Origin of the sequence: Arthrobacter alpinus (assembly GCF_001294625.1) — a bacterium.
In the GTDB taxonomy this organism is placed as follows: Bacteria; Actinomycetota; Actinomycetes; order Actinomycetales; family Micrococcaceae; genus Specibacter; species Specibacter alpinus_A.
Window position 1 is genome coordinate 57,672 of sequence record NZ_CP012677.1, and the last position, 57,671, is coordinate 115,342.

42 protein-coding genes (2 of these 42 cut by a window edge) are annotated in these 57,671 nt (G+C 57.0%); 20 read left to right on the top strand and 22 right to left on the bottom strand.

Annotated features, from left to right (window positions below; genetic code table 11):
• The 11 genes from AOC05_RS00220 to AOC05_RS00275 all read left to right on the top strand — a co-directional run.
• Positions 1–1,048, top strand: partial view of a type IV secretion system protein gene (locus AOC05_RS00220; RefSeq protein WP_062004629.1) — the 3' portion only. The gene continues 410 nt to the left of window position 1, outside the view; the window shows 1,048 of its 1,458 coding nt (coding positions 411–1,458); its start codon lies beyond the left edge, outside the window; its stop codon occupies positions 1,046–1,048.
• Positions 1,041–2,513, top strand: coding sequence for an SCO6880 family protein (locus AOC05_RS00225; RefSeq protein WP_062004631.1), 1,473 nt, complete (start codon positions 1,041–1,043; stop codon positions 2,511–2,513). The genes AOC05_RS00220 and AOC05_RS00225 overlap by 8 nt, the downstream gene beginning before the upstream one ends.
• Positions 2,510–3,967 carry a hypothetical protein gene (locus AOC05_RS19650; protein WP_062004633.1) on the top strand — a complete coding sequence of 486 codons (1,458 nt, stop codon included), beginning with the start codon at positions 2,510–2,512 and terminating at the stop codon, positions 3,965–3,967. Before AOC05_RS00225 ends, AOC05_RS19650 begins: the two co-directional genes overlap by 4 nt.
• On the top strand, positions 3,964–5,775 hold the full coding sequence (locus AOC05_RS00235) for a type IV secretory system conjugative DNA transfer family protein (protein ID WP_062004635.1): 1,812 nt from the start codon (positions 3,964–3,966) through the stop codon (positions 5,773–5,775). The genes AOC05_RS19650 and AOC05_RS00235 overlap by 4 nt, the downstream gene beginning before the upstream one ends.
• Positions 5,762–6,295, top strand: coding sequence for a hypothetical protein (locus AOC05_RS00240; protein ID WP_062004637.1), 534 nt, complete (start codon positions 5,762–5,764; stop codon positions 6,293–6,295). The genes AOC05_RS00235 and AOC05_RS00240 overlap by 14 nt, the downstream gene beginning before the upstream one ends.
• A 51-nt stretch (positions 6,296–6,346) precedes the next feature.
• Entirely contained in the window at positions 6,347–7,498 is a 1,152-nt protein-coding gene (locus AOC05_RS00245; protein WP_062004639.1) for an ArdC-like ssDNA-binding domain-containing protein, read from the top strand.
• 59 nt (positions 7,499–7,557) lie between these two features.
• Entirely contained in the window at positions 7,558–8,058 is a 501-nt protein-coding gene (locus AOC05_RS00250) for a single-stranded DNA-binding protein (RefSeq protein WP_062004641.1), read from the top strand.
• Between the two features lie 822 nt (positions 8,059–8,880).
• Positions 8,881–9,744: a ParA family protein gene (locus AOC05_RS00255; protein WP_062004643.1), complete on the top strand. Its 864-nt coding sequence runs from the start codon at positions 8,881–8,883 to the stop codon at positions 9,742–9,744.
• Positions 9,745–10,362: 618 nt separating this feature from the next.
• Positions 10,363–11,025 carry an HNH endonuclease gene (locus AOC05_RS18585; protein ID WP_197277859.1) on the top strand — a complete coding sequence of 221 codons (663 nt, stop codon included), beginning with the start codon at positions 10,363–10,365 and terminating at the stop codon, positions 11,023–11,025.
• Between the two features lie 218 nt (positions 11,026–11,243).
• Complete coding sequence (locus AOC05_RS19165) at positions 11,244–12,188, top strand: hypothetical protein (RefSeq protein ID WP_157374849.1); 945 nt, start codon at positions 11,244–11,246, stop codon at positions 12,186–12,188.
• A 4-nt stretch (positions 12,189–12,192) separates the two neighbouring features.
• Positions 12,193–12,675 carry a hypothetical protein gene (locus AOC05_RS00275; protein WP_062004651.1) on the top strand — a complete coding sequence of 161 codons (483 nt, stop codon included), beginning with the start codon at positions 12,193–12,195 and terminating at the stop codon, positions 12,673–12,675.
• Positions 12,676–13,035: 360 nt separating this feature from the next.
• Here AOC05_RS00275 and AOC05_RS00280 read toward each other — a convergent pair whose 3' ends face one another.
• The 11 genes from AOC05_RS00280 to AOC05_RS20630 form a co-directional block, all read right to left on the bottom strand.
• The gene (locus AOC05_RS00280) at positions 13,036–13,617 is read right to left on the bottom strand and encodes a hypothetical protein (RefSeq protein WP_157374851.1); all 582 of its coding nucleotides are present in this window, start codon (positions 13,615–13,617) and stop codon (positions 13,036–13,038) included.
• A gap of 27 nt (positions 13,618–13,644) precedes the next feature.
• A complete protein-coding gene (gene mobF / locus AOC05_RS00285; RefSeq protein WP_062004655.1) occupies positions 13,645–17,238 on the bottom strand; it encodes a MobF family relaxase in 3,594 nt (1,197 codons plus the stop codon).
• On the bottom strand, positions 17,235–17,783 hold the full coding sequence (locus AOC05_RS00290; RefSeq protein ID WP_062004657.1) for a hypothetical protein: 549 nt from the start codon (positions 17,781–17,783) through the stop codon (positions 17,235–17,237). The genes mobF and AOC05_RS00290 overlap by 4 nt, the downstream gene beginning before the upstream one ends.
• A 496-nt stretch (positions 17,784–18,279) precedes the next feature.
• On the bottom strand, positions 18,280–18,906 hold the full coding sequence (locus AOC05_RS00295; RefSeq protein WP_062004659.1) for a hypothetical protein: 627 nt from the start codon (positions 18,904–18,906) through the stop codon (positions 18,280–18,282).
• 440 nt (positions 18,907–19,346) lie between these two features.
• Positions 19,347–19,919: a DUF6262 family protein gene (locus AOC05_RS00305; protein WP_062004665.1), complete on the bottom strand. Its 573-nt coding sequence runs from the start codon at positions 19,917–19,919 to the stop codon at positions 19,347–19,349.
• A complete protein-coding gene (locus AOC05_RS00310; protein ID WP_062004667.1) occupies positions 19,916–21,697 on the bottom strand; it encodes a tyrosine-type recombinase/integrase in 1,782 nt (593 codons plus the stop codon). Before AOC05_RS00310 ends, AOC05_RS00305 begins: the two co-directional genes overlap by 4 nt.
• 671 nt (positions 21,698–22,368) lie before the next feature.
• A complete protein-coding gene (locus tag AOC05_RS00315) occupies positions 22,369–23,535 on the bottom strand; it encodes a tyrosine-type recombinase/integrase (protein WP_082357632.1) in 1,167 nt (388 codons plus the stop codon).
• Between the two features lie 103 nt (positions 23,536–23,638).
• Positions 23,639–23,806: a glutaredoxin family protein gene (locus tag AOC05_RS18590; RefSeq protein ID WP_082357633.1), complete on the bottom strand. Its 168-nt coding sequence runs from the start codon at positions 23,804–23,806 to the stop codon at positions 23,639–23,641.
• Positions 23,807–23,856: 50 nt separating this feature from the next.
• The gene (locus AOC05_RS00320; RefSeq protein WP_062004671.1) at positions 23,857–24,879 is read right to left on the bottom strand and encodes a DUF4192 domain-containing protein; all 1,023 of its coding nucleotides are present in this window, start codon (positions 24,877–24,879) and stop codon (positions 23,857–23,859) included.
• A 1,017-nt stretch (positions 24,880–25,896) separates the two neighbouring features.
• Entirely contained in the window at positions 25,897–27,552 is a 1,656-nt protein-coding gene (locus AOC05_RS00325; RefSeq protein ID WP_062004673.1) for a hypothetical protein, read from the bottom strand.
• The gene (locus tag AOC05_RS20630; RefSeq protein ID WP_082358085.1) at positions 27,545–28,015 is read right to left on the bottom strand and encodes a helix-turn-helix domain-containing protein; all 471 of its coding nucleotides are present in this window, start codon (positions 28,013–28,015) and stop codon (positions 27,545–27,547) included. Before AOC05_RS20630 ends, AOC05_RS00325 begins: the two co-directional genes overlap by 8 nt.
• On the opposite strand from AOC05_RS20630, the gene AOC05_RS20635 reads away from it, so the two are divergent.
• Both AOC05_RS20635 and AOC05_RS00330 read left to right on the top strand, forming a co-directional pair.
• Complete coding sequence (locus tag AOC05_RS20635; RefSeq protein ID WP_197277861.1) at positions 27,963–29,042, top strand: DNA cytosine methyltransferase; 1,080 nt, start codon at positions 27,963–27,965, stop codon at positions 29,040–29,042. The two genes, AOC05_RS20630 and AOC05_RS20635, sit on opposite strands and share 53 nt — an antisense overlap.
• A 733-nt stretch (positions 29,043–29,775) precedes the next feature.
• On the top strand, positions 29,776–32,235 hold the full coding sequence (locus AOC05_RS00330; protein ID WP_197277862.1) for a helicase C-terminal domain-containing protein: 2,460 nt from the start codon (positions 29,776–29,778) through the stop codon (positions 32,233–32,235).
• A gap of 1,157 nt (positions 32,236–33,392) precedes the next feature.
• Here the strand turns inward: AOC05_RS00330 and AOC05_RS19170 are convergent.
• The gene (locus tag AOC05_RS19170; protein ID WP_157374853.1) at positions 33,393–34,283 is read right to left on the bottom strand and encodes a hypothetical protein; all 891 of its coding nucleotides are present in this window, start codon (positions 34,281–34,283) and stop codon (positions 33,393–33,395) included.
• Positions 34,283–35,395 carry a hypothetical protein gene (locus AOC05_RS00340; protein ID WP_062004681.1) on the bottom strand — a complete coding sequence of 371 codons (1,113 nt, stop codon included), beginning with the start codon at positions 35,393–35,395 and terminating at the stop codon, positions 34,283–34,285. The genes AOC05_RS19170 and AOC05_RS00340 overlap by 1 nt, the downstream gene beginning before the upstream one ends.
• 596 nt (positions 35,396–35,991) lie before the next feature.
• Here AOC05_RS00340 and AOC05_RS00345 point away from each other — a divergent pair.
• Complete coding sequence (locus AOC05_RS00345; RefSeq protein ID WP_082357637.1) at positions 35,992–38,436, top strand: AAA family ATPase; 2,445 nt, start codon at positions 35,992–35,994, stop codon at positions 38,434–38,436.
• 1,032 nt (positions 38,437–39,468) lie between these two features.
• Here AOC05_RS00345 and AOC05_RS00355 read toward each other — a convergent pair.
• From AOC05_RS00355 to AOC05_RS00380, 6 genes are all read right to left on the bottom strand, one after another.
• A complete protein-coding gene (locus AOC05_RS00355) occupies positions 39,469–39,777 on the bottom strand; it encodes a putative quinol monooxygenase (RefSeq protein WP_062004688.1) in 309 nt (102 codons plus the stop codon).
• A 284-nt stretch (positions 39,778–40,061) separates the two neighbouring features.
• Complete coding sequence (locus tag AOC05_RS00360; RefSeq protein WP_062004689.1) at positions 40,062–41,588, bottom strand: FAD-binding oxidoreductase; 1,527 nt, start codon at positions 41,586–41,588, stop codon at positions 40,062–40,064.
• Entirely contained in the window at positions 41,585–43,258 is a 1,674-nt protein-coding gene (locus AOC05_RS00365; RefSeq protein ID WP_062004691.1) for a glycerol-3-phosphate dehydrogenase/oxidase, read from the bottom strand. Before AOC05_RS00365 ends, AOC05_RS00360 begins: the two co-directional genes overlap by 4 nt.
• 1 nt (position 43,259) lies before the next feature.
• Positions 43,260–44,768, bottom strand: coding sequence for an FGGY family carbohydrate kinase (locus AOC05_RS00370; RefSeq protein ID WP_062004693.1), 1,509 nt, complete (start codon positions 44,766–44,768; stop codon positions 43,260–43,262).
• Positions 44,765–46,213 (bottom strand): MFS transporter, encoded by a 1,449-nt coding sequence (locus AOC05_RS00375; RefSeq protein WP_062004695.1) that lies wholly within the window; start codon positions 46,211–46,213, stop codon positions 44,765–44,767. The genes AOC05_RS00370 and AOC05_RS00375 overlap by 4 nt, the downstream gene beginning before the upstream one ends.
• Before the next feature lie 376 nt (positions 46,214–46,589).
• Positions 46,590–48,131: an aldehyde dehydrogenase family protein gene (locus AOC05_RS00380; protein WP_230085451.1), complete on the bottom strand. Its 1,542-nt coding sequence runs from the start codon at positions 48,129–48,131 to the stop codon at positions 46,590–46,592.
• Between AOC05_RS00380 and AOC05_RS00385 the strand changes: the two genes are divergently transcribed.
• From AOC05_RS00385 to AOC05_RS00400, 4 genes are all read left to right on the top strand, one after another.
• Positions 48,115–49,707 (top strand): class I adenylate-forming enzyme family protein, encoded by a 1,593-nt coding sequence (locus AOC05_RS00385; RefSeq protein ID WP_154604931.1) that lies wholly within the window; start codon positions 48,115–48,117, stop codon positions 49,705–49,707. The genes AOC05_RS00380 and AOC05_RS00385 overlap by 17 nt on opposite strands.
• Before the next feature lie 35 nt (positions 49,708–49,742).
• Positions 49,743–50,534, top strand: a complete 792-nt coding sequence (locus AOC05_RS00390; protein ID WP_062004701.1) for an enoyl-CoA hydratase-related protein — start codon at positions 49,743–49,745, stop codon at positions 50,532–50,534.
• Positions 50,535–50,538: 4 nt separating this feature from the next.
• Entirely contained in the window at positions 50,539–51,312 is a 774-nt protein-coding gene (locus AOC05_RS00395) for an enoyl-CoA hydratase/isomerase family protein (protein ID WP_082357638.1), read from the top strand.
• A 93-nt stretch (positions 51,313–51,405) separates the two neighbouring features.
• Complete coding sequence (locus tag AOC05_RS00400; protein ID WP_186760271.1) at positions 51,406–52,050, top strand: TetR/AcrR family transcriptional regulator; 645 nt, start codon at positions 51,406–51,408, stop codon at positions 52,048–52,050.
• Between the two features lie 13 nt (positions 52,051–52,063).
• Here AOC05_RS00400 and AOC05_RS00405 read toward each other — a convergent pair whose 3' ends face one another.
• The 3 genes from AOC05_RS00405 to AOC05_RS00415 form a co-directional block, all read right to left on the bottom strand.
• Positions 52,064–53,170: an alcohol dehydrogenase catalytic domain-containing protein gene (locus AOC05_RS00405; RefSeq protein WP_062004706.1), complete on the bottom strand. Its 1,107-nt coding sequence runs from the start codon at positions 53,168–53,170 to the stop codon at positions 52,064–52,066.
• Between the two features lie 148 nt (positions 53,171–53,318).
• Positions 53,319–54,560, bottom strand: a complete 1,242-nt coding sequence (locus AOC05_RS00410; RefSeq protein ID WP_082357639.1) for a CaiB/BaiF CoA transferase family protein — start codon at positions 54,558–54,560, stop codon at positions 53,319–53,321.
• Positions 54,557–55,915, bottom strand: coding sequence for an MFS transporter (locus AOC05_RS00415; protein ID WP_062004708.1), 1,359 nt, complete (start codon positions 55,913–55,915; stop codon positions 54,557–54,559). The genes AOC05_RS00410 and AOC05_RS00415 overlap by 4 nt, the downstream gene beginning before the upstream one ends.
• A gap of 175 nt (positions 55,916–56,090) precedes the next feature.
• Between AOC05_RS00415 and AOC05_RS19175 the strand changes: the two genes are divergently transcribed.
• On the top strand, positions 56,091–57,107 hold the full coding sequence (locus AOC05_RS19175; RefSeq protein ID WP_062004710.1) for a MaoC family dehydratase: 1,017 nt from the start codon (positions 56,091–56,093) through the stop codon (positions 57,105–57,107).
• Positions 57,092–57,671 carry the start of an aldehyde dehydrogenase family protein gene (locus AOC05_RS00425; protein ID WP_197277863.1) on the top strand. 890 nt of this gene lie beyond the right edge of the window, so 580 of the gene's 1,470 nt are visible here — the first part of the coding sequence; the start codon lies at positions 57,092–57,094; its stop codon lies off the right edge, out of view. Before AOC05_RS19175 ends, AOC05_RS00425 begins: the two co-directional genes overlap by 16 nt.

The following is a 57,671-nucleotide window of genomic DNA, read 5'->3' on the forward strand; positions in this document are numbered from 1 at the left end:
ACGAGGGCCAACCGGGTCCGGTCAGGCATGGATTGTCAGCCCGATCGGTGGGCAAGCCTCGACAGGGGACCAAATCACCGGCACCATCGTCATCACCGTCTTGGCAACCCTCATTGTCTGGGTGTTGGCGTTCATCCTGATGTGTTCGATGATCTTCCGTTCCTTCGCCCTGATCGTGCTGGCAGCGGTTGCCCCGGTGGCCCTGATGCTGATGCCATGGGAGAAGACCAAGTCTTGGGCTGGGCGGTGGTGTGAGATCGTCGTTGCCCTGCTGCTCGCGAAACCACTGGCAGCGACTGTTCTGGCCGTGGCCGTCAAGCTATACGCCAATTCCACCTCCTTTGCTGGGATGGCGGCCGGCGCTGTGGGCATGACCCTCGCCTGCGCAGCACCGCTGATGGCTCTGAAACTAGTCGGATTCGCTGGCGGGGAACTGGCGGCAGCAGCCCAAACAGCAGGTGGAGGCCATATCGCCCATACGGGGGCCAACTTTGCCGGACGTCAGCTGGGGCAGCAGCTCCGTGGCCACCACATGCTCACCTCCGGAAGCATGAAAAGCCCGAAAGTGGTGCAGTCGAGCGAGAAACCAGAGACGGCTCACGTGAAGGATTCTGCTGATTCCGGTGCGGCATCCTCGCCAGAGAAGCCCAAGATTCAACAACGCCCGTGGGCGGCGGCGAAACCCGAGTCTCCTGCGCCGCAGGATCCTACCCGTCAGGCTCCGGCCGCACGGCCTCCTACCGCGGAGGCTCCTACTGCGTCGGGTCCAGACCCGGCATCGGCAACCCCGGCCTCGGGTCGACCCCAGTATTCTGGACAGCCCCGCGCGCCTCAGTCACCGCCGACGGGGAACCCTGCCTCGGCAGGGAAGAACGCGCCGGCATCACCACAGCAGGCCAGCCCCAGCGTGCCGCGACCAGGAGTAAGCCCATCGAGTCCTGGCGCCCCACGCCCTAACCCATCATCTGGGCCAAAGCCGCAGCCACCGATATTCCGGACCGACAACCCACCCATCAGACCGCCCCACACTGGAGGACATCATGAGTGAGGACAGCAACGCCCTGCAACCGGTGAGTTTTCCGAGGCATGAACGCCGCGGCGTCATCGTGGGGTTGCAGTGGTACCAACTTGGCCTCGCCGGGGGCGGTGTCCTCATTGCAGGAGTGTCCTCGGCCATCGGCGGGCCAGCTGGCTTCCTTGGATCCAGCCCGGCCTGGATCTTCCTGCTACTCTTTGGCGTCCTGCAATATGCGAGAACCCCATATCCACTCTGGGCGCTGGCTGGGACCCGGTTTCTGCTGCGGAAGCTGACCGGGCAGACTTCCTACTTCCTGCCTACCGAGGACCCTGTCCCAGTCGGTACCTTGGTTCTTCCCGGCGGGCTCGCGTCCTTGGCCATCCACCGCACTGTCATGGGTGAATGCTTCATTGTGGATACCCAGTCCCACGAGGCCTTCGTAGTCCTGCGCTGTAGGGCCGGCGCTTTTGCCCTGCTGGATGATGACGACAAGGCTTACGCCGTCCAGGGCTGGTCCCGGGTACAGGCCTCCCTGGCCAAGCGGCCCGTCGTAGCCAGGATTGCCGTCCAGGACCACACGGTCCAGTTTCCAGCCACGGCCCTCCAAGACTATTACGACCAGCAAGTGACCTCCCGTGGCGGAGAAACCCCCGCCACCGGCTGGGGCGACAGCTCCTACAAGGACCTTATCGCCGCGGCAGGGACGGCATCGAGCCACGACATTCTCCTGACACTGGTGTTGAACACCGCCAAGGCCCGACGCCGGATCCATGACGCCGGCGGCGGAGCCATCGGACTGGAGCACACCCTGCGCTCAGAAATCCATGCCCTGCGCACCGGGCTCAAAACCCACGGGGTGATCGTGGAGGAATGGCTGGGAGATAGGAGCTTCGCCGCGGTCCTGCGAGGAGCGTTTGACCCTGAATCGGTCATGCGTATCGCCCAACGGACCGGGGACTTTAAGGGCGTGGACCCGAGCCAAGGCGGCCCTATGGCTTTGGAAGAACACTGGTCCTACATTCGCACCGACAGCGGCTTCCATCAAACCTTCTGGATCGCGGAATGGCCCCGCCAAAAAGTCTTCCCAGGATTCCTGCACCCGCTGGTCTACGTCGGCGGCTTCCGGCACACCGTCACCCAGGTCATCAAGGCCATCCCCACCGACCAGGCACTCAAGGACATCCGCTCGGCCCAGGAAGCACATGAGACCAGGCGGCGGATCAACGCAAAGTTTGACCGTCCCAGCACACGCGAACAACGGGCTGAGGAAGAAGAAGTCCAACAGCGCGAGGAAGAGATCGTCGCCGGCCACGGTGACGTCCGCCCCGCCGCGTACATCACCATCACCGGGAACTCTCTGGAAGAACTCTCCAGCCACCGACAGGAACTCGAATCAGCGGCCGCCAGCGCCTTTGTCGATCTGCGGCTGCTCGTGGGAGAGCAATGGCCGGCCTTCATCGCCGGGGGACTGCCCTTGGGAGGGGGACTGAAATGAAAACCACCCAGCAGGCTGTCGCCTTCATTCCAAGCCAAGAGTCCCGCAGCGCTAGGCGAGAACGCCGAGGGCTGCAGGGCCAAGTCGTCGCCGGCGGACAGGAACCCTTCTGGAAGAAGATGGGACTGTTGGCCGGCGACGAGGAAGGACCCGCCACCACGAACCCGCAGCCATACGGTTCGCATTCGCTTAAAGGCCCGCACCGGCTGCACCCGGCCCCTCACCGTGCCTCCACAATGACCTTCGCCGCAGCGTATCCCTTCATCACCGAATCCGGGCTCGGCCACGAAGGCACCTACATCGGCAGCGATGTTTTCGGCTCCGGCGCCTTTACCTACGATCCCTGGGTCCTGTACGAGAAGGGCGTCATCAGCGGCCCCTCCATCGTGATCATTGGCACCGTGGGCACCGGCAAATCCATGTGCGCGAAGTCCCTCGTAGCCCGATCCATCACGCTGGGCCGCAAAGCCGCCGTCGCCTCCGATCCCAAAGGCGAATGGGTCCCCGTGGCGAACGCTGTGGGCGGCAAGGTCATATCCGTGGGCCCTGGCCGGTCTACCCGGGTCAACCCCCTGGACGCAGGTCCGCGCTCCCGGGATCTCTCGAACGCACAATGGCAGGCCGTGGTCCGGCAACGACGCCGGCAACTGCTGGTCGCCCTCGTATCCCTCATGAGACAGGGCGTTCCGATGCATCCGGTCGAACACACCGCCCTAGACATGGCGCTGACCGAGGCGGTAGCCGCCAACGAGACACCCACACTACCCATGGTGCTGGGATACCTGCTCAACCCCTCGAAGGAGACCCGGCAATTGGTGGGCCCTGATGGTGGCCGGGCGGTCGCCCATTCCCTGAGGCGCACCGTGTCCGGGGACCTGGAGGGCATGTTTGATGCACCCTCCACGGTCTCCTTTGACGCCGATGCGCCCATGATGGTCATGGACACCTCGGCCCTGATCGGCGCCTCGGAACAAGCACTGTCTCTGGCTGCCGCCTGCGGGGCCACCTGGTTGGAAGCGGCCATCACCAACCCTGATGGCGGCAAACGCATCGTGGTCTACGACGAGGGCTGGCGCATGCTGGCCGACCCCTACATGCTGGTCAAAATGAGCGAACAATGGCGCCTGGCCCGCACCTACGGCATCGCGAACCTGTTGATCATGCACAAGGTCGCAGATCTGAATGAGATTGGCGACAGCGCCAGCGGCCACCGCCAAAAAGCTCTGGGCCTGCTCACCGAGGCGGACACACGAATCATTTTTCGCCAAAAGCACGACTCCATGCGCCTGACTAAAGAGGCGCTCGGACTCACCGAGGCCGAATGCGGCCAGGTGGAGGAACTACCAAAGGGCGTCGGGCTGTGGAAGGTCGGCAACCGTTCCTTCGTCGTCGCCAACCAGGTCACCAGCGACGAACTCAAGGTCTTCAGCACCGATCACAGGATGCTGCCATGAGCATCGTGCACGCAGACTCCACACCCCTCATCACTGTCGGCCTGCTGTGCGCAGCAGGGTATGTCGGATTCAGCGCCCTCACCGCGGCCGCCGCGAACATGGCTTCGCAGTGGAAGTGTGGGCAGGGGTTGAACGGCCCAGCGAGTCCGGTGGCCGCCGTCGGACTTTTTACCGGAAACTTTTCCGCCATTGGACAGCCGCCGCAGGGTTGTGAGGTGGGCGTCGGCGCCGTCTGGGCCCTGCTCGGCCCGGTGCTGGTCCTGCTGCTGGTGGCGGTGGTTGCGGCATGGCTGATGTGGCGCAGCTGGCGCCAATCCGGGGCATGGCTACGGCAAGACATCCTCGGCCGGGACGGCATGGCCCAGCGCGCCGAATTGGTGCGTGAGTTCGGCAGGCGGGCCGCCCTCAAACGAGGCAGGATCACCCGCCCCGGACTCAAACACCCACACCTATCTGACGTGTCCTGGACCCTTGGTACATCGCGTGGCACAAAGGTTCACGTCTCGACCGAGGAATCCATGGTCATCCAAGGAGCCCCACGCTCCGGGAAAGGACTCTTTGTCGTCATCAATGCCATCTTGGATGCACCAGGAGCGGTGGTGACCACCTCCACCCGTGCCGACAACCTTGCCGTCACCATGAAAGCCAGGGCCACCGAAGGGCGCCCCGTAACGGTCTTTGACCCACAAGGCATGTCAGGACTGACGTCCACGCTACGGTGGTCCCCGGTGCGTGGCTGTGAGGACCCGGACGTGGCCGTCCGGCGGGCCCTGGTCATTTCAGCGGATTCGAAAATGAGCGGCGAAAACGCCGCATGGCAGAAGCGGGCACAAATCGTACTGCAATGCCTGCTCCACGCAGCGGCTCTCTCGGGGGAGGGCATCCAGGCCTTCCGGCGCTGGTCATCAAACCCCACACTGGCCACCGAGGCCCTGGACATCCTGCACGGGCCACGGGCAGCCCTGGGTTGGCATTCAGACCTGATGGGCATCCTCGAAGACGACCCCCGAAACACCTCAAACTCATGGATCGGCGTCTCCGCCGCCGTCGCACCCCTATCCTCACCCAGAGTCCTCGCAGCCCTTGACCCGGCGAACCGGGAGGACGAATTTGATCCCAAGGCCTTCATCCGTGACCGCGGGACCCTGTACCTGATCGGCACCAAGTCCGGGGCAGCAGCGGCGGGACCATACCTCTCAGCGCTCATTGATGACATCGACGCCGCGGCCAGGGACATGGCCTTCACAGCCCCGGGCGGCAGGCTGGATCCGCCCCTGTCCCTGATCCTGGATGAAATCGCAAACCTCTCGCCCTGGCCCGGGCTGCCGATCGTGCTCTCCGATGGCGGCGGCATCGGGATCTCCACCATGGTCGTGCTCCAATCCCTGTCCCAGGCACGCTCAGGCTGGTCCATCGAGGAAGCCTCCACCATTTGGGAATCGGCCATCATCAAGGTCATTTTCGGTGGTGGTTCGGACGAGCGGGACTTGCGCGACCTAGCGTCCTTGTTGGGGGAGCGGCGCCATACCTACAGGACCCACTCGTGGTCATCCCAAGGCAGGCAGGAAGGCGAACAGATCCGGGACCTGCCCGTCATTGCCTTGCACGAAATCCGGCGCCTGCCCGCCGGGACTGCCCTGATGCTGGGCCGGCGCACCCGACCCATCCTGCTGGACCTGCGCGGCTGGCACCAACGCCCCGACGCAGCCGCACTGGGCCGCTCCAAGATCGAAGCCGAGGACGCCCTCGCCCAAGGCCACATCCACCAACAAGACCTGGAACAGGAGATCCGTGATGAACCTATTTGACGACGACGAAGCCGCAGACAAGCTCTTCGGCGACCTCACCGCGGGCGAGCCTCTTGAAGGGCCTCGCGGCAGTCTGGTGGATCCCACCTATCGATGGCGGGACCTTGACCGTGTGAGCGCACCCAAAGCGTGGACAGCGTTGAGCGGGTGGGTCTCATGGTTCGTGACAACCTACCGGCTCACGACCTCGGTCGTCCCTGACTGCTGGTGGCGGCACCCCGAGCTCGTCGCCGAACTGTACGCCCTGCAAAAAGCTGAACTTGCCTCCTACACTCCAACAGATACTGGCTTCGGCCCGCTCGGGTTCCACGAACGGCTACCCCCGGCCATCGAACGCCTGAGGCAGGAAACCAGAACCATCGGCTGCGTGGGACTCCAAACCCACCGCGAGACCAGCCCCCGGCTGCTGCCCACCGATGACCCGGAGTTCCTGGCGTGGAGCGCCGAACCACACCAAAAGGCGACTGACAATTCAACGAAAGCTGGTCATGTCGTTGAGGGCAGTTCGCGCCATGGATAAGTATCACCGCAAACACGGAGAAAACTCTTAGAAGTAAGGGAGGCGGCCGCCGTGGCCCCTGCAACAAACGAATACCCGGACAGCAAGGAGGACGTGGGCCAGCACCCGGCCGGCCCACGTCCGAGTAACGAGGATCGGCTGGTCGGGCTGACTCAGCAACTGCAAACCCTTATGGAGAACGCCATTTCGACACCCGGACGCTGGCACATGCTCCTCGATACCTCGGCGACCCTGTGGCGGTACTCCGGCGGCAACATCGCCCTGCTCATGGCACAAATGGAAGAACGCGGACAACAGCAACCCCAGCTCGTTGCAGGCTTCCGTGAATGGGAACGCCACGGCCGCAACGTGCTCAAAGGCGAGCACGCCCTGTGGGTCCTCGCACCACGGACAGCAACCAAAAACACGGAGGCGAACGTGGCTGCCGACACCAAGCCAACGCCTTCCCTTACGGAACAGCCCGCCGGCAACGCCAAAGAAACAGATCGCCGCAAGATTGTTGGATGGCGCGCCCAATCAGTGTTCGACGTGTCCCAAACTGAGGGTCAACCCATCTATATTCCGCGTCCCTTGGTGGGCGTTGGATCCTCGCCTACGGGGTTGTGGTCATCGTTGGTGAAATTCGCACGGAACCAAGGATTCATTGTTGAGCAATCTATGAGCCAATACGGCCTCTCGAGCGGATACACAGACTTCGCCGGCTGCAAGGTCCAGGTTGGCGCCTGGCTGGGCAAAGAGCAACGCGTCGCCGTGCTCGCCCATGAACTCGGCCACGTCTGCCTCCACGGACCCGACGACAAACTCGGGAAACTCTACGGAAGCGGTCTGGACCATCGCGGCTTGGCTGAAGTGGAAGCCGAATCTGTCGCTTACACGGTGTTACGCGCCCACGGCATCGATCGCAGCACCCAATCAGGCAGCTACCTCGCAGGATGGGCTGACCAAGTATTGGCCGTCGAAGAACTCAGTCTGCCCGGTTCAGGGACAGCGAAAGAGCCAGCCAGCAGGCTAGAGATTGCCCGGTCAACTCTGGCCCGTGTCACGTCCGCTTGTCGCTCCATCCTAGAAATCACGCAGCCTCACAACCTAGGTGGCAAGCCCGCCACGGCCGATGTGGCCGTCGCCAACGACCGAAAGGACTTCACCGGTCCAGTGGCAGCCCACCAAGCAATCAATATTGTGTCGAAGATCGACGCGTCATAAATCAGATAAGCCTCCCAACCGGGCACACCGGCCGGGACCAAGAAAGGTAGGGAATGAAAATGGGTACCAGAATCCCAGTCAGCATCAATGGCAACCTCGTCACCGACCCGGAACTCACCTACGGGGAGTCCGGCATCGCGCACGCAAAGCTGCGCGTAGCCGTCAACCAGCGTTTCCAGGCAGCCGACGGCACCTGGCGCGACGGCATCCCCGTCTTCCACAACGTCTCCGCCTTCAAGGCACTTGCCGAGAATGTCGCACGTTCCATCAGGAAGGGAGACCCCGTCACCGTGACCGGTGATCTCGAATTCAGGTCCTACGAGAAGGACGGTGCCCAGCACGAAGCCCGACGCATCGTTGCCGAAGTCGTCGGACCCGACCTCAGGTTCGGAACAACCTCCTACGAACGGACACCCAAACCTGCCCGTACGATAAACATGGGAAGCCCAGAACATGTCCAACCCGAGTCATCGGTTACGAATGGTTCGGGTTGGGTCCCGACGATGCCCGCCACATCTCCGTCGGTGGGAGGAGCCAGCTCCAGCGGTCTGCAAATGTGATTCCGAAATGGTCAGTGACGATTCGCCTGACAGCAGTCAGGCAACCTACGCGCCGGCAGCCTTGGCCGCCGCATTGATCCACAGGTTACTGGTGGTGGACTGGTGGCGCATCGCAATACGGGCGTAGTCGGCCATCCTTTTCAAGGATTGCTTTGGAGTGTCTCGTAACTAGCGCCGGGTACATTGATTCAGCTTACGCGATTCGACACATAGTTCCGGGAATCGCTAGCTGAGGACCAACTGAAATACCACAACGCAAAATACTGCGTTGCTGTCGTGACGGCTGCTCGAAAAGTGAGGCACCAAATATCCCTAGACATAAGTGACTGCTCGCCGACCGAACGCGCCCGCTGCGGCGGGAATGCACCTGTCTTTTCCCCGTGGAATTCGGCGTTGACGGGCCATATTTGAACGGCGTTCGGCTTCGTAGCTTCCGATTACGAGGGCGCCAGCGGCGGCTTCGCGTCTGAGGCGGCTAGGTTATTTAGGGGGAAAGGTTCCGCCGTCCGCCGGCAATTGCGCGTTCAGCCATCGGTGCGGGTAGCGAGCGGCCATATGGTCGTAGGCCACACTTGACAAGATGCGTGGATAGCGTTCACACTTGATTAAATAGATGTGAACGTCGTTAACAGGAGTGGAATGCCGAGCGAAGATTTAGTAGGACTCGCAGAAGTCGCCGAAATGGCACGAGTGCGCAAGACTGTGGTCTCTAATTGGCGAGTTCGTGATCCTCGTTTTCCCGTTGCCATAGCTGATCTACGGAGCGGACCTGTTTTCCGCCGAGACACCATTACTCGATACCTACGAAAGCGGAATAAAACCATGGCGCATGTGATTTCTACCATCAACCTAAAGGGTGGCGTGGGTAAGACGACTACTACTGTCGGTTTGGCTGAGCTACTAGCAGTTGAGTTCAATAAGAAGGTTCTTGTTATCGATCTCGATCCCCAAACAAATGCCACTACAGTCCTAATTGGAGAAGACCGCTGGCGCGAGCTCAACAACGACGGTCACACTCTCGCGACTCTCTTCAAAGATGCCTTGCGCCCCCAAGGTCAGCCAGCAGAGTTCGACCTAAATGCCACGTTGCAGCGGAACGTGAGTTCGGTCGGAGAGGTTGAAAATGTAGATTTGCTTCCATCCTCCCTTGACTTGATCGATGTCCAGGATCGTTTGGCGTCAATGCCGTCGGGCCAGTTCTTTTCCAACAACCCGACCGACCTCTTGCGTCGCGCGGTACAGCCAATCCTTAACAACTATGACTACGTCATCGTTGACTGCCCGCCCAACTTGGGTATCGTTACCCTCAACGGAATCCGTATCTCCGAGAGCTACATAATTCCGACTATCCCGGATGTTCTATCAACCTACGGAATCCCGCAGATTCAGACCCGAGTCCAGGCCTTCGCAGATAATTTGGGACAAACTATCAGTGAGCTGGGCATCGTCGTCACCAAATATCGTTCAAGCTCAACCTTGCATCGTACGACGATCGCTCGTTTGAAAGAAGACAAAAAGCTACCTCAGGTGTTCAAGACAGTCATCCCTGAAGGAAACGCCATAGCTGCCTCGACTGAGTACTCGTCCACGTCCACGCTAAGGCAGAAGTACGCGTATCAGGGCGGGTATGAGGCTTTCCGCGATTTAGCTGCGGAGGTCATTTACGCTGCGGAGGCAATCGCATGACGGAGGAACGAACTATCAAAAGCGCACAATCTGCACTGGATGCTCTACTAACCCTTGGGGAGAGTCGGCCCGAGCTTGCGGACACGTTGTCGGGCTTGATGACCGCTATTGCCAATGAAGCAGTGAGAACGCCGCGCTTTGCCAACTCTCTCCAGTCTTCTCTTTCTACCGGTTCGACAACGACTCCGAAAGCCAGGAGAACAGGCCGTCGGACGCCCGGAATCATTGACCCCTTCGCGATTTATGGCAACCTTGACGAGGAGGGTCTTCGAGAGCACCTCTCAAGCCTTGACCTAGAGCAATTGCGGGACATCGTTGCTGAACATGGGATGGACCACGACCGGCTAGCTATGAAGTGGAAAGATCCACAGCGCGTCATTAATCGCATTGTCGAAAAGGTTGCCTCTCGGACATCCAAAGGCTCAGCCTTCCGGCCGGAACCGCAATCTACGAGCGACCGGGTATTTCCAACCCCTTAAACCCTCCGTGCCGCTTATTGGGGTCGATTGCATCCGACGGTAACGCGATGGGCCTAGACTTCGAAACATGCGAATTAATTGGACACGGGATGAAATTATTCTTGCTTGCCATCTTGTGCAAGGTAACGGATGGAAGAGCATGAGTGATTCTGTTGCTGCCGTTGGGGAACTCTCCAGGATTCTCAATCTGAGCGGTCTTCACCCAGTTGAACATCGCAGCAATAAATTCCGGAATCCTGCAGGCGTCGCTCGTAAGACGGCAGATATTGCTACCCAGCATCCCGATTATCTTGGTAAGCCCACAAACGGGAATCGACTTGACCGCGAAGTTCTTACCGAGTTCCTGGAAGAGCCGTTGCGTATGCAGATGATCGCTGAAGAAATTACCGCGAGTATCCTTCGTGGAGAATCGGTCATGCTGCCCGACGAGGATATTGATGAGGCGGAAGGCTCTGCCAGCGAGGGACGCTTGTTGGCTGCCCGACACTTCAGGCGTGAACGCAGTCCACGGCTACGTGCGAAGAAGATTGAGGAAAGCCGAAAGAAGGGGTTACCTATAGTCTGTAATGTATGCTCTTTCGCCTTTGGATCGATTTACGGCGAGAGGGGATTCGAATACATTGAGGTTCACCATGTTCTGCCGCTACATGTCTCAGGAGAAGTCCAGACCAAGCTCAGCGACCTAGTGATGCTTTGCGCGAACTGTCATCGAATGATCCACCGTGGAAAGCGCTGGCTGACTGTCGAAGAACTACGTGCCGTAGTGGCACTTAATAGCCCTGACCCGGTACTTGTAGGCTAGTGGTTCCGCCTGGGCAGTTTGCAGAGATTCCCGGTACTTATTTAGCCAGGTAGCGATAGAGTCTCGGGACATCGACCCCTGGCGTAGCGGCAATGTCCTCGATAATTGCCGCTGTGATCACGGGGCAGTTGAGAGTAGTCGTTTTTGAATGCTTGAAAAATGTACCGACAAGAAGTCGCAATGAACTCGATGTCACTGACCAATGACATGATGGCATTATGACAAGATCTGGGGCACGGCGGAACATCGAGCGACGTATTTATTTCTATCGGGCGGACACCGGAGCTGATGCAAGCGGGGTCGCAATTCCTCTCGATCTAAAGCCCGCTCTCCAGGCCGTTGAAGCAGTACCGTTTAAAGCAAATTCGAAGCGATATTGGCCCCAGCGTGATGGTGACGACATTGGTCTCTGGACTACTGGCCAGGATTATGATCGATTCGTTCTTGCTGCTGTTAGGCGTTCCAGCTTGCCTCAATCTGAGCTGAACGGAACACTCGCTGATCTGAACTTGGGTGCTGGTGCTGGTCTGCATGAACCAATCCATGTTCGCGTGTATCCTGACAATCTTTTGGGGATTGAATTCAATTTTTACGGCCCTCGAGCATCTAGGTTGCCACTGTATTTGAAGCATGTAGTCCCCACTGCGCAGGAGTTCACTATGGAGTCCTTGCTCCGTAAAGATGCACAGGATCAGCTTGATCGCGTCGGCGAGATAAGAGTACTCGATCTGCACATCCGTCCGTCCTACATAGCGCAGGTGAAGAAAGCCGGCAAGTCCCTTGGCCAGGCGTTCGACGCATTGGAAAAGGTCTCAAATGCCCAAATTCTGGGCCTGACCTTGCACCCTGAGCCACATAAGCGATCGTCCCTCGGAACGAAAACACTCAATGTTGTTCGCAAGCTATCGCGTGCGAACAACATTGCGCAAAACGTCACCACATTCAAAGTGAAGGCCGTGAATCCGCTTACTGACAAGGTGGAGACAATCAATCTTCTGGAAGACAAATTGGTCAGTAGTCAGAAGGTTGTGACCGTCGGACCCAACAGCCGTGCGGTCGATTCAATATCGGCATTTGCGGCCATCGACAGCGCTTATGCGGCACTCAAATCCGAGCTACTAGTTGCGGCAGGGATTTCTGGCGTAAATACAAGTAGTCCCTAGCATCATGGCCCGCTTCGACAGGTTCTGGCCCGAAATTGTTGCCCTCTTTGCAGGCACTATTCTAGGTGTCTGGGCGGATCGTCTTATTGAGCCGATCCTTGCGCCATTCCTAGCCGATGACCCAGCTATCGTCTATGGCGCTGTGGTTACCCTTCAAGGCACACTGTTGGGCTTCGTTCTTGCAGCATTAACGATTGTTCTGGGATTTTCGCAGTCTCCCCAATTTAAAATTTTGAAAATTTCTGGGCAGCTTCCGACACTTTATAACGTCTATATCGCAGGTATCAGAGCTCATGCCGTCTCGACAGGCACGGCCCTGATCGCCCTGCTTGTCACCGTTGGCAGCAGTATCGCTCCGACCCTGGCGTGGCTTGTTGCGACCACTTGCACTCTGGCGCTCGTCCGACTTGGACGAACTCTTTGGGCCACCAAGAAGGTTGTAAATGCGCTTGGGTCAGATCTCTCACGCGAGCCGGGTGAGCGCTAGTCTGCTGATCACTATGCAATGGGTCTAGCAGCCAAGAATGAATTTAGCTTCATGATCCAGCCATTTTCAATGGCAAATTCGAAGAATCAAGAATTGATCGCCTGCATGCGCCCCTTTATATAGTTGGCGGATAAGCTATCTCCAATCTGCCGATTTCGAGTCCAAGTGAAGGGTCCTGTCGAGCGGATTACTGGTCTGTGGCCCAAGGCAAGGGACAACAATTGTCGACACCCATATCTGACGTTTGCGTCGGAGTGGGATTCGAAATGAAATAGGGCGGGCGCAAGTTAACAAGATCATGCTGACTCAAGTGGCGTCGGATGGTTGATGGTCTGCAGCATCATGTTTGAATGCCCGTTGTCAGGCCTTGGAGGTATTGGCCCGGTCGAGAGATTGATACTTTGGATCCCTGAAGTAGGGAAGTGCTTCTTCAGATGCGTAGGCGTGGTAGTCAGCCGCCAGTAGGTAGTAGACATTTGGCCAAGGGCCGTGTACCTGGATTTGAGCAGGATCAGGCGAGATCAGGAGCACTGAACCACGCCAAATCTCATCAGGTATGGCTTCCATCCATGCCCGCTGGACGTATCCGAATTTGTCCCACCGGATCGTCACCCATGTACCAGTTGGGTCCAACGCGTGGATGTCCAGAACGGTGACTTCGGTGGTGACTCGGAGCTGGCTCTTGACGGTGGCGAAGTGTTCCCATTGTTGGAGGGCGTGGGTGATCCATGCCCTCGTTCGGCGGGTCTTTACGAACCAAATGGCTGTTGCGACTCCGGCCAGGACGATGGCGGCAGCCGTGAAGGCCAAGCCTGCTGCCGAGGCGGACGGCTGGCCCAAGAATAAGCGAATGGCAATGGCGAGGCAAACGCAACTAAACACAATGAGTGTGACAGCCCAGCCGGATGAAGTCTGAGGTTTGATCATCGGATTCGTTCGCATGGTTTGACCTCCGTCTATGGTCCGATTTTACAGCGAGGGACCGACAACGGGCAGCCGTGAATATGGTTGGGCTGTGGGCTCAGGTGACGTCGTCGACGACGTTGCAGTGGGGGTGCTGCTCTTGGCTGCGGCGACGTGGCCCTCGAGCCGGGCTCGCTGGTCGGACTGGTCCCAGTCGGTCGCGCTGGGAAGCGTTCCTAGGGGCAGTGCAGGGTTGTCAATGTCCCAGCGGTCGCGGAAGCCGGCGACGTCCCGCACCAGGGATTTCCACGCCTCATCGTTGGCTTGCAAGCCGGTTTGTGCTCGAAGTGCACCCATCCAGGGGTCTTCGTTGGCGAGGGCACGGACGGCCACCGCGGCCACCCTTTCGACGATCCGCTGCTGAATATTGTTGAGCATTTCCCGGAGGTCCTCCCGGTCCGTGGGCACCGTCCCAGGCGTAGGCGCCAATGTAGTCGCAGCGGGAAGCTTGTGCTGGAGGGCCTGGAGGCGTGAATGCACGACGGCGGCAAGGTCACGGGCGCCAGCAGTTGGTTGCAGCCCGCTGACCAAGGCTTGCTCCGCGAGGTTCCGGTCGGCGACGGCGGTGCGCCGCCACGAGGCAACCATGGCACCCCACGACGGCGATTCGTGCATCACTGTCAAGAGATCGGGGGAGTGGGCATCGATGAGGTGGGTGACGTCGTCGGACGCGGCGATTTGTGCCAAGTAGTCGTGCTCGGCCAGCAAGCGGGCCAGCGAGTTGGCCTGGTTGCGTTGTTCCTCCCGGACCTCGTGGGCCGTGTGTTCGGCACCTTCGACAGAGAGAACGGCACCGAGGATTTGTCCCCAGTCAGGCAGGGATGCCGGGTCCACGCCGTGATGGTCGCGCGGGTCTGGCTCGCTTATGTAGGCGTGGTTGCCAGCCTTCCCTCGTGTCATAGAGACATAGAAGAGTTCCCGGGTGAGCCTGCCTTCGCTGACCAAAGTGTGGCCGGTATCCACGGTGATTCCCTGGGAGCGGTGGGCGGTGGTGGCGTAGCCGAGCTCTACGGACTCAGCAAGATAGCTGGCGCTGAGGATAATACTTGCGCCATTGTCGTAGCGGATCCCTTCGATGGATCCGTCCGGGTTCGGCGGATATGCGACGGCGATGAGGGTGCCGTTGCGGATGAAGTCACCTCTCTCATCGAGGATGCGGCGGTCGTTGCGCCGAGCCAAGATCGTGTCGCCGCAGCCGGCGTGGAGCCCGTCGCTGAGATCCACGGTGGCTTGTGCGTCGACGGTGCCGGAGCCGACACGGTCGGCTTGGGCGCGTTCGTTGAGCATAGCGACGGTGTCATTGTCGGGGGCAATCAGGATCGAGGTCTGGCCGCTGCGGATGTCGGCATCCCAGCGGTTGTAGGCATAATCGACCATCGCATCGTATGTGCCGCTGCTGATGCGCTCATGCGCGTCGTAATCGGCAATGACGTCGAAATCGCCCTTGCGGAGTTTCAGCGATGCTGCGCGTTCCCATTCATTCGTGAAGCGCCAGACCGTGCTGAGCCGTTCGGCGCAACTTGTCCGGTCCAGCCAGCCAAGGACGCCGCCGGCGTCGATGGAGTCCAGTTGTGCGGGGTCGCCGACCAGCAAGATCTTTGCCCCGGCGCCCGTGGCCTGGTCGAGGAGGGCGGCGAGCTGGTACGTGGAGACCATGGATGCTTCATCGATGATGACCAGCTGATTGGGGCGGAACTGCCACTTCGATTGGGCGGCTGTGAGGGCGCTCATACGCTGCGCAAGGCGCTCCAATGCCTTTCGGGTCTCAGTGCCCTGTCGTGGGGATTGACAGGCTGCCTGGTACCTTTCGGCGGCTTCTGTGTAGTGTCCGGCCCGTATGGCAGCGCCTGGTCCGGTGGATTCGTAGAGCCATTTGCTCACGTTGTCCGTGGCGAGTCCGAGCTCGTGGCCGAGGACGTCAGCAGAGGCCGCAGCGGGGGCCAGCCCCACAACGGTCCCTGCACCGAAGTTGGCTTCCCAGAGGGCTTTTACGGCGCTCATCGTGGTGGTCTTGCCGGTCCCGGCTGGACCAACGACGGCGTCCAGTCGCCGTCCGCTGGCCAGAACTGCCTCGGCGGTCCTGCATTGTTCTCCCTTCAGGGACTCGCCACGGATGCTGACGAATTGTTGGAGAGCGTCCTGGACGGTCGTGTGCTCGAGGTGTGGGCCGGCGTCGTGCGTATGGGCATTCATAATGGCTTCCTCGTTCGCGAGCGTCGAGACATCGGTGAACAGGTGGGCGCTGGCCATGTCAAAGACGCTGCGGCCGTTGAACGCCAGGTCCGGGGCTGTGGTGGTGGGGATGCCGTAGCGAAACTCGTTGAGCGCAACGGACTGCTCCTCCGCCGATGTGGCGATGGCCGCCATGAGTTGAAGCCGGTCGGCGGCCGTGGCACAGCGGATCTCGAGACACACCCGTTCTGCCTCGGCAAGGAGGTTCCAACGGTTCCAGGTGGCCCGCCGCCTGGCGACCAGGTCCTTGACCAGCCCTGCAGTGCTGTCGATCCAGGCGTCGTCAGTGTCGGCGGACGTGAGTGGGTGGGTGTGGGAATGGTTGATGGTTGCCGCCAACACGGTCTCGGGATCGAAACCCTTGGTAAGCGCTCGTTCGCGCCACTGCCGGGTGCGGACGTTGAGGGGGACGACGTCGTGGTTCTTGGCCGTGCGGGTGGTCAGCGTGGCCTGTTGCCGCAGCTTGAGTTTGACGGCGGCGCCGGGCTCGCGGCCGTGGGTATCGGACCAGTCCTTGATGAGTCGGGCCGCTTCAATGTCGATCAGCCGGGACCTGCTGGAAAATTCGTGGATGAGTTCATCGTCCACACCGGAGAGTTCGAAGCTGTAATTGTGGATGGCGCTGGCGCTGGCGGGTGAGCGGACTTCGGCCTCGGTTCCCAGATCCCGGCTGAGTTGGTCGAAGAGGAGCCCGTTGTAGTGTTGGCTGGCGGTAACGGTGGCCTTGTACAGTGTGCGCGAGTCGAGAGCGGTCCAGGCTCCGTCGGTGACGCGTTGGGCCCTGTTGGCGATGACGACGTGGGTGTGCAGCTGGGGGTCTCCGGAGCGGGATTCCCAGTGGTCAAAGGCGGCCGAGATGGCGCCGTGGATGCCGATGTGGGCGACTCCCGCATGTCCTGCACGGGTGTGGATGGCGGAGGTTTCCAGCCACGCCAGGGTGGCTTCCATGGCGGCATGGTGGGCTGCCATGATCTTGTCCTTGTACTCGTCACTTCCCAGGGCCCACAGCACAGAGATGGATTTTGGCACACTGAACGTGAGGTCAAAGCCGGCCACTGTTGCGCGGCGTACAGGCTGGCCGTTCCTGCCGGTGACGGTGGATGCCTGGTTTGGCTTGTGGCCCAGAGATGCTCCCGTGGAGGGGTGTTCGCCTCGTTCAAAGAGAGCCTTCGCGGCCGCATCGGTCACGGTGGAGTGGAGGCCCCTCCCGATGCCGGGGAGTCCTGCGCCGAGCCATTGCCCGGGGGGATTGCTGGCGTTCGTGTAGTAGCCGGTCAGGTCCCTGGTCTCGACGTCGGCATGGCTGGTTGTCTTGAGCAGGTAGGAGACGCCGGCAGCGGTGGACAGGCGGGCTATGGAGACGGTCATGACTTGCCCATTTCTGTGTTCCAGCCACGGCGTGCGAAGATCGCGGCCGACGTCTTATCGAGTCGAGTGTTCGCGTCCCAATGCAAGGACAAGACTCGAACAGCGAGTTGTTGCATATCCTTGACCGTTTGTCGTTCGCGAAGAAGTCGCCCGGCATTTTCGTGCTGCAAGCGTTGCATCGAGCGTTCCAGCGCGTCGGCCCTCGACTCTGCCCGTGATACTGCCTGGGCGCTTTCGTTGAGCTGTTCGTAGGCCGCTACAAGCCTGCCCTCAAATGACCGAGTCAGGGTAGCAAGCTTGCGCTTGTTCGTGGACCTCAGGCTCCGGATCGAAGCCGCATAGATGGCGGTGAGCGCCGCGATCTCCTTCTGACTATTGGTCTTGGACTGGTCAACATTGCAGGTCTTCCGGAGCGTTTCATCATGGAGGCTCTGCCGGTACTTTCGTTGCCGCTGGCGGTGGGCACACGCCGGGCGGCAGAAGAGCTGCCGGGGACTGGCCGGTGTGAAGGTGGTGTTGCATTCGGGGCATGTTTGCGCATTCATACTCCTCCATCGCGATTTTGCCCGTTTGCCCCATGACCAACCGTCACGCATGCCGTGACGGCAACTCGCTTGGGTGCCAACAGTGTGAAGGGATTTTTGGTTGCGGAAACTGCACGGTAATTAGGGGTGCTTTTGCCAGGGAATTGCTCGTGGTGGGATCTGACTGGGGTGGTGGGCTGGGGGGAATATCGGTGGGCTGGTGGTGGCGCAGGGGAGTGCCGCATGAGGTTTTCATGCGGCACGGGATCTCCTGATTGGGGTGATTATTGGATGGCGAGCCGGAGCCTCTCGATTTCGGTGGGGTTGAATCCTGACCAGTGGTGGTGGTCGTTCACGATAACTATCGTTATCTGAGGAAAGCCCTAAGTATCAATTGATCGCGCGACGCGCACTGTCCTTGACGTCATCGAGGCCCGCAGCATTCACTACCTGGGCTTGAAAGACCCGATACGGGAAGGCATATTAATGACCCATCGATGTTGATTGCGGGCCTTAGCTACGTGCTGGTGCCTTGGGAAACTTGCTGCCTATTTTGAGCCCGTCGCGGGGCCCAATACACTCCGTCGATTCTCATGATGGCCAAGAGTCCACCCGTCCACAAAAGTGTTGAGGCAAGAATCAAAACATCCGCTAAGGTGCCGGTACCAGCCAGAATTGACAGCACCGTCCAAATGGTTGCACCAATGGCTGCGAGGCAGAAAACTGTTGCCGTCATAATCATGGATCGCTGCGTCGGTAGGTGAGTTCCTTGGCTGGCAGGAAGCTGCGATTCTTCTTTGAAGAGATTCCCCATGAATATGCCAGCGAACGCAGGGTAGTAGGCATAGCCTGCTCGGGGGTCGATGAACTGTATGGCTACCGCTATAAGAATGAAGACACCCACGACGGCGTAAAGGAAGCGCGAGGTGCGCCTGACCGATTTCACGCCAAAGTAGTCGTTCCGAAGAAGCACGATGGCCCTAGCGAGGACAACCCCCGCCAACACTATTCCAAAGACCACGCCCACTGCCGTGTCACTGCCAGACTTCGGTAAGACAAGCAACAGGACCAGCGTGAACAATGACAGCAACGCCATCACGACAGCGCCGCCAATCCTGAACTGAACCTCTCGATTTGATCGCATGCCCCATCGTCACCATGAACCTGGGCACCTGTCAACGATTATCAGTGTCGGCATCGACCCTGTCTGCAGCTAGCGACCTCGATGCCGCCTTGACCGTTCCAGGAGAAAGACAATTACGAATGCGGCGACCATGACTATGAACATCCCGGTGATCAGTGGTTGCACCAGATCTGGAACCATTAGGGCGAGAACGCCCAGAACGGCTATTAGGAGGACGGCAGGGCCAAGGATCGACAATCTCAGTCTTATCATGCTGCTCTCCTGAAAATCCCGAACGAGGACCGGCTCTCACGTGCGTTGGTGCCAACGGTAACCCGGTGGCGAGGTACCCCGCTACGGTGATGTCGCCAATTCACTTCCTTGAATCTCCCGACCGACGAACCAGCGTCTCGCAGAAGGTTCCGCCTATGGGCCGGTGAAGAACGGGATGCGCAACTTGCTCAAGCTCGTGGGGCAGCTGTCCAGGGAATCGTCCCTCGGCGTTCGGCGGTGAGGTCGTCGAGTAGGTCGTCAATGCGGTGGTTGAAGGTGGTGACTTGTTGGTTGAGGAGTCGGTTCTTCTCGCGGAGCCGTTCGATTTCTAAGTTCTCGGCCGTCGTTGAGGGGGCTTCTGTTGGAAACGCGGTGCGGATCTGTTCCCCGAGGCAGTGCTCGTGGCGCTTCTTCAGTTCGGCAAGATCTTGGCGTAGCCGTTTGATGGTCTGATGCGCTAGGGCTATTTCCGCCTGAAGTGCTGTTCGTCCGGGTGCACCGTTCGTTGGGAGTCTTTGTCCTGGGGTGTGGGCGTCGGCCTGGGTCTGGCGGGCGGCTTCGAGCTGGTGCAGAAGGGTCTCGTGGGAGTAGATGAAGTTGCGGCTGACGCCTGCGGCGCCTGCAACGGCGGTGATGGTGATGAGTGTCCCGTCCAAAAGAAATCTGTTGATGGTAGATGCAGTCGCGGCCTGTTTTCTGTCGGCTTCCCGCTGGCGGGCAGAGACCATGTTGGCGAACGGGGCGCCCTCCATTCTTGTCATGGTCGATCCTTGACGGTCAGAGGGAGGTGCTGGCCTGGTCGCGCTATTAGCCGGGATGTTCGCAATATGGTTGCCGCCTCGGTTATTGCCTGTCTGTCGGGTTCTGGCAGGAGGGCAAGGTCTGTGCGCATGCGGTCAACGATTTGTTTGAAATCTTCTACTTGGCCGTCAAAGTTCGCGATGGCATAGGGCGGGGCACTGAGGCGGCGGGCTTGGGCTGCGTTGGTTTTCAGTTCCACGAGATGTCGTTCGATGTCGGGAAGGTAGGAGGGATCTGGACGATAGAACGTGCACCCGGAGCACTGAAATCGGATGGGGCAGGCGTTTCCGCCAGCCTTGACGTTGGATGGTTCAGTGCATCCGCCGTAGGGCACTGCGATGGAGGCGAGGCCCCGCCGCCCGGGTGAGAGGCCTATTTTGTCGCCGTTCCGGTCATAGGTCAAAGGAGCGAGGAGGTTTGCCGCGGCACGTTTGCGGCTGTCGTTGACTTGGTAGTAGCCCATGGTGGTGCGGACGTCTTCGTGATCGAGCAGATCCCGAAGCTCGTCCGGTGCGGTGCCGTTATCGACATGCCGCTGGGCATAGGAATGGCGGAAATCGTGGGGACGGATGCCACCGAACCCAAAGTCGACCGGGACCCCATGGAGGTCTTTGATGGGCCCCTCCAATGTCGGGATGTCGCGGATGAGCCGGCGCAGGGCGCCATAGAGCAGCCCGTAGCTGGCGAACTTATCCGATCTGGCGGGCATCGGGCTGGGAAACAGCCATTGAGATTCGGGCTTGGGACCGTTCTTAGCATTGTTGAGCCAGGTGGTGATCACGTCGGCAGTTTCCTGTTGAATCGGCAGTCTACGATTCAACCGTCCGGCTTTGTGGTTGTCATAGACCATTATCCAGTCGCCGTGCCGGTCACGCTGCAGACAGCCCCGGTGCAGACTGACCACTTCGTTGGGGCGGCGACCAGTATCGATGAGCACGGCCAACATGGCAATGGCCATGTCCCTGTTGGGGTAAGGGGCCAGATCTTGAAGATTGTTGCGAAGATGTGCAACGGCGGCCACAGGCAGGGCCCTGCCTTGGTCATTGTCCCCGCGGTAGGTGCGGGAATGGGTTGGGGGTTTGTGGAGGCGGGGGTTGTAGCTAAAGGTGCGGGGAACGTGGTCCCAGACGCTGGATCGGTGCCCGGTTTCCAGAATGTACCGCCAGAGTCGGAAGACCCCCTTGGCGCCTCCATAGTTGGGCCACTGCCTGTTCATAGCGTTGATGATAGCGCTCATATGTGAGGGCCCAAGGAGGCGTGGATCGTGCCCCTGATCAGAGCATTGACCAGCCAGGACTTCCGAGGCCAGCACCGAGATACGGTAGCCGGTCAGGGCGTCCCCTCGTCTGGGCAAGATCGTCAGTAGCCAATTCCGGTAGCCTTCACGGAGCCACGGCTGCGTGATCCGAGACAGGTCAAGGGGAGGCTTCTCAAACATTTCCCGCCTCACCGAGGCCGTCGTTCGCAGGTTCAGATCGTTGAGGTAGATCAGGTCTTCATGATGAGGGTCGTAGCCCTTATAGCGACGTTCCTCCCTGACAAGGACTTCTGTGATGAAGCGGTACACGGATCGGCTGTTCGCGTTGACCGATCCGACGGCCTCCTCGATGGTTGCAATGAGGGATTCGGATTTCCACTGGGCGCCTTTGTTGATCAGATCCCGGTAGGTCCTGACTTGCACGGGTCCACGGGCGAGGTCGAGGTGTGCCTGGATGACGTACTTGACTTCTGTCTGCATGCGCGGGTTCAATCGGCCGATCCGGAGCATGAACGGAGGATCTACGGGGTTAGACAGCCATCGGAGTGCGCTCTGCTCGTCGAGGATCTCTCCGCGGCTGCGTCGGGCAGCGAGCTGGTAGCGGTGGTTTGAGCACAGAAGCAGGTCGACCCGGGGGTTATCAGCGCTGATCGGGCACCCAGCGGCAGCGCAAGGCATGAAGGGCCTGGGCATCGAGGTAGTGAACTTGAGCCAGACCATGACGTCGTCTTGGCTCTTGCTCACCTTGAACAGGGCGTAATGAGACCGACACAGGCCCTGGCTGAACTGGTTACGGCCGCAGCGGATCCCGTTCCGGGCAAGAACACAGTCCCGCTGGATTGGCGGTTCATGCCCGGTTTTTGATCCTCTGGAGGCGGCATCTTTTGGATTCGCACCCGATTGCTGGCAGTTGTGGCATGTCCTTTGGCCGTCAAGGAAGGTGGGGCACCCGGCCTTGGAACAGGTGACGACGGAAAACCTGCCGGTATCCGGCAGTGGCGCCAGAATCCCGGTATTTGCATCCCATTCCCCCGAAAGCCAGTCTGAGGGAAGCTGATCTTCTAAAAATGTGATCCAGCTGCGCCGGTCCGGAATGATATGCGGCTGCAGCGTAGTAATGCGGGCGACAGCGGCCGCGCCGTGTCCGGCCATCAGCGGCCCTTCTCGTCGCCAGTGCCGGGCAGGGAAGCATTGCCAACCGCAGCGCGCAGATCTTCCGCACGGGAATGAGCATAGATGCTGGTAGCTTCCAAGGATGCGTGGCCGAGCAGGACCCTCACGGTGTCCAGATCCAGCCGTGGGGTGTCAATGCCTCGTAACCACATAGTGGCCCGAGTGTGGCGGAGCATGTGAGGTCGGACCCTGGTCGAGACGGATTTCGAGATCCGTTGGAACAGATCCACTACGCCCGCATAGCTCATGGCAGTGCCGCGGGGACTCCGGTAGAGATTGACGAACACGTGAGGATTGGCGTCGATACCCAGAATGTCCCGGCGCTCCAGAAGGTAATCCTCGTAGGAAAACACCACCCGGTCCGGCACCGGTACCCAGCGAGGCCCGGTTTTCGCCCTAGCCCCGTTGAGGACCTCGTTCGAGCGGACATGGATATGTGGGCCCCTAATCCGACAGCCCAGGCCGGAATTTTCGCCTAGGAAATGGAGATCCTGCCGAAAGAGCGCCAGTGCCTCACCGATCCGCAGCCCTGTGAAAAACAACAAGTCAACAAGGAAGCGGTCCCGAGCAGCCAACTCCAGATCCAGCAACGCCGCCCGGGCTTGCGCGGATTCGATCCATTCCGGAGCCGGAGTTTCCTCGTTCCTGCGGGCCTGCAGTTCAGGGACTTTGACCTGGCGGACCCGTCCCTGCTCACCGCCATAGACGCCGGCAGCAATATACCGGGATTCATAGATCAACCCGGACAGGGCCGGCTCGACCACGGCGGCGGCTTCGGCCCACTTGTAGAACTCGACCACCGCCGTCATCCACGCGTCCACTGTTCCTGCCTTGCGGGGCCGTGGCCCGCCCTTCGCTCCCGAGCAGGGGGTGGCGACCACCGCGGTTTTCCACTCGACGAGATCAGTGAGGCGCACCTGTCGCCAGTCCCTCCCGGAAGCGACCGACCAGCTCAGATAGGGCGCAAGACGGAGTCCGTAAGCTCGGACCGTATTCGGTGACTTACCCGCCGCGGCAAGGAACCGCAGCCAGCGCGTGGCTTCCTCGTGAATGTCACCCTCGGATGATTCGATGACCAGTACCGCGTCCCCCGTCGAGGGCAGCACGGCGCGGCTTAACATGAAAGAAAGGGCGGAAGATGCCATAGCAATATCAGTACCAAACCCCGATGACGGCAAGAAGACGATCGAACGAACGTGAGGCAATCAGCTGGTGAACCCTGACGTGCATGACAGTCAACCAACACCCTCAGATAACCACGGGGACTTGGGAGTAACCGAGATCTTGGACGTACTCGACGGCGGCCGCGTTCGTGGTCAGGTCGACGACGTCGTAGGGGATGCCGGCATGGTCCAGGGACAGACAGGTGAACTTGCATTGCTGGCAGCCTGGCTTGCTGTAGACCGTGACGTTCATGGCTCCCGCCTCGCTCTCTGATTCTTCCGGTGTTGAATCGTGTGGAATGGCTAATGGTGGTTCCGGTAGGCGGTGTTCTTGTGTTGTGCCCAGCCCGAGACGACGCCGGCGCCGAGCAGCTGGTCCAGCAGCCTGGCCAGGTGGTAATCGGGGTCGAACGTCAGGGCGACGTGCAAGTAGTTCGCAGCGGCTGTGCCTCTGCCCTTCCACCAGCAGATGTGTCCGAGCATCGTCAAGGGGGCTGCCGCATGTGTCGGAGTAGCGATGGTCAGCAGCTGCCGCAGCAGCTTCTCGGAGCTGTCGATCCGGTCCCATTGCGGAGCATCTTCGGTGGCGCCGAAGAGTGTGGCTGCCATGGGTTCGTTGATACCGGGCATGTCGGCCAGGATCTGGTCCCTGAGCCCTACATGCTGCAGCGCGGCCAGGACCTCGGCCAACTGCTCATGTGTGGGTTCGCCATCGTGGTCGATGAGGTCCATCCACAACTGGTAAGCGACGTCAAGGCTGTGGGCCGGGTTGGTGGACATGGCACTTATGGCTGACCGGACCGCGTCGTGGTCGACGGCGGCGAACAACTCTGGGATCGCTGGTGAGTCGCTGGGTGCGACGCTGCTGCCTTGGTAGACCAGCTCGGCGTTCATGAGGCAGGATTCAAAGGCAGCCAGCGGGGTCTCCTTGCCACACGAGGCTGGGTTGGCGCCGTCGTAGGTGGCGAAGGATTCGGGGCCGACGATCCACACGTCATGGACGAGCAGCCCGGCAGCCAGGAGTCGTCGCTCGAGTCTCTGGATCATGGCGGCGAAGGGCTTGGGGTGTTCTGGGCCCCATGGCTGGTGGGTGAACAGAGCGATGAGGACGGCGGTGGCGTCGCGGTCGAAACCGACGGCGTGGGCGACCCGCTCGGCGTAGGACTCACTGGGGTCCGTTGTGCCCGGCAGGTTCACGCGGAGGGTGGGGCCCAGTGTCTTGCCCTCCAGGGCGAGGCAGACGAGGCTTTCCTTCGGCCAGTAGCCAAGGCTGTGGCCCATGTAGCTGATGGCGTCGGCCGGGCTGCTGATTCTGATCGGTTCCATTGTCTTGCTCCTCTTGTGTGTTCGGTGGCTGGTTGTTCGCGGCCGCCTGCTCCGTTGGTGCCTTCTGGTAAGAGGAATCACCGCTGGGTATTAGGGGCCGGAATGCAACTTGGGGAACCGGGCACGGGGCAAAAATTGTTTCGAGGAAATAAGCGACGCAGGAGCGCCGAGGAAGAATTTTTGGAGGAGGGACCGGCGCGTAGCGCCCTGGTTGCGTGGAGGACCCGCCCAGCGATGATGGGGTACCAGAAGGCACAACGTGGTTTGGCATATGTTCATATGGATCCATCGACCCAGACGTCCGCTTGGCCTGACCTATGGGGTTCCAAAGACATTGCCGCAGCGGTTGTCCACGTTTGTGCTCATACATGTTCATGGGACTGGTCAGACCCGACTGTCCGGGTGTGACTACGTGACTTGTCAGTTATCTAGACTCATACGCGAAGTTCAGGCGCGGGATGAAAGACGCATAAAAGTTTGAACGCTTTTGTCTGCCTTAGTCTTGTGACTGGGTGGTAGGAAGTCGATGAACCCACGGTGATAATGAGATACGAGTCCAGAGTTGAGAGGAATCCTTGGCTGGAGAGCGTGCTGGATAGACAGTATTAAGACGACACGCGGGGTTGTAATGAGCGGATTAGTGCGCAAAGCCGTAGTTTTCACCATCTGAGATGAAAGTAGAATTTTCGAGTACCACTGGCACGATAGGGCCGCCCGCCAGCTGCCCCGGGCCGGTTGTCATTCCGGGGGTTTATCTTTTGAACGCGAAAGACCGGCGGGGTCCTGACTAGATGTCTGCCCAATTCGCTTTGGGATTGTGGCTCACTGCAGGCGTCCTTCGTAGTGAACTTCTCCTGGCCCGGGGTCGGTCGAGGCGTCCAATCGCTAGAAGGGAACATCGCATTGACTACCGTTGGAGATCGTGTTTGAGTTTTCGTCGTCGACGGGGAGAACCACGTCGTAACCGATGGTTACGAGAGCATGAAGTCACCCAAATTATCGCCTTCGAAAATTCCTCTAGGAAGGCAGCGGCCGTGCGATAGCTAAAAATCTATCGCGTACAGACTGCCGTATGGTCTTCAAATCCAAGGGCTGGATGGCAAACGAGTGAAACGCTTTGTCGTTTCCTAAGCGGTCAGTACTAGCTGATGCGTGTCCGATAAGTTGCTTGTAGTCCCAGTATTCATACTCGATCCTTACTTTGGAGATTTCTTCGCTTTTTGGGAGACCAGATGGTGCACGGGAATGGGCAACAAAGATCACGCGGATGGTCCAAGCTGAGGGGTCGTCAAGGGCCGACCAGGACTCTTCCAAGCGTTGATCTACGATCCTGGCGAGCGAACGCTGATGATCCTTCACATAGGTGATTGACAAGTGTCCGCCATGAGCCTCAAGGGCGATAGCCGTGCGGTTGTCAACATTTGCAAACTCGACATCGCCCAGCTTGTGGCGCGAGAGGTTCGATGCGTTCACACTGTCGCCGATTCCTCGCGGCCTCCAGCCCTCGCCTGCGAAAGCCAGAAATGAGAGGCCATCGACGATCCGTTGTTCCAGAACACCCTGGGTGTTCGTTTCGTAATCAGCGACATAGAAAATTACTCGCTCAATTTCCTCCGCTGTTAGATCGGTCGGCAACGGAATCGGGGTTGAAGTTTCGAGTTCTATTACCCTGTATAACCAGGATCTGAGAACTTTTGCCAGGCTCCTCCGCGTGACATGAGGCAGGGATTCCAATGACTCCAAGATGGCAACGAGCGCATGGGCGTCATCTCCTCCGCGAGTCCGTGCCCAAGCCCGATCTAGCGTCTGGACGGCTTTTGCATTATTCAGAACAGGGTTTCCAGTTGAGGCTGGATACCGGGCGAACAACTGCATGGCAATTTGACCACGTGGCGCGAATTCGTATAAGTAGCTAGCTGGATGATCAAAGAATTCCAGGGGAACGCAACAGAAGTGAAGGATCTGAAGATAGGGCCAGTTGATAGGACCCGTGGGGATTAGTACTTGGCTGAGCTGCCGCAACAGATGAGCGACGTCTGTTTCTGGAAGGTACTTTTCGGCTTCTTTTCCTGCAATATCGCAAGCACCGAGGGTGTCGCTATCTGGGAATAATGACAGGGCGAAGCTGGCATCCGCGTTCCACAGTTCGTCACCAGCGAGGTTGGAGCTAAGGCTGGGAAAATGCCCGAGCGAGCGCGCTATGACGCCCACTGCTTGGTACGGCACATCCAGGCTGGTTTCCAGTGCTTTGAGCAGCTTCGAGACCTGTGAGCATGACATATTTTCTTCTACAAGAAGATGGTTCAGCAGTGGAAGTCTTGAGATTAGGCGCCGTGCGGTTGTATGCGGGAGACCATTCCAGTCTGCGGTTCCTGCCAAGAGTTTTCCGAAGATGACGAAGTAGTTGGCTGGTAGCAGGCTACCGAGGTCTCCTTCGAGACCTGCAGTGAGCGCGATCGGAACGATTTTCTTAAGGAGCGAGCTGGGCACGCCCGTTTGATTCCACTGATCCAAGGATTCGAGAATCAGCAAGGCGCCATCGCCTGGTGAGATTGAGCACGCAGTGAGGTGCTGCTCTACGGCTGCAACGACAGCAGTTTCACTGGCTCGATCCACAGGGAACTGGAGCGACGATATGGCTTCAGTCAGGCTGGGTCCACTATATTCAGGCATCTGACTCCGTCCACAAACTTGGAGGGCGTTCTCCGTGTTCGGCCCAAAGCGCCAGAAGTCGGTCGCTCATTCCGCCAAGGTCAAGGCCGAGGGCCTCGAACCAAGAGAACGTTTCCGCGACAGTCAGTCGTCGTTGCCCTGACTCCACGCGAGATACCGCCGCCTGGTCAATACCTAATTCCGCTGAAAGTGCCCCCTGGGAAACGTGAGCTTCTACTCGAAGATCACAAAGCAACTGCGCAAGGGCGCGATGGAATTCGACTTCACGCGAGAATGACGGAGGCACAAGACTGACCCTACCGTTTGCGACGCTCCTCAGAACCCGATACTGTGGCGCTATGCGAAATGGACATAGCCCGACTGAAGTTGCCTCTCCAACATTCGTATCTTTGTACTCTGGGTGTGGCGGTATGGATCTAGGGTTTGCAAAAGCGGGCTTTACTCCCGTTTTCGCGAACGACATTGATCCTGATGCGGTCAGCACATACAACCGTTTGGACCAGGTAGCCGACCCTGAGTGGAAAGACGCTGCGGCTCGATTCACTGGGCACAAATCAGTTTGTGGTGACGTTCGAGTGGCGGCCGACGCTCTCTACGAAGGTATGGCTGATTTGGTAATCGGCGGTCCGCCCTGCCAGGGGTTTTCAGTCGCGGGTCGAATGGACCCCAATGATCCTCGATCGCGCCATGTATTCGACTTTCTTGGCCTCGTCAAACGAATCAAGCCCAAGGCGTTTGTGATGGAAAACGTCGCCGCCCTAGCCCGTAATAAGCGGTGGGGCGATATCATCAGTGCGTTGAAGGAAACTGCGAACAAAGACTATAAAGTCACTTTGGTAGTTCTTAATGCTTCGCACTGGGGAGTTCCACAAGCCCGTGAGCGGATGTTTCTGGTAGGAGTCCCACAAGAGGGCCCCGACTTTGCCTTGCCAGCCGCGCTGACTGCATTGAACCCACCAAGCGTACGCGATGCCCTTCGAGTCCTCCCCCCTGCGGGCATGCCAGGGAACGACTCTCTATGTACCGCGATTATTACACTCGCGAAGCGCCCAATCCTCCGGAGGTCACCATATGCCGGAATGCTCTTCAACGGCCAGGGTCGCGCAATGAACCTGGACGGACCAGCACCGACTCTGCCTGCCTCGATGGGCGGAAATAGGACTCCAATCGTCGATGACGGACATCTCGCAGGAATATCTGAGCCATGGATCGTTGACTATCACAGACGGCTTTTTCATGAGGGCCGAGAACCGCTCCTTAAACTTCCCCCGGCGGCCACCTTGCGAAGACTTACCGTGGAGGAGGCTGCAGTCTTGCAATCATTCCCCCGTGATACGCCATGGCAGGGTCGACAGTCAGCAAAATTTCGCCAGATAGGCAATGCGGTTCCCCCACTTCTCGCATTCGCCGTTGCAAGTGCCGTCCGAGAGACCTTGGGTCTAGAAGCACCGTTGTCTGAAGCCGGGAGCCTCGTTGGACAGAGAGTATGAATCTGGGAGGTAGCGATCCTTCCGTTCTTGCCTCGGGTCAAGCGATTGGGACATTTCATGCCGTCAGCACCAGAGATGCCGTCGGTCTCGCGCGGGATGGGTGGCCATTTTTTGAAATCAATTCAATGGCTACGAACCACCAGAACGAATCTCTCTTCGAGATTCGGTTCGGCGATGGGGAATGGATGCTTGCTGCATACGAAGACCTACAGGGGTCTGGCGGGCCAAATTAGCCAGAAACCTGGGCCATAGGATTTCAGTTTGGCGAAAAGCCGACTATGCCTCCTACACATAGCGAGTCCGCGGCATACGCAGGCTGGACTCCTGATTATCTGTGCGCGTAGTGGCTCCCCGGACGCGAAGTAGCTGCGATTCGGCAAACACACCATGTGTCAGGCGGAAGCTGATACTCAGCCCGAATCGTCCGGACAACCGTGAGCCATCACCAAGTGATCTTTCGAACCATAGATGGACGACAGGGTCCATCTATCTGCCTGCAGGCATCCACCTCATCGCGGGCGCCTGACGCGGTCACCAAGCACGGCCGTGGCAACGCACAGCCTTCCTTCTTGCCTTTCCCGAACACCAGATATCGCCGCACCTTGATGGATCATCAAGGACGCTCTGAACCTCATACAGCCGATACGATGATGACCAGGACAGAACAGGCACGATCACAGGGGGACTAACGATGGCTGGACTCGACTTTGGAAAGCTAACCAAGCAATCAGTCGTGGATTCTGCCACCGAACCAAGGCGAATCTTTGCCGCGCTACCAGCTAAAGCTTCAAAGTATGCCCGGCCGTGGGACGTTCAATCTCAGGTATGGGATAGCTGGCACGAGCGACGCACCGATTCTGACCTCCTTATCAAAATGAATACCGGTGGCGGCAAAACTGTAGTAGGGCTGATGATGCTCAAAAGTTGCCTCAACGATGGTGCTGGCCCAGCCGTCTACATCACACCCGACATATATCTCGCTGATCAGGTACGTGCTGAAGCCGCGGCTCTAGGCCTTGAAACTACGGATGATCCGCGATCCGGCCGGTTCCAAGCCGGTAAGGCAATACTTGTTACCTATATACACAAGGTAATCAACGGCATATCTGTTTTCGGCGTCGCGGGCGATACTCGGCAACGCATAGAAATTGGCTCGCTCTTGGTCGACGATGCTCACGCCTGCGTGTCCACGTTGGAACACCAATTCACTTTGACCATCCCCCGTGGACACGCTGCATACAACGAGATTTCCGACCTTTTCGACGACACGCTTCGTGACCAATCGCAGTCTACTATCCGGGATCTTGCTGAAGACGTACCTGGTGTTGCCCTGCGCGTTCCGTATTGGTCCTGGGCGGACCGACAGCAACAAGTACTGAACGCCCTACATCCACACCGTGAGAGCACCAATGGCTTCAAGTTTGTATGGCCACTGATTCGAGATGTCCTGCACCTTTGTGATGTGGCGATCAGCTACAACGAGATCGAGATCAAACCACCCTGCCCGCCAATTGACCGAATCCCTAGCCTAGCTACCGCCAAGAGGCGGATCTACTTAACCGCGACGCTGGCCGATGACAGCGTTCTGGTGACTCACTTCGATGCCGCCCCGGCGCCGATCTCGACGCCAATCACACCGCAGACCGCCGACGATCTGGGCGATCGCATGATCCTTACCCCGATGGAAACTCACCCTGGGACCACTGATGAGGAAGTGCGCACCTTTCTAGTCGAACAAGCGCTACATCGCAACGTCGTAGTTATTGTGCCTTCACGACGCAGAGCCGTGTTCTGGCGCGACTTTGCCGACGCCGAACACGACAGCAGCAGCATCCACGATGGTGTCCGCGCTCTCCGAGAGGGGCACGTCGGGCTAGTGGTCTTGATCAACAAGTATGACGGCATCGACCTTCCCGGCGACGCCTGCCGAATTCTTGTCCTTGACGGACTCCCTGAGGCCTACAGCGCTCTCGAACGAATTGAAGCTCTTGCCCTGAGCGAAAGTGAGGCCATGATCACGCGCCAAATCCAGCGCATCGAACAGGGTATGGGCCGAGGTGTGCGTTCCAACGACGACCATTGTGTCGTTCTACTGGTTGGGTCGAAACTCACCCAGCGGCTACACAAGGCAGGCGGATCGTCTAAATTCAGCCCAGCGACACGTGCCCAGCTCGCTCTATCCGACCAAGTCGCCGACATGCTTTATGGAATGCCCTTCAGCGCTATTGGCAGCGTGATTGGCCAGTGCCTGGATCGGGATCCTGGTTGGGTTGCGGCTAGTCGTGACGCACTTGATGGAGTCACTTACCCAACCACCAGCACAGTCTCTGAAGTTGCCGTGGCGGAACGGGAAGCCTTTCGGTTGGCTGAACTGGGACGATATAGGGATGCTCATGCGAAAATGCGCCAGGCCATAATTGCCGCCAACGACGACCGACGGCACGAGGGTTGGCTCAAGCAGCGCGCTGCTGGGTATCTGCATCTATCAGATCCGGCCGCAGCCCAGCAGATGCAGAAATCTGCCCAGACAGATAACAAGGCGGTGCTACGCCCGCGAGATGGCGTCGAATACCACCGGTTGAATAGCCTCGCAGACCAGGCCCGGCAAGCTGCGGCATTCTTAACTGAACGCTATGAAAACGGCAACGATCTGATAGTTGGTGTTGCTACGATCCTAGACGACCTCGTACCAGACCCCAACCAAGCAAGCGTGCAAATGTTCGAACAGGCTATGTACGATCTCGGATTGCACCTTGGCTTCGCTGCGCAGCGGCCCGAACGTGACACAGGGGAAGGCCCGGACGTGCTGTGGTCTTTAGGTAAGTTGGCCTTTTTGGTCATCGAATGCAAGAGCGGCAGCACCACGGATGCGATTTGGCGGCACGATGCAGAACAGCTCTCTCATTCCATGGACTGGTTCGCTGAGAAATACGACCATACATGCAGCGCAACACCGATCATGATTCACAACACCCAAGTGCTGCACAGGCAAGCCTCAGCGCGGGCCGGCGCCAAAGTGATCACCTTCGCTAAGCTCGCCAAGCTCCGCGATGCTGCCAGTAAGTTCGCGGCAGCGCTTGCCGCCGACAAAGCCTACGGGGAGGTTGGAAAAGTGAGCTCCCAACTGACGGATTGGGGCCTGAATGGCAAGGTGTTTGCCCAGACATGGGGAGTCGCTGCGCGTAAGCTATAGCAGGACAAGGATCGTTCATATCATCGCTGCTTACGCGTTGGCCTGAGCATCAATAAAGATTCTTTGATGCATCGAATCTCATGGGTCTTAGGGCCTTTACCTTGATTGGCATCGTACGTGGCAGGCCAGAAATCCAAGTACCGTTGCTGGCCCGCGTGCAGTGGACTGGAGTCCGACCTTTTAGGTGGCCGTTCCAAAAGCATGATACTGAGACAGAATATGGTCCCTTCAGTAGAAGTCGCATGTCAAAGCTACCCGGATGCAGTTGACCATTTATGCGCAGTCTGTCGATGGAAGCTTGCCAAAAGTTCAACCGCAAGAGAAGGGTGTACTTTGATGGAGATGCTACATAGTCTCACCGAAGCCGGGGGGTTGGGCTTTTGCCATGATGCCCTTAGTCTCCTACCTCAGGGCTATCACGGGCCTTTGGTAATTTCGCTCGATTCAAGCATACTTATCGACTTGCGTGAACACGGAGTTGCGCTGCTTAACAATGGTCAAATTGTTGATCTCGAGAGAGAGTACGCGCGGAACCTTGAAGGCTTGGGAACAATCCTGAACTTGTGGCTTGTGCGAGACCTCCGATTCGTAGTTACGCCTCGATCCCTTACCGATGCAAGAAGGCGGACCGATCGCTTCCTGGCCTCACAAGCCCCTGCTGTGGAAGCTATTGGAGAAGCGCTGGCGTTCCAAATCGGTGACTGGGGCCAACGTGCTCCTTCTAACGCCCCGCCTTCCCCATCTGTTGGTCAAGAAACTGGGTTACCGATCGGGGCTGACCGGGATCTCATCCTTGAAGCACAATCCATCCGTGCGCACATACTTCTCACCAGGGACAAACAAGTTCTCAAACAGACCCGGTTGAGCGGGCCGAAACTGGTCATTATGACACCGGCGGCGGTAGCTGAACTTCTTGTAGGAAGTGGTGTCGAATTGTTCGCGGGTGGGACCTGCACGGCACACGATTGTCCATACAGCGGATGGCCGCTGCCGTTCCCTGACATAGGGAAATGGGAACCACTTCTTAGTCTCTTTTAGGGACTGCCTCAGCTTTGCTTGAGAGAGGGTCAACGAAACCCGGGGCAGTCGGCTGGTTGTGTATTTCTATAGTCCCCTAGTGACGTCGGTTTGGTCTTGCCAGAGTCGGCAGACGTCGCCTAGGTTGCGAGGATCGCTCCGTAGCTGGCGATTCGTAGATTTAAAAGTTCGTAAGTCTGGCTCGATACATCACAGTGTTTTGACAATTCCGCGATGCGTGTCCTATCGAAGATTACGCCAGCTTCCTGAAGTCTTCGGTGCCAGTTGGCGATTGGTACAACCACGCAAAAAGGAATAGCCAAAAGTCGGAGGACTCCGGAGGCGGGATCAATGTGGTTCATGATCGTTCTGTTGTTAGCTTCCATAGTCTTAGTGGTCCAGTCGCGCCCAGTCGCGCACTGCAGCCAAGCGTGGGGGCCACCTGAACGGCGGTCCCTAAACGATTGCCAGAAGACACCGTCTAGACCAAGATCTTTATCCGTTGGTAGGACCGGGAACTTCACTTCGTAGCCGATCAAATGCGATTTCTTCGCATAAATATTAATTCGATCTTGCAATCCAGCGGGTTCATCTCTAAGTGCAGGGAAACCTATTCGATATGAGTTTGATCCCGACCATCCAGCGATTAATTCAATACACAAGTATTCAAAATTGCGGCGATCTTCCGATGTTACTTCCTGTTTACTGCTGATAAACAATAAGTATAAATATATGATCCAATAAGATTTATGGCGACCTTCTCTGCGAGTCATTTTATTGCTATCAATATGAAATGGCCAACTTGCTAGTAGTTGTTGTTGTCTAGATTTTAGGGTTGACCATATATTAGATTCGAGCTTCACATCCCTATCTGAAAAATTTGTTTCATCAGTTTGCCATGGAATTAGATGTAAAAGATCGCCCCTTTTTAGGGTCTTGTTATTGAGAATTGCCCAGGATTCAAGCCAATCTGCAATAATTTCAGCCGTGAGTTCTTGGGTCCAACTCTCTTGGAGGTCTGGGAACTCCATTAGCTGTCGACCTGTGTGGAATCAAGATTGCTGCCAGTCTTGCTTGCTCCGATGAGGACGTTAATAACTCGGGCAAGCTTTGCAATTTCTTCATGCACTGTTTCATCTAGGTGGGCAGAAGTTATATCAGGAAGAAGTTCGGATAGCTGACTTCCTATTTTCGCAATTTTCGTAGCGAGCAGTTCATGCCCAGGAGTGGCAATTTTATATGCAGACTCGAGGTCATCGGTATTCCTTAGCCATTGGAGTGCACGTTCGCTGGCGACCACGGCGCCAAGCTTTTTCTTGATTTCTCGGGATTCACCTATGACAGGAGGTGTTTCATACCCATCCCCGTAGATCCAAACAAGCATTTCTTCCAAATTGGCCAAGTTATCGGGTTCGACAAGATTGGAAACACTAGCCGTCGGGAGGGCCAGTGATATTCCAAGGTGCTTCTTTATGCTGGTGTTTCCCAGCATCGTTTCAATTAGGGAAAAGTTCTCTGCAAGCGTCTGTATTTCTATCTGCGGCAGATCGGTTTCTACCTGTCGATATAGTACGTAACTTTGGTACATTCTCTTTGCCGCTGTCGCCGTCGGATCGCCAATGAGTTCCTGGACTTCATCAACCGTGCGCCCATCCTCCACGAGCTTGGCGACGAATCTTGCTTTCTGGAGAGGCTTCCAGGTCCTAGCGCCAGTAATGTGACGAAATCCAAGATAAGGCGCTACCGATTCACGGTTTCTGTACTTAACTGTAGGAACAACCTCGAGCCTAAGGCGCTGCTCTTCAGTTAATTCTGGCCAATTTGATGAATCTCCGCCTATTTCAAGCAATAATTCCGGGGACAATAGAAGTTTCAGGGTAGCAAGCCGCCTGTTCCCCTCAACTACGATCAATGTATCGTCTGAACCGTCGATCGTAACTAGGGGTTCTTCTTCAAAGTACCCGTTGCGCTGAAAAGACAGTGCAAGTTCCTCCAACGACTCTTGAAAGTACAGGATCTTTACGATCTTGGTCTGGTCGTATTCTGGTGAGGCAAGCCGTGGGTTCTCAGGGTCCAGCAGGAGGCCATGCACACTCACGTTGGATCGAATCGTTCTCGGACTCACTTCATCGGCCTTCGTCATGTCTCTATTCTGTCCTACTTTCCTTAGTACCAGGCCCTGTGCAGGCGCGGTGTTGGGAACCTTTGCCTGTCAGGTCTAGAAACTAGGGGTTCGGCACGAATCGATTCTTCAGTTTTGAGTGTTCGCGACAGTCTTGAACCGGTCAGTTGGCTGCACCACGGTAGTGCTGCACCACCTGACCCATACTGTTTGCAAGACCCGTTCGGCTGAGGCACATCACAATTAACTGTCTGGGTGCACGCCGGCTAACTGAGGTTCATCTATAGGCGGCAACTGAGCCTCGGATTGATAGGCCGTGAGGAGTTGGGCATTGATGAAGGAACTTGTTGATGATCGTCATTGGCGAGGGGCCATGACGAAGACGTTTCTTCAATGACTATGCCAACCTTGACGACGTGCAAATATGTGGCTCGTCGTGGAGTTTCAGTAACAGTTGACCAGCTCCTCAACGTTAGGCAGTTTGCCTGCAACCGATCCGAGCGAAGTCGAGATGTGTGGGTTTTCATAAGGGCTTTCTCGATTTGTATATTCGTAGAAAATCGGGCAGCATCAGCCAAAACCATTCAAGTTTGAGTGGTCGCTAAACGGGGGTAAAAGTGACTGAACTGCATGAGCTCACCTTGGATGAACTGGCTGAATCTTTACGAGCGCAGGCTGCCGACAGTCTGGCCGGGGATGCAGAAGCTTGGAATGAATTGGTCCGCTTGGTGGATGACGCAACCACAGATGACCGTGATGATGTTTTGACTGCAAACCGTAAGTGGCTGCTTCGAAAACTGTCCGTCGAGGGTTTTCGCGGAGCTAAACACAAGGTTGATCTCGACCTTGACAATCCTCGAGGCATAACCGTCCTTTTTGGTGAAAACGGCTCTGGCAAGTCAAGCCTGGCGGAAGCAGTGCGCGTCGCCATTGAAGGTAGAACCAGTGCAACGCATCTGGGGACGACTGGAAGCGGTCATGAACTCTGGGGAAGCCTCGATCAGCGAAGTCAAGGTGTTGAAAGAGCGACAATAGCTCTCGTCCTGACTGATGAAGCCACAACCGATCGGCTTACAATTCAGGCCACTATTGATGCGACGGGAGTGAAGCGAAATGGGTCCCTTGAGAATCGAGAGGGACGAGTCTATCTAGACGCAAGTTCGCCTGCCTGGAGGGTCTGGGCTGACGCAGTGAGGGCATCACCGCCAGTGTTGGCATACGCAGAGCTGGCGGACGAACTGCAGAAGAAAAAGGACCTGCAGGTCTGGTTGACTTCGTGTCTCGCGATGGACAACGCCACGAGAATTTTCGATGCCATCGTCAAATCTGAAGTTGACTCGGCCTTGTCTGCGGAGAAACGCATCACGACCGCAAGGATGCGTGCTGAAAGCGCTGTCTTAGAAGTCGATGTTCAGGCGAAACGGCAAGGTGTTGAAGGAATTCCTGAGCTTGAATGGGCAACGTGTGACTCGATAGAGAAACTCAACGTTTGGTTGCAGTCGAACGACATCATCGTGAGAGAAAAGCGTCTACATGTCCTCGATGGGGAAGTCTTGGCTGCCCTTCCTGATTGGGGTATTGAATTCACTGACAGTTGGAAGGCGTGGTCTCAAGCCGCCTCGACGGCGCTCCTGACGGCACATGTCACTGAAGCAATCGTGAGCATGCAGGACCGTGTTCTGAGTTCGCACCAGGGAGACAACGGCGGCGTGTGCCCAACTTGTGGATCACTCCATGGAGACTGGCGAGGCCACTTGCAAGCAGAGGCGAAGAGGCTTCGGCATGCTCAGCTGGCAGCACTTGGTCTAAAGGGACTTGTTCGTGAGCGTTCGGCCAAACTCCTTGGCCCTCTAAAGACATGTCTCCTCGTCTTGCCATCGGGCTATGACGCTTCTGTCACCGAGTTCGGGAATCTGATTGCCGAGGTAGAAAGATCCAACACAGGGGATGATCTTGATATTGATTTGCTGTTGGCGATTGGCAATTTGTCCAGGTGGGTCCAGGGTCCCGAGGCTAAATCCATTTTCAGTTCTGCGCTTGAAGCTTCAGGGCTGCAGCATCAATGGCGGTGCAATCGCTGGGACGCTGTCGCACCCTTTGTGGCGACGTTTCGATCGGAAATTGAGGCTGCCGCAAAGGCAGGAACGCTCAAGAAGGCCCGAACAAAATGGAATGGCCACCTAGCGAAAATTCGCAGTCAACGCAGCGCCAGCCTCCAGGCAGTGGTTAGCCCAGCGGTATCGACCCTTCTTGGTGACGTGGGAATCTCTGTGTCTACAATTGACATCACCAAGTCCGAAAGTAGGCTAGAACTCGTCGACTCGAAGGGGCGGGTCGTAGAGCTGGCTCACCTCAGCGCTGGCCAAAGAAACGCCCTGATCTTGAGTCCAGTGATTGCGACTGCAGAGTCTGGGTTTTTCGGATTCTATATTCTGGATGACCCGGTTCACGCGTTCGATGACTTTCGTGTAGATAAGCTGGCCGCCATGCTTGCCCAGCTTGGCCGAAGGAAAGCGCTGATTTTGACTACGCATGACGCTCGCTTCGTTTCATATCTTCGAGTCCATGCCCCCTTGGAATTCTCGGTGCTGGCTACGCACAGAGATGGAGACGGGCGGATGACACTGACAGCCACTAAGGATGCGCCTGCGGAGCTGATTCAGTTTGCTGAAGACCTCGCCGGCGACTTGGAAAAAGTCGCGGCAGTGCAAGGACGATCGGAAGTGATCGCTCTCCTGCGGATGGCACTCGATGAAGCCTTTGAACAACTTGCTCTTCGGCATTTCGCGCGACGGCCAGCTGCTGAGGCGAAACAGGATCGAGCTTATTTTGACCAAGCGATGATGACTGGAGACCGGAAGAAGGCCCTCAGAGATTTCATGGCTGATAGTGAAACTCAGCTTGCAACCTTCACATCTGCTTGGCAGGTTGTCTCTGTTTCGGCCAAGCGGTGGTCTCAAGCGGTCCACAGCACCCATCTGGTCCCAGATGCTGGTCAGCTACCAGTCGAGATTGCGATTGCAGGTCAGGCTGTCGATATCCTCCGGGGAATCAGGTGGTAGTGGTATGAGCACTTTCGACGCCAAAATAGAGGCGCTCCGTATCCGTCGAGACATCGAATCGATCGCGCTCACACTTTGGGCGAACGCATCTGGCTTGGATCGCTCCATGCTTGTCTCAAAGGTCGTCGATAGGCGCCTAGTGTTGCTTGTGGCTCAAGTCGAAGACCACCAGCGCCTAGCGGCCTTCAGAGCAGCCCGACAGGCAGGTCATGTCTATAGTGAGACATCGGACGTCTTGCACGGGCGTACTCGCGGAGCACGATTTGGGGCAGTTCAGATTGGCGAATGGGACAAAGATTTGCAGAGGCTGCGCTCGTTCATCAGTGAGACACCGGCGATACCCCAAAGTCTGATGAAGGACGCGGAGCGGTCTTACAATCAGGAGGACTCGTGAGTGATTGCAACGTGAGCTTTATTGACACATTTTCCCTCTCGTTCGGCTAACGGCTATCGATGTATGCACAGTGCTGAACGGGCCATGACGTCGGCGATCCCTGTTATTCATCGCCGACCGTCGTTGCTGCCACCAGCTGTGGTTAGCCGTTTCGTTGCGGCGCCTTAAGCAGCGGGAGGTGTTAGTTACAACCGACTCGCCATTAACTCTCCAGAATCAACGCAAACTGGAGAGTGTTTAGTACCTGCCATTGTTCTACGTTATCCCCGGAAACATGGGCCATTACGGGGTATTGGCAAGGGATGGCAACCCGATACTTGTAAAGCGGGGTTCATAAGCGTTGACAACAGCTGATAAGTGTTCGGTGCCGAACATGCCTCTGACCTGCAGCCATAGTTTTTAGCCTCAAGCGGATCGCATTATTTCACCCGGTTATCGCATGAAGCAATATCGGTTCGAATATCCGGGGCCGGGCCGGGTCGGTGGGATGGTGCTCTGACGTGTGCCGAAGTTGCGAGCTCGGCTCAGAATTGGTCGACTATCCACCATGGTGGGAAATCAACGTGGTAGAGGCGGGGAAGCTTTGCAATGGCTTCCCCGCCTCCTGTCGATCAACTTAAATAATCTGGCAGCGTGGGCTAGTCCAGCGAACCGTCGCCGTAGAAAGCAGTCACGGTTCGATCCTCAAGTGCAGGGATAATTCTTGCAACCCCGATTTGTTGGAAGTGATCGCTTTCGCGATGCGCGGCAAACCCTGCTTTTGATCCATACGACTCGATAATGACGAAGTGGTGGGGATTATCCAATGCGCGGCTCACAGTGTAGCTGAGGTTGTCCGGTTCATTTCTGCTGGCTTCTGCGAGCTGGGCCAGGTTGGCAGCTACCTCATCTGACTTCTCAGGAATGGCTTGATAGTGAGCAATGACCTGATAAAACTGCTTTGACACGGGACGTTGTCCTTTCGATCTGAGGTACGCGAACAAGGACCGACTGGTCTGGGAGGATGCCGGAAAGCGGTGATTTCAGCGTTCCGCGGCGTTTTGGTGGTCCACAACGAGCCAGAAGAGCCTATGCCGCCGGCTGGGATGGGAGATGTTGATGGTGGTGGGGCATATTTGAATGTACCCACCACCAGCAACAAAGGTGACAATTGTCTTTCACCGGGTCTCCTGCTGTTAAGCCACGTTCCTTGAGAACTTGCTAAACGAGCGAGGAGTTGTTCAGAGGATTGCTAGAGCGGCAAGCCCAGTTTTCCTGGGTTGAAGAGGTTCTCGGGGTCTACTGCTGTCTTAACATTCTCGAGTACTCCGAAAGCCTCGCCAAGAGTGGCCTTCATGAAGGGTCCTCGCAACAGCCCGACACCATGGTGGTGGCTCAGTGTGGCGTCGTACTTTAGAACGACGGCATTGGCAGCATTCCATACGTTCTTGTACCAGGTCTCACGTTCCTCAACGGGGACTTCTCCGCGCAGGGAGAAGTAAACGCAGGCTCCGTCAACATAAGCATGCGATTGGTGGGCAGAGCCAGCCAACGTTCCGGGAGTTTCGTTGACAGCTGCAACGAGCTCGTCGTAAATGGCGGGCAGGTCACGCCACCGGCCGGTCATCTCCAAAGTGTCTGAAACGAAACCAGGGCTGCGAACGAAACCTTCTGAGCTTTTCCCTGTGAGGTAACGGGTATCCAGCCAGCGTTCAAAGATGGTGTCGCCATCAAGTTTGGTGCCGAATTCGCGGCAAGCGGCTTCAGCAACTTCCAAGCCCGCATCCACCAAAACAGAATTTCCCTCGTCGGCAATAAGGAGGACGTTTGTATCCGGGTGGTCGAACTGAACTCCGCTTTCAAGGTTGTCGTACAAACGCAGGACCGCGGGGGTAGCACCGTTTTGCATGATCTGGCGGCAAGCTTCCAAGCCTGCGGCGAAGCTGTCGAAACCATAGGCTACTGCACGTCCATAGTCGGGGAGACGGTGGAGACGGAGTCGAGCCTTTGTGATAATGCCGAGAGTTCCCTCTGCCCCCACGAACAAATCAACAAGGGAAGGCCCGATTGCTGCGGCAGGGGTGTCTCCGACACTGATCAACCGGCCGTCAGGCAGCACTACATCTAGGCCATAGACCATATGCTCAATTTTCCCGTAACGGGTTGAGAGCTGCCCAGCACCCCGACATGCCACCCATCCTCCGACGGTACTGATGCCGTAAGACGACGGCCAATGCCCCATGGTCATGCCATGTTCGCGCTGAATGTAATCTTCGAAGACGTCGCCAAAGACACCGGCTTCGACCTCGATGATCTGGCTCTTCTCGTCAAAATCTCCAATGCGGTTCAGACCACATACATCCAAAACAATTCCGCCGCGCAGCGGCAGGGCCGACCCCGTGACATTTGAGCGGGCCGCGGATGCAGTAACAGGCAATTTGTGTTCAGCAGCAAGTAGAACAACTTCGCGGACTTGCTCTTCACTTGAGACTTTGACAATGGTGGCAAGGGGAGATGCAGGATTTCCTGCCGTTTCCTGGATCATGCTGTTGGCCCACCAGTCGCGCGTGCCGTTAATTACATCCTCTTCACTCGTGAGGACCTCGTCTGCAATGGAACGCAACTGTTCCAGAACTGCAGCAGGGACTGCTACAGGGTCACTTTGCAGAGACTGCGCACCAGCCTTGGGATGCTCTTGGGCGAAGAATGGTGGGGTCGGTGCTCCAACCACGTAGTCTCCACGGTTGTACCCCCGCTTGACGGCTTCCTTGCTGATCATTTTCCTGCTCCCATCAGTATTGACTTCTCTTGGCTAGCTGAATCTTGGTATTGCTGGACCTGTTCAGCAGTTTCTTCTGCTGAGAGGCCGAGTTCTTCTTGTAGAAGTTGAGCCACACGTGGCGCAGCTTCACTGGAGGCATCTCGCGCGTAGAGGCGAAGTCTGGTGCGGCGCGAAAGTATGTCATCTACGGTACGCGCCATTTCATGGCGGGCGGCGTAGACAATTTCGGCCTCAATATAGGGATGGCCCGCAACGATGGGCCGCGCCAATTCGGGGTTCTCGGCAAGAATGGCACTGACATGCATGGCTTCCATGCCGTAGCGACCGGAAAGGTGCGCTGCAAGCCCTCCAGTTGCTTCGCTGGAGGAGGCATCGTAGCCAGCACCACCTAGGACGTATGCCTTCTTGGTGCGGCACTTGCCCTTGCGGTCAAGTACTTTCATGGTGGCGTCAACCGTCTGTTCAGCCATATGCCTAGAGGTTGTGAGTTTTCCACCGACAACAGTGATCAAACCATCATCGTCGACACGAATTTCATGGTTTCGTTTGACTTCCATGGTCTTCCCGCCGGGGGGCGCGATCAGCGGCCGGCAACCTGCGATTGATCCTAGAACATCATCGGCGGTGATGTCCACGTTCAAGGCCACACGTGCACCTTCGAGGAGAAAGTCGAGTTCCTCGCGGGTGCAGTGCACATCGTCGAGCGATCCTGTGTAGTCTTCGTCGGTGGTTCCTAGTAGTGAGATATCGCCCCAGCGCGTGAGCGTAGCGCGACGGGTGCGCCCTGGGACAGGAATCGTGACTGTGCAGTCGTTACGGATTTTCGACCACGGCAGTGCCACGTGCACGCCTTTTGCCGGCCGGATATTTGGAGTTTCAACACCCTCACCTGCGCCAGTCCAATCCCGCAGCCAAGCACCTGTTGCAACAACAACGCTGGACGCGCTGACGGTGAGCTCCCGACCATCCACGGTTGCCTTGACACCGCTTACCTTGCCCTGCTCACGAATGACGTCGGTCACTTGAGCGTAATTGAGTATTTTTGCACCGTGGAAGGCGGCCGTGCGTGCGATGGCCAGGGTAAGCCGTGCATCATCGGCACGGGCATCGTAGTACAGGAGGCCCTTCTTGATCATTTCTGGTTTAAGGGTGGGGCACCGGGCAATGACTTCGTTCTTGCTCAGGCTCTTGTGCAGAATGCCTTCTCTCCAGCCACCGGCCAGATCGTAGGTCCACAGTAGGGCTTCAAATCCTTTAGCCAAGCGGGGGTCGATTGCGCCACCTTGGCTGAGGACAGGGAACATAAAAGGAAGCCGCTGGACCAAGTGCGGTGCATTTCGGCGCAGCCTTTGGCGCTCAAGCAGAGAGTGGCGCACCAAGGGAAGGTTGCCTTGCTCGATGTACCGAAGTCCGCCATGAATCATCTTCGATGATTTGGATGAGGTGCCCGAGGCAAAATCGCCTTTCTCGAGAAGAGCAACTCGCAGTCCTCTCAAGGCAGCATCCATTGCCGTATAGGCCCCTGTGATGCCGCCGCCGATCACCACAACATCGAAGTGTGTGGTCTCCATAGAAGCAATCGTCTCGGGCCGGCCTGCCTTTAGCGGCTCAGCTGAGACCATTTTGGCAACAGACGGGTTGGCCTGGCGTTCGGGTAATTTGAGCATCTTAGTTTTCCTTCACTTCAGCAATTTCACGGTCAATACGGCGCCGCCATGTGGCAGCGATGGATTCGCGCTGGTCGGAGCCCATTCTTGGTTCGAAGAGTTGGCCCTTATCCAGGGTAGATACCGCTTCCCCGAGGCCGTCCCACATCAGCCCGCCACTTCCTGCCAAAAATGCGGCTCCCCGCAGACTCGCTTCAGCGGTGCCTGATCTGCGTCGCATAGGTAGACCTGAGTAGTCGGCCTGGATTTGGATGAGTGTGTCAGAGGCGGATACTCCTCCTCCAACAACAACTTCGTTCGGTTCAATTCCGGCAACGTCGACGTTGCACTCCAAGGAAGATCGCACAAAGTGCGCCACGCCCTCAAGTAGTGCATACGCGACGTCAGCTTTGGTGGTTGCCGTGCTTATCCCTGTAATTCCTGCACGAACCCGGTGGTCAACTACAGGTACCCTGATGCCCGTCAGCGTCGGGATAAACAGCACTCCATGGGAGCTGTCGGTCCGAGAAGCAAAATCGCTGATCTGCATCGCGTTCTCGAACCATCCCAGCCGTTCGCAGAACCAGTCGAAAGCCGAGCCTGTTGTGGCCGTATGACTTTCCACGCTGTAACTTGAGACTCCGTCGGCTCTCCAACCAGTCAGGGTCAGCGTTCCTTCGTGCTTGCCTGGGTTCGAGGGAAATGAGGTGCCGGTGATGAGGTCACAAAAGCTTCCAGTGCCGTGAACCACCATCGCCTTGCCGTTCTCAACACAGCCAAGGCCAATCATGGCTGCGTGCTGATCGCCGATGGCGGCCAGAATAGGCACTTCAGTTCCAAAAATCTCTGCCCTGCCGGTCCCCAACCATTGTCTATCTTCGACAATTTCGGGAAGCAGATCAGCGGGGAAGCCTAGCGCTTCGATGTAACCGGTGTGGTAGCTGTTCTCCCTTAGCCTAAATGCGCCGGAAGATGTGGCATTCGTTGCGCTGGCAACGCATCGCCGCTCTTTGGTAAGATTCCACACGAGCCAGCCATCTATGGTTCCAAAACGAAGCCGTCCACTCTGGTGTAAGGCCGCGACTTCGGGGTTTTCCCGAATGTGCTGGGCCGCCCACAAGTATGGCGAGCGAACCCCGGTGCTGCGCCCACAGTGCTGAATAAGTTCTTGGTCCCAGCTGTCGGCGATCTGCTCAAGCTTTTCCACGTGGCGAGTATCCTGCCAGACCATCGCTGGAACAACCGCCATGCCTGTTTGAACATCCCAGAGGACCGCCGTTGCTCGTTGGTTGGTGATCGCCACGCCAACAATCTCGGTATTTGTCTCCTTGGCTTGTGCTGTTGTGGCACGGATGGCGTTGATCGTCTCTTCGATGATGGTGTTTGCATCCTGTTCCACAACACCCGACCGCGGGCTGTGGCTGCTTAGTCTGCGGTAGTTAACACAGCTGACCTTACCTTCCGGACTGACGAGCGCTGCTCGCGTTCCGGTAGTTCCTTCATCGATGGACAGAATGGCAGTAGATGTCACTTGATTGCTCCCGTCATTAGGTGGTCAGTATCATCCTTGAAGTTGGGTGCGTCTAGTTCTTCATCCACGGGCACAAGTGACTTGGTCGGTTCCCACTTAATGCTGAAGCAAATAATCGCCGCCACGGTAGGGACAATTGCCAGGATGAGGAATGTGGTCGGCAATCCATAGCTGGCCTTCATCAGTGGGAAAACGGTCAAACCAATGGCGGCTCCAATGCCGCCCAGGGCGCCGATGAAGCCGTTGGCTGTTGCTCGGATTTCACTGCGGAAAGAGAGAGTGGAGACGCTCTTACCATTGGCGCCCGGACCCGCGGAGTGGCAAAGAATGAATATAGAGGGCAGTGCGACTGCCAACCAGAGGGGCAATGTATCGAAGAATAGTCCAAGGCTGACCAGAATCGCGGCAACAATGGTGAACCCGATGGCGGAAGGGATACGCAAGCCCAGACGACGTGCGATCAGAGCTGAGGAGAACCCTCCGACTATTCCGAAGAGGTTGAAGAACAATGAACCAGCCGAAGCCTTGACGAAGTCGTCACCGAAGAGACTCAGACTGATGATAGGGAGATACCAGCCTACTGCGAAGTATTGAATGGCTTGGGCTAACTGAATCGTTGTGGCAAGTATGGTGCGTGGCAGATAAATTCCGCGGAAGATCAGGGCAACGTTGCGCACTCCTCGGTTGGCCAAATTCCGGACAATTTCACGCTCAGCAACTACAGCGGGTACGAAAGATTCATGGTAAATAACTGACATTGCGTGTGCCGCGTCGTCCAGTCGCCCCTTGCGGGCCAGCCAGGTGGGGCTCTCAACCATGTAACGCCACTGCAAAATGAACAGTGCAAGTGCAACAAGGCCAGCAGCGCCGACTGCGTATCGCCAAATGGAATCTCCAACATTCATGTTGTAGAGGCCAATGGCTAGGACCAAGTTCATGCTGACTGCTGTGTACCAGATTCCCTGCCAGCGATTAATACGGGAACTGAACTTCTTCGGGGTCATTTCCCCGAGCAGGGCAATGGCAATGGCAAAATCCATGCCATAGGCAGCGCCGACGAATAGCCGACCAAGTACGATGACGCCGAAAGTCGGGGCAAAGGCTGCGAGTAACGCTCCGATGATAGCGAGAGCCTTGGCCGTAATGATAGGTACCCTGCGTCCCCATCGATCAGCCATCCACCCGCCAATCGGATTGAAAACTATGGAGACCCATGAAGCAACTGAGGTGATGATGGCGATTTCGCCGGTGGAAAGCGACAAGTCCCGGGTCATCGGCCCCAACCCGGCACTCAGAGCCGAGTTTGAAAACGCGTCTAAAAATAGTCCGCCGAGGGCGAGCCACCAGATGATGCCAGCGCGTCCGCGGATCCCTGGGCGATCATTAATGTAAGAAACAATGTCAGATACGCCACGCAATTTTATTGAAGATAAAACAGTAGTCATCAGTCGACCTCTCTGTCGTGATTACTAGGCAGTAATGCCCTGGATGTTCAAGCGAATATTTCAGGTGATAAATCCGACAATAAACAAACGATTTTTCTTATTGTCCTTGAGGTAAGGGATCCCGCCGGACGTCAGTCTCGATCTATCCGGAGCATTTGATGCTTTAGAGGATTCAAGTTTTCCGGCCCGCCTGAAAATGTTTCAGAAAAGCGCCTGTCGCTGGTTTATGGCCAGGGCATCGACGTTGCTACTGACCCGGGGTCATGGTCAAATAGCATGTGTTGCTGTAGTAGGCAGTAAGGTGTTACTTTTGAAATTTCACCAAACTGGACATTCTTAAAATGAAAAGCTAATTTTTTCGTTTTATTTACTACTTTTACATTTGGATGGATCGTACGGTGAGGAATTCTTCAATACCAAATGTTCCAAATTCCCTACCGTAACCCGATTGTTTGAAGCCCCCGAACGGAGCAGCCGGGTTGAAAGCGGCGCCATTGATATCCACCTGGCCGGCGAGAAGGCGGCCTGCGACGTTGATAGCGGCCTCTGGATCCGCTGACCAGACGCCAGCGGCCAAACCGTACTTGGTACCATTGGCAATGGCGACTGCCTCCTCGACATCGTCGTAGGCGACGATCGAGAGTACGGGACCGAACATTTCTTCTTGTTCGGCCACGCTGCCAGGGGCTACATTGCTCAGAACAGTGGCCTCAACGAAGTAGCCCGTCTCTGTCCCTCCATCTGAGCCTCCGCACAAGACTGTTGCGCCGTTAGATACCGCCTCCGTGATGTGGCCCAAAACGCTGTCCCGTTGCTTCTTCGAAACAAGAGGTCCAAGCCGTGTCCCAGATTCCATGGGATCGCCGGGAACGTAGCGGCTTGCCGCCGCTGCGGCAAGTGCCTCGACCTCGGGCAGCAGTTCACGAGGAACCAGTAGCCGGCTCCAAGCGGTGCAGGTTTGGCCCGCGTTCAGAAAAGAGTTGGCCACAGTAACTTTGACGGCAGTGGCTAGGTCGGCATCCGGCAAGACAATACTGGCGGACTTCCCTCCGAGCTCCAAGGAAACTCGCTTGACCAGATCACCCGAGCGGGCAGCAATTTGACGCCCGACCGCGGTGGATCCGGTGAAGGACACCAACGCCACTTCAGGGTGATCAACAAGAGCCTGCCCGATCTCAGATCCAGGGCCGCTAACCACGTTGAAGACACCCGCAGGTAGGCCGACCGAGGCCACAACTTCTGCTAGAACGAATGCGCTTAGTGGTGCTAAATCGCTGGGCTTGAGTACTAGGGTGCATCCTGCCGCTAGTGCACCGCCAACCTTCCCCACAATCTGGTGGAGGGGGTAGTTCCATGGCGTGATCGCACCAACGACACCCACAGGTGGGCGTTGGACTACTGAATGACCGATCTGTGATGTGAAGTTAAAGGCCCTGAGGGCGGCTGCGGTTTCATTGAGGGTCTGGACTGGAAGGGCCGCTTGTACCTTTTGTGAGATACGCAATGGTGTCCCAACCTCGGCCGTAATTAACTGCGCAATTTCTTCGCTGCGATTAGCAAGTTCTTGTGCAATACGCTCAAGGTAGAGGGCCCGCTCGACGGCCGGAGTTGCTTCCCAGGCCGGCAAAGCTGTAGATGCCGCGCGGACGGCAGCATCTACGTCTGCTGAAGTGCCTCTGGGGACCTGCCCTACCGTCTCATGTGTGTACGGATTTTCAACTTCAATGGGCTGGGCCGAAGTAATCGTCGGTACCCATGTGCCATCTATATACAAGTTGTCGAAACTAGTTGAGCTCTGCATGCTTCCTCCATCGACTGCGACTTCCTTGTGATGTACACTACTAAATGAACGCTCGTTTAGCAAGCTTATTTTTTCAGTGTTACCCGCGAAGGTGGTACTCATGGAACCAACGATCATTTATCGACAGATACTTCAAGCCGCCGGTCGACACGACGCCGACCGGCCGGCACTTTCACTTGAGGATTCCGAAACCTGGAGCTATAGAGAGCTTTCAGAGCAAACTCATCGATTCGCCAATGGGCTTCTCTCCTTGGGGGTTAAGCCAGGGGACCGGGTGGGTCTCCTGCTGGCCAACAGCTTAGAATATTGGGCAATATACCTGGCCATTGGGAGGATTGGTGCAATTACAGTTCGTCTGAACTGGCGCCTTACTTCCGAGGAGCTGGACTATGCGATCGCCGATTCGGGTTGCGCGGTGCTGTTTGCCCACGATAGGTTTTCGCAACCTCTGGCCTTCCTTGCGGACGTTCAATCTGCGCCCACAGTAGTAACTGTTGGGTATGAGGGACTCGCTCACAAGCCCGAGAACTGGGATGGAGTCCCCAGTGTTGTGGACGGCTCTATGTTCGTTGACTGCTCGGAACCACATGTTGCGCTGCCAGCATCCGAGGATCCGTGCATGATCATGTACACATCGGGAACGACCGGGCGGCCTAAGGGAGCTGTGTGGACACACTCGAACACCATGTGGTTCGCAGCGATGCAGATCATGCGCTGGGGTTACACGAGCGAGACCGTCACAATGTCAACTGGTCCGCTCTTCCATGTGGGTTCAATGGAAGACCACATGCTGCCGACGCTTCTAGCCGGTGGGCATGCTGTCATCACCAGCTCCGGATCCTTTTCCTTGGATAAAGTAACTCGGCTCATCGAGCATCATGGCGTGAATAATGCATTGATCTATCCATTCATGATTTATGCATTGGTTACCGGCAACGATATCCCCGCCGAGCGGTTGCGCTCCATGAAGGTTATGACCACGGGAGGGTCCCCGATCCTTCCGTGGGCTGTGACGGCCGTTAAGGAAAAATTCCCACAAATTCGCCTGGAACAGGTCTATGGGCTGACGGAGGGTGGGGGTATTAGCACCGTAATGTCCGCGGATGACCTCGACGTCCATCCGGGCAGTGTTGGAACCCCCCTTCCGCTGACAGAAGTCCGGATTGGTGCAACGGATCAGCCTTTTAGTGAAAGTATCGGCGAGATCTGGGTCAGAAGCCCTTCTGTCAGCCCTGAATATTGGGGGAAGCCTGAGGAAACCGCCGCGACATTTGTCGATGGTTGGTGCCATACGGGCGACCTTGGAAAGATCACCCGCGACGGATACCTTTACATCACCGGTCGCACCAAGGACATGATTATCAGTGGCGGAGAGAATATTTATCCCGCCGAACTTGAAGCAATTCTCTCTGACATGCCTGGAATTAAGGAAGTCGCTATTATAGGTGTTTCGGATGCTGTATATCAAGAGACGGTTTGTGCAGTAGTCGTCCTTGATGGCACTAGCGTCGTCTCTCATGCAGACGTAATTTCGTATTCGCGCACACGGCTCGCCGGATATAAGCGACCGCGGCATGTTGTGTTCGAACTCGAGTTACCAAGGACCGATTCAGGAAAAATACGAAAAAATGTTCTGCTGGAAAAATTCAACCATTTGGGAACTTCCTTCGAAGCTTCAAACCAGATCAATTAACTTGTCAATAAATCTAAGTAGGAAAAGGTAAACTCATGACTTTTGTGGAGTATCAGCGTGTTGGGGCCGTCGGAACCATAACGCTCAATCGTCCTGATCGCTTGAACGCGATGACCGCTGACTTTCTGGAAGACGCGCTGCTTGCTTTCACCGCGGCGGCTGACGATCCGCACACACGCGTAGTTGTCCTGACCGGTGCAGGTAGAGCTTTTTGTGCAGGTGGTGATCTTTCTCAGGGGCCCGGTGGGGCCGTGGGTGGCGTGGGTACACTGCAGCAGCAGACTGACCGGTTGCGACGCTTCATGCGTACCTCCCAACTGCTGCATGACATGCCAAAAGTTACCATTGCTGCAATTAATGGAGCATGCGCTGGCGCTGGACTCTCGTGGGCTTGTGCTGTCGATTTGCGATTTGCATCTGAAACGGCGCGCTTCAATGCAGCTTTCCTGGGTGCAGGACTTTCCGGGGACTTCGGTGGTACGTGGCTATTGCCCCGACTCATTGGTGCTGCTAGGGCTGCGGAAAAATACCTTTTATCAGAACCTTTCGATGCACAAGAAGCACAGTCGATTGGTCTTGTATCGCGGCTGTGCGCACCTGAAGAGTTGATGAACACAGTCAATGAGGTTGCAGAACGCTTGGCGGCTTCTGCCCCCATAGCGCTGCGGCACATTAAGGAGAATCTTCGTGACAGCTCCTCGACCAGCTTTGAAGTCGCCTTGGACGCAGAAGCTGCCCGCCACAGCTACTGCGTTGGTACTGCTGATGCGGCCGAAGCTACAGATGCTTTCCTGAACAAGCGAACACCGACCTTCCAGGGGCATTAAGAATATGAGCAATTATCAAACAATCAGCGTTGAACGTGAAGCGCATGTGGTCACCGTGACCCTAAAACGGCCGGAGAGCCTCAATGCCATTACGTCGCAAATGCTCCGCGAGGTTACAGAGGCATATTCCAACTTAGAGGACAACGTGCGTGTGGTTGTTCTCAAAGGCAGCGGACGGGCCTTTTGTTCCGGTGCCGACCGGATGGATCCTCCTGGGCTGGCACCCTCAGGTTCCGATCATATGACTGAACTTTTCCATGCAGGAGAGGGGCGTCGTGCCGCTCGGGCCATCGCGGAGGCGCCGATGACGACTATTGCCAGCCTTCATGGTCATGTCATAGGCGGTGGAGCCGTGCTTGCACTGAACTGTGACTTCCGCCTGGGAGATGAATCGACGACGATCCGCTTCCCGGAAGTGCAGCTGGGCATCCCTCTGACATGGGGTGCTTTGCCGCTGCTGGAAAGGGAAGTGGGGGCCTCCAAGGCGCGTCGTATGGTCTATTTTGGTGACCCCGTCCACGCTTCAGAGGCCTTAGAAATCGGTTTTCTGCATGAGGTCGTCGCGATTGAACACTTGGCGGAGGCAACACAGAACTTTGCGGGGAAACTTTTGGAGCTGCCGGAAATCGCTGTGCGAATGTCTAAGCGGCAATTATTGAAAGCCTCCGAAGCTGAAACTGGGCGGCTCGCTGCCCTCGATACCCTAGACTCCGAATTGTATGTGGAGGCCATGCGTTACGGATGGAAGCCATTTCGAGGTTCAATGGCAAGGAATTAAACCGTAAGAGTGTCACTCGCCCGATGTTCAGTGTTGGACAGTGGGTTGAATTACAGACGTTGGCCATCGCGAGGAGAAGCTAGGATGTCATCCATGCGCCAAAATGAAGATCCGTTCAGAGTTGTCAGGGCAAGCAAGCTCCCTGAGTTTAAAGAGCCTGTTCGACAAGCAGTGATTGTTGCGGCAGAGAAGGCTTTTTTCGAAAACGGGTACCACGGCACATCCATGCGCAGTATAAGCGCGGGTGCCGGGGTTACAGTCGGCGCGCCTTATTATCACTATGATTCCAAGCAGGCCATCCTGCGTGAAATTATGGACCGTTTCATGCGGTGGTCCTTGCAGACAACGTTGGACGCATGTGCCGCCGCGCCGGACGATCCCTATTCGCAATTGGTGACCGCAGTAAGGTCTCACGTCTTTCAGCACGCTACTCAGCAGGTGCCGAGTTTTGTGGTTGACAATGAACTACGGAGTTTGGAGACAGAGAACAGGCAAGAAATCGTCCGTCTTCGAGATGAGATTCAGGGGATATTCACGCGGGCCGTTCAGCGTGGACATGACGAAGGTATCTTTGAGACCCCATTTCCGCGTGAGTCAGCACGCGCCATCGTGACGATGTGTACTTCAGTTGCCTCATGGTTCAAAACGGACGGTGATCTCTCTGCTGTTGATGTTGCAGAACGCTACACAACAATCTGCTTGGATGCAGTGAGGTTTGTGCGCCCAGAATCTGAGTAGTACCTGCCGTTGTCTAGCCAAACATAATCACCTGGCGGACGGCTTTTCCATCTTCCAACTGATCCATGGCGTGATTGATATCGGCGAGTTCGATCCGGCTCGTGATCAGTTCTTCGACGGGCAACCTTCCCTCACGCCAGAGCTGGGCATATTTGGGGATGTCGCGTGAAGGAACAGCTGAACCGAGATAGCTGCCAATGATGGTCCGGGCCTCGGCGGTAATAGTCATGGGTGAAATCTTGGCAAGGGCATCAGGGGCAGGCAACCCCGTAGTGATCGTGGAGCCTCCCACATCGGTAGCCGCGAATGCGGTTTCGAATGCTCTGGTGTTGCCAGCGCATTCGATGACATATTTGGCTTTTATCTGATTGTCGATGACTTCACTTGGGCTATATGCCACGTGTGCACCCAGACGTAGGGCGTGCATGCGCTTTTCTTCTAGGGTGTCCACCGCAATGATTTTTGAGACATTTTGTGAGGCAGCAGTGATGAGTGCGGCCATGCCTACCCCTCCGAGCCCCACCACCATGATGCTCTCCTCTACCTTGGGCCGGGCGGCATTCAAAACCGCGCCACCACCAGTGAGCACAGCACAGCCGAGAACTGCGGCGACATCCGGCGGAACATCATCACCAACGGGCACTGCGGAAGCGCAGTCGACTATGGCATGAGTAGCAAAACCCGAAACCCCGAGGTGGTGGTATACCGGTTTGTCATCTCTGGACAAGTGCATGGAACCGTGGAGCAGGGTGCCGGCAGCGTTGCTCGTCGACCCCACAGTGCAAGGTAGCCTGCCATCTTCAGAGCAGCTGGAACAATTCTCACAACGAGGCAGAAATGACATGACCACACGCTGCCCGGGCGACACATTCGTGACTGCTGCTCCAATTTCAACGACGCGTCCTGCTGCTTCGTGACCGAGGAGCATGGGAACCGGTCGGGCTCGGTTGCCATCAACTACACTCAAATCTGAATGACAAACGCCTGCCGCTTCAATGCGGACCAGAATTTCAGTGGGTCCGGGCCGGCCGAGTTCTAGATCTGAAACGGTGAGGGGTCTTGACTGCGAGAAAGGGCGTAACCTGCCGATTTCTTCCAATACAGCACCTGTAATCTTCATTTATCCACTTCCTTCCAATGGTTCAAATTGCGAAATTGTTGATGATGGTGTGCCAAGTTTCTCGGGGGCTTCAACTCGACGGACGTTGCGATCCTAAGCTTTCTCAGCAGTTTGTGGATCCTGGCCAAATACGGCCGTTGGTGGTCGGCTATTGAGAGACTTCCCCCGCACAGTCTTGATCGCTTTGTCTGGGTGGAGAACTAACGGTTTTCTCTTTTAAGGCTTTACTGATTCTCTCGTCCGACCACCCAAGGGTGTTTGTCAGGATCTCTCGAGTATGTTCCCCGACTAGCGGAGGGGCGAGATTGATTGTCAAGGGGGTGGAAGAGAATCTCATCGCATGCCCGTAAACAGTCAGTGGGCCGGATACAGGGTGTTCAATCGTGCGAAGCAGCTCTCGGTCAATGACTTGAGTCGATCTTGCCGCTTGAGCGGGAGTGTTGACGGTACCATGCGGAATTCCCGCCGCACGCAACTCAGCTCCAACTTCGGCACATGTGCGCGTCGAGGTCCATTCCTCTATCGCGGTAGTCAATATCTCTACATTGTTGACGCGGTCCGCTGTGTCCCGATACCGCACATCCCACGCAAGCTCTGGTGCTCCGATAACTGCCGCAAATTTTGGAAACAATGAGTTCGTTCCAGCCTGGATATACATGTAACCGTCAGAACAACGATACGCATCCGTGGGACTGGACAGAACGTCGCGCGCACCGTTTCGACCAGGTACGTCATCATTGAACGCTGCCCACACTCCACGAATGCCCATTGAGGTGTACATCGCATCGAATGCCGCGACGTCAACGTGTTGCCCGTTCCCATGCTCATCTCGCACACGTAACGCTGCCATTGCAGCCATCACGGCGTGGTAAGCAGCGATGTGATCTACCACGAACGAACCAGAAACTGACGGCGCGCCATCGGCATTACCGGTCAGACTCATTAATCCTGTTTCTGCTTGTGCGATCGCGTCGAACAATGCGCGATCGCGGTTACCGCCTGACTGACCGAAGCCAGAGATAGAGATCAGAGATGCGCGCGGGTTGAGCTTCTGTAGGTCTTCGAATCCCAACCCCATCTTGTCGATCACCCCGGGCCGGAAGTTCTCAACGATCAGGTCCGCACGGGACGCAAGATCCTTCAGGATCTCGCGTCCCGTCTCAGATCTCGGGTCAAGTGAGAGCCCGCGCTTGTTGCGGTTAAAGATGTTCGAGTAGACGCTTCGTCCGTCGCGTTCCAAGGGGCGATTGTGGCGGATGGCCTCGCCTTCGATGGTTTCGATTTTGATGACGTCGGCACCCATGTCCCCGAGCATCTGGCAACACAGGGGGCCCGCGATGAAGCGACTCAAGTCCAGAACTTTGATGCCGGAGAGTATAGAGGTGTTCATGATGCTGTCGATTCTGCCGGAACTTCAGTCAGAGCGAGTTCAGCGTCATCCCGATCGGTACTCTGTCGCAGGAAGTATGCGCAAATGAAGACCAACGCTTGGGTAAACAGAATGTACAGCGACAAGGCCCAGGGATCACCGTTAGTGGCGATCAGCAGCGCCGTGGCGATGGTCGCGGTCATACCGAAGAGTATCGAAGGGATCTGCAAGACAAGTGATAGTCCTGTGTACCGCACTCGGGCGGGAAACAGGCCCGCGAAGAGCACAGGCTCAGCGGCATACTGCGGGCCGTACGCGAGGTTGAATCCGATGATGGCGACTGCAAAAAGCGCGAAGGTCGAGTTGGTATCGAGCAGCCAGAAGAAGGGAAACGCCAAAAGCATTCCAATGGTTGCGCCGAACATGACGACACGACGAGCGTTGAATCGGTCTGAGGCTATTCCCATTCCGTAAAATACGAAGACCCCGATCGCGGCGCCCACGGTTGTGGCCGTCAGCGCGAGAGTCCGATCGATTTCTGTGAACTCCACTGAGTAGGTGATGACAAAGGTCAGCATCACATAGCCAAGCGTCCCAACACCGTATGCGATTCCCATAGCGAGAAGAGTACGTCCAAGATACTTGCGGCCGATCGTCTTCAGGGGAGATGCCTCCGTGACGACGATTGCTGCGGCTTTGTTGCGCTCAGCTTCCTCTGTGGCACGAATGAAGTCGGGCGTTTCCGTGAGCTTCATCCGAATTACCAAGCCAGCGACCACCAGAACGATGCTGAATAAGAAAGGCAGTCGCCAGCCCCACGAGAGGAGCTGCTCATCTGGGAGTAGAGAGACAATCGCGAAAGCTCCAGTCGACATCACGATTCCGAGCGCATTGCCTACTTGGGTGAAGCTACCGTACTTGCCTTTCTTCCCCTCCGGCGCGAATTCGACAGCTACGAGCGCTGCGCCGCCCCATTCACCGCCTGTAGCGAAGCCTTGGACTAGGCGAAGAATTACCAGCAGGATTGGTGCGAGGATGCCAATCTGCGCTGTAGTCGGCACTAAGGCGATCGCAGTGGTTGCCAGGCCCATGATCATTAGCGTCGCGACGAGCGCCACTTTACGGCCTTTTCGGTCTCCGATGAGCCCAAAGACAATTCCGCCGAGTGGACGGGCGAAGAATCCCACACCGAAGATTGCGAATGACAGAAGTATTCCCGTAAGTGGGTCATTTTCTGGGAAGAAGACGCGGCCGAACACCAAGGTTGAGGCAGTGGCAAAGATGAAAAAGTCGTACCACTCGATCGCGGTTCCGATCAATGAGGCGGTTGCAGCTTTCCGGGCGAGAGCGATCTGCTCTTGCAGGGGTGTACTCACGTCGTTGTGATCCTATCTCGTCGAGTTCGATGTCAATGGGACATATCGTATCGTATTTAACGATCGTTCTGTCAAGTAATTGCGTAAAGCCCTGCCTTGTCAAGCCTTCTTCACAATTTGACATTGAACGATCGTTCGATCATCTGTTACGGTGAGGTCAACAAAGGAGTGAACAATGACACCTAATGTCTTGCCCAATATGAAGGTTCGATCCCCCCGCTGGCACGATCTGCTCGATGTCCGCACCATTGATTCGTCTGGCGATCCGCAGGCGGATTTGAAGGAGCCGACATACGAAAACGTTGAAGTCGGAGAACTGTTTGGGCCCGAAGTGCTCCCACTAACGCAGTACCGCGCGATGCGGTACGACTTCATCATGGGGAGTCGCAATGCGCTCTCGGGTGTAACCGGTTCAAATAACTCCCCGCTCGCTCACCCGGGCAGCTTCTCAAATGAATTGTTCGAGATCTACACGCTCAATTACGCCGCCAGTAAGATCGTCGGAGTGCACGCGAGTGAAGAGATCTGGCTCGAGCAAGCCGCGTCCGTTGGCGAGAATATAGTTCTTAGCGGGGAGTTCGTCGAGAAGTACGAAAAGCGTGGCCAGGGTTACGCGGTTGTGAGTGGCGAAGCTCGCGACCAAGCGGGGAATCTACTCGCACGCCGACTTGGTACAGAGATCATGCGCACCGTTCCCGGCGATGTCGTCGGACGAAAGGCGTCATCTGGCTCGAGTGCAAGGCGCATGGACACAACGGTGGACCGATCTGCTCGCCGGGTGGGGCCGAACGCGAATAATTTTTCGCCCGGAGACTGGTTTGAATTCGATCCGCACCTCGTCACGTTCGAGCAGGCCGCACTGTACTCCCGCTTCGGCGAGTATGTCACGTCCATTCACGGCAGCATGGAAGCAGCACAGTCGGCGGGTCTAAAAGTCCCGATTGTGCAAGGTCAGCAGCAGATGTGCCTTCTCTTGGACGGGTTCTTCTCGCTCATCGGTCCTCGGTTCCACAGCGGAGGTCATATAGCGGCGAAGTTCATCGGCCCGGTTCGTGTGTTCTCAGAGCTCACCCTCCAGGGCCGCGTCTTCAGTTGTGACGGCACCCCTTCCACTACGCGCTTCGAATGCTGGCTCACAGACGAGACGGGGCGCACTGTAACCGTCGCAACAGCAGAATGGACCGAAAAATGACTGTAACGCGCGACCAAGCAATTGCAGTAATCGAGAAACTCGCGCCAACCCCCATGCTCATCGCCGGGGAATTCGTCGGAGGGAAAGGTTCGGGCGAACTGACCATCTCAGATCCCGCCCGTGACAGCACCATCATCGCTGTCCAATCCGCGTCCACAGACCAGCTGGGGCAGGCGGTTACAGCCGCGTCTGCAGCGCAACGAGAGTGGGAGAATGTTTCGCCCACCGACCGTGCCGCCACACTTCACCGGCTTGCCGACGCCATCGAAACGTGCGCCGATCAGTTCACGGCAGTCATTACTACCCAGCTCGGCTCGCCCGTCGGACTTTCCGAACGACTCCACGTTCGGCTAGCGGTCGCAGACATCAGGGCAGTCGCCGAGGCGCTGGTCTCCATGAAGTTTGAACAGCAGATTGGCGCCTCTATGGTGCTTGAGCGGGCCGCCGGAGTCGTATTCGCGATCACTCCATGGAATTATCCACTGCATCAAGTCGTGGCCAAGGTTGCACCTGCGATCGCAGCGGGGTGTTCCGTGATCCTGAAGCCCAGCGAAGAGGCACTCG

Bases quoted from the DNA above. Each gene is read 5' to 3' on its own strand.
- AOC05_RS00225 (WP_062004631.1), top strand. From the start codon at position 1,041: ATGAGTGAGGACAGCAACGCCCTGCAACCGGTGAGTTTTCCGAGGCAT.
- AOC05_RS19650 (WP_062004633.1), top strand. From the start codon at position 2,510: ATGAAAACCACCCAGCAGGCTGTCGCCTTCATTCCAAGCCAAGAGTCC.
- AOC05_RS00235 (WP_062004635.1), top strand. From the start codon at position 3,964: ATGAGCATCGTGCACGCAGACTCCACACCCCTCATCACTGTCGGCCTG.
- AOC05_RS00240 (WP_062004637.1), top strand. From the start codon at position 5,762: ATGAACCTATTTGACGACGACGAAGCCGCAGACAAGCTCTTCGGCGAC.
- AOC05_RS00250 (WP_062004641.1), top strand. From the start codon at position 7,558: ATGGGTACCAGAATCCCAGTCAGCATCAATGGCAACCTCGTCACCGAC.
- AOC05_RS00255 (WP_062004643.1), top strand. From the start codon at position 8,881: ATGGCGCATGTGATTTCTACCATCAACCTAAAGGGTGGCGTGGGTAAG.
- AOC05_RS18585 (WP_197277859.1), top strand. From the start codon at position 10,363: ATGAGTGATTCTGTTGCTGCCGTTGGGGAACTCTCCAGGATTCTCAAT.
- AOC05_RS19165 (WP_157374849.1), top strand. From the start codon at position 11,244: ATGACAAGATCTGGGGCACGGCGGAACATCGAGCGACGTATTTATTTC.
- AOC05_RS00275 (WP_062004651.1), top strand. From the start codon at position 12,193: ATGGCCCGCTTCGACAGGTTCTGGCCCGAAATTGTTGCCCTCTTTGCA.
- AOC05_RS00280 (WP_157374851.1), bottom strand. From the start codon at position 13,617: ATGCGAACGAATCCGATGATCAAACCTCAGACTTCATCCGGCTGGGCT.
- mobF (WP_062004655.1), bottom strand. From the start codon at position 17,238: ATGACCGTCTCCATAGCCCGCCTGTCCACCGCTGCCGGCGTCTCCTAC.
- AOC05_RS00290 (WP_062004657.1), bottom strand. From the start codon at position 17,783: ATGAATGCGCAAACATGCCCCGAATGCAACACCACCTTCACACCGGCC.
- AOC05_RS00295 (WP_062004659.1), bottom strand. From the start codon at position 18,906: ATGCGATCAAATCGAGAGGTTCAGTTCAGGATTGGCGGCGCTGTCGTG.
- AOC05_RS00305 (WP_062004665.1), bottom strand. From the start codon at position 19,919: ATGACAAGAATGGAGGGCGCCCCGTTCGCCAACATGGTCTCTGCCCGC.
- AOC05_RS00310 (WP_062004667.1), bottom strand. From the start codon at position 21,697: ATGCAGACAGAAGTCAAGTACGTCATCCAGGCACACCTCGACCTCGCC.
- AOC05_RS00315 (WP_082357632.1), bottom strand. From the start codon at position 23,535: ATGGCATCTTCCGCCCTTTCTTTCATGTTAAGCCGCGCCGTGCTGCCC.
- AOC05_RS18590 (WP_082357633.1), bottom strand. From the start codon at position 23,806: ATGAACGTCACGGTCTACAGCAAGCCAGGCTGCCAGCAATGCAAGTTC.
- AOC05_RS00320 (WP_062004671.1), bottom strand. From the start codon at position 24,879: ATGGAACCGATCAGAATCAGCAGCCCGGCCGACGCCATCAGCTACATG.
- AOC05_RS00325 (WP_062004673.1), bottom strand. From the start codon at position 27,552: ATGCCTGAATATAGTGGACCCAGCCTGACTGAAGCCATATCGTCGCTC.
- AOC05_RS20635 (WP_197277861.1), top strand. From the start codon at position 27,963: ATGGATCTAGGGTTTGCAAAAGCGGGCTTTACTCCCGTTTTCGCGAAC.
- AOC05_RS20630 (WP_082358085.1), bottom strand. From the start codon at position 28,015: ATGTCGTTCGCGAAAACGGGAGTAAAGCCCGCTTTTGCAAACCCTAGA.
- AOC05_RS19170 (WP_157374853.1), bottom strand. From the start codon at position 34,283: ATGGAGTTCCCAGACCTCCAAGAGAGTTGGACCCAAGAACTCACGGCT.
- AOC05_RS00340 (WP_062004681.1), bottom strand. From the start codon at position 35,395: ATGACGAAGGCCGATGAAGTGAGTCCGAGAACGATTCGATCCAACGTG.
- AOC05_RS00360 (WP_062004689.1), bottom strand. From the start codon at position 41,588: ATGATCAGCAAGGAAGCCGTCAAGCGGGGGTACAACCGTGGAGACTAC.
- AOC05_RS00365 (WP_062004691.1), bottom strand. From the start codon at position 43,258: ATGCTCAAATTACCCGAACGCCAGGCCAACCCGTCTGTTGCCAAAATG.
- AOC05_RS00375 (WP_062004695.1), bottom strand. From the start codon at position 46,213: ATGACTACTGTTTTATCTTCAATAAAATTGCGTGGCGTATCTGACATT.
- AOC05_RS00385 (WP_154604931.1), top strand. From the start codon at position 48,115: ATGGAACCAACGATCATTTATCGACAGATACTTCAAGCCGCCGGTCGA.
- AOC05_RS00380 (WP_230085451.1), bottom strand. From the start codon at position 48,131: ATGATCGTTGGTTCCATGAGTACCACCTTCGCGGGTAACACTGAAAAA.
- AOC05_RS00390 (WP_062004701.1), top strand. From the start codon at position 49,743: ATGACTTTTGTGGAGTATCAGCGTGTTGGGGCCGTCGGAACCATAACG.
- AOC05_RS00395 (WP_082357638.1), top strand. From the start codon at position 50,539: ATGAGCAATTATCAAACAATCAGCGTTGAACGTGAAGCGCATGTGGTC.
- AOC05_RS00400 (WP_186760271.1), top strand. From the start codon at position 51,406: ATGCGCCAAAATGAAGATCCGTTCAGAGTTGTCAGGGCAAGCAAGCTC.
- AOC05_RS00405 (WP_062004706.1), bottom strand. From the start codon at position 53,170: ATGAAGATTACAGGTGCTGTATTGGAAGAAATCGGCAGGTTACGCCCT.
- AOC05_RS00410 (WP_082357639.1), bottom strand. From the start codon at position 54,560: ATGAACACCTCTATACTCTCCGGCATCAAAGTTCTGGACTTGAGTCGC.
- AOC05_RS19175 (WP_062004710.1), top strand. From the start codon at position 56,091: ATGACACCTAATGTCTTGCCCAATATGAAGGTTCGATCCCCCCGCTGG.